Source organism: Paenibacillus sp. OK003 (assembly GCF_900109515.1).
Lineage (GTDB): Bacteria > Bacillota > Bacilli > Paenibacillales > Paenibacillaceae > Paenibacillus > Paenibacillus marchantiae.
Window position 1 is genome coordinate 288,358 of the sequence record NZ_FOBD01000003.1, and the last position, 57,671, is coordinate 346,028.

General features: G+C 45.0%; 47 protein-coding genes (2 of these 47 only partly in view). 19 read left to right on the forward strand and 28 right to left on the reverse strand.

The features are described from left to right. From BMW94_RS06125 to BMW94_RS06145, 5 genes are all read left to right on the forward strand, one after another. Positions 1–1,762 carry the 3' portion of an alpha-L-rhamnosidase gene (locus BMW94_RS06125; RefSeq protein ID WP_090995789.1) on the forward strand. Its footprint begins 827 nt before the window's first position, so the window shows 1,762 of its 2,589 coding nt (coding positions 828–2,589); its start codon lies beyond the left edge, outside the window; the stop codon is at positions 1,760–1,762. 108 nt (positions 1,763–1,870) lie between these two features. Then, a complete protein-coding gene (locus BMW94_RS06130; RefSeq protein WP_090995793.1) occupies positions 1,871–2,497 on the forward strand; it encodes a hypothetical protein in 627 nt (208 codons plus the stop codon). Positions 2,498–2,863: 366 nt separating this feature from the next. Beyond that, a complete protein-coding gene (locus BMW94_RS06135; RefSeq protein ID WP_254790136.1) occupies positions 2,864–3,367 on the forward strand; it encodes a family 43 glycosylhydrolase in 504 nt (167 codons plus the stop codon). Between the two features lie 265 nt (positions 3,368–3,632). Then, positions 3,633–5,048 carry an MFS transporter gene (locus BMW94_RS06140; protein ID WP_090995795.1) on the forward strand — a complete coding sequence of 472 codons (1,416 nt, stop codon included), beginning with the start codon at positions 3,633–3,635 and terminating at the stop codon, positions 5,046–5,048. A 25-nt stretch (positions 5,049–5,073) separates the two neighbouring features. Then, positions 5,074–7,644: an alpha-L-rhamnosidase gene (locus BMW94_RS06145; protein ID WP_090995798.1), complete on the forward strand. Its 2,571-nt coding sequence runs from the start codon at positions 5,074–5,076 to the stop codon at positions 7,642–7,644. A gap of 74 nt (positions 7,645–7,718) precedes the next feature. Here the strand turns inward: BMW94_RS06145 and BMW94_RS06150 are convergent, their stop codons facing one another. Further along, on the reverse strand, positions 7,719–8,327 hold the full coding sequence (locus BMW94_RS06150) for a TetR/AcrR family transcriptional regulator (RefSeq protein ID WP_090995801.1): 609 nt from the start codon (positions 8,325–8,327) through the stop codon (positions 7,719–7,721). A gap of 286 nt (positions 8,328–8,613) precedes the next feature. Between BMW94_RS06150 and BMW94_RS06155 the strand changes: the two genes are divergently transcribed. From BMW94_RS06155 to BMW94_RS06175, 4 genes are all read left to right on the forward strand, one after another. Further along, a complete protein-coding gene (locus BMW94_RS06155; protein ID WP_090995805.1) occupies positions 8,614–9,834 on the forward strand; it encodes a cytochrome P450 family protein in 1,221 nt (406 codons plus the stop codon). A gap of 399 nt (positions 9,835–10,233) precedes the next feature. Further along, complete coding sequence (locus BMW94_RS06160) at positions 10,234–11,010, forward strand: SDR family NAD(P)-dependent oxidoreductase (protein WP_090996288.1); 777 nt, start codon at positions 10,234–10,236, stop codon at positions 11,008–11,010. 590 nt (positions 11,011–11,600) lie between these two features. Further along, positions 11,601–12,476: a DegV family protein gene (locus tag BMW94_RS06165; RefSeq protein WP_090995808.1), complete on the forward strand. Its 876-nt coding sequence runs from the start codon at positions 11,601–11,603 to the stop codon at positions 12,474–12,476. Positions 12,477–13,329: 853 nt separating this feature from the next. Then, positions 13,330–14,523 (forward strand): RHS repeat domain-containing protein, encoded by a 1,194-nt coding sequence (locus tag BMW94_RS06175; protein WP_090995813.1) that lies wholly within the window; start codon positions 13,330–13,332, stop codon positions 14,521–14,523. On the opposite strand, the gene BMW94_RS06180 is transcribed toward BMW94_RS06175, so the two are convergent. The 8 genes from BMW94_RS06180 to BMW94_RS06215 form a co-directional block, all read right to left on the reverse strand. Next, positions 14,520–16,202: a CotH kinase family protein gene (locus BMW94_RS06180; RefSeq protein WP_090995816.1), complete on the reverse strand. Its 1,683-nt coding sequence runs from the start codon at positions 16,200–16,202 to the stop codon at positions 14,520–14,522. The genes BMW94_RS06175 and BMW94_RS06180 overlap by 4 nt on opposite strands. Positions 16,203–16,681: 479 nt before the next feature. Further along, positions 16,682–19,192, reverse strand: a complete 2,511-nt coding sequence (locus BMW94_RS06185; protein WP_090995818.1) for a WG repeat-containing protein — start codon at positions 19,190–19,192, stop codon at positions 16,682–16,684. A 179-nt stretch (positions 19,193–19,371) separates the two neighbouring features. Beyond that, the gene (locus tag BMW94_RS06190; protein ID WP_175480597.1) at positions 19,372–19,650 is read right to left on the reverse strand and encodes a hypothetical protein; all 279 of its coding nucleotides are present in this window, start codon (positions 19,648–19,650) and stop codon (positions 19,372–19,374) included. Beyond that, positions 19,637–21,367, reverse strand: a complete 1,731-nt coding sequence (locus tag BMW94_RS06195) for a hypothetical protein (RefSeq protein WP_090995823.1) — start codon at positions 21,365–21,367, stop codon at positions 19,637–19,639. Before BMW94_RS06195 ends, BMW94_RS06190 begins: the two co-directional genes overlap by 14 nt. Before the next feature lie 4 nt (positions 21,368–21,371). Beyond that, on the reverse strand, positions 21,372–24,887 hold the full coding sequence (locus tag BMW94_RS06200; protein ID WP_090995826.1) for a DUF4132 domain-containing protein: 3,516 nt from the start codon (positions 24,885–24,887) through the stop codon (positions 21,372–21,374). A gap of 51 nt (positions 24,888–24,938) precedes the next feature. Continuing rightward, positions 24,939–26,090 carry a VWA domain-containing protein gene (locus BMW94_RS06205; RefSeq protein WP_254790149.1) on the reverse strand — a complete coding sequence of 384 codons (1,152 nt, stop codon included), beginning with the start codon at positions 26,088–26,090 and terminating at the stop codon, positions 24,939–24,941. A 23-nt stretch (positions 26,091–26,113) separates the two neighbouring features. Then, positions 26,114–28,513 carry a DUF5682 family protein gene (locus BMW94_RS06210; RefSeq protein ID WP_090995831.1) on the reverse strand — a complete coding sequence of 800 codons (2,400 nt, stop codon included), beginning with the start codon at positions 28,511–28,513 and terminating at the stop codon, positions 26,114–26,116. Further along, the gene (locus tag BMW94_RS06215; RefSeq protein WP_090995834.1) at positions 28,501–29,601 is read right to left on the reverse strand and encodes an ATP-binding protein; all 1,101 of its coding nucleotides are present in this window, start codon (positions 29,599–29,601) and stop codon (positions 28,501–28,503) included. The genes BMW94_RS06210 and BMW94_RS06215 overlap by 13 nt, the downstream gene beginning before the upstream one ends. A 517-nt stretch (positions 29,602–30,118) precedes the next feature. On the opposite strand from BMW94_RS06215, the gene BMW94_RS06220 reads away from it, so the two are divergent. Continuing rightward, entirely contained in the window at positions 30,119–31,309 is a 1,191-nt protein-coding gene (locus BMW94_RS06220) for a cytochrome P450 family protein (RefSeq protein WP_090995837.1), read from the forward strand. 39 nt (positions 31,310–31,348) lie between these two features. Next, the gene (locus BMW94_RS06225; protein ID WP_090995839.1) at positions 31,349–31,693 is read left to right on the forward strand and encodes a ribosomal L7/L12 family protein; all 345 of its coding nucleotides are present in this window, start codon (positions 31,349–31,351) and stop codon (positions 31,691–31,693) included. A gap of 98 nt (positions 31,694–31,791) precedes the next feature. Here the strand turns inward: BMW94_RS06225 and BMW94_RS06230 are convergent, their stop codons facing one another. The 9 genes from BMW94_RS06230 to BMW94_RS06270 all read right to left on the reverse strand — a co-directional run bounded on the left by BMW94_RS06230 (position 31,792) and on the right by BMW94_RS06270 (position 42,646). Then, positions 31,792–32,547, reverse strand: a complete 756-nt coding sequence (locus BMW94_RS06230) for an SDR family NAD(P)-dependent oxidoreductase (protein ID WP_090995842.1) — start codon at positions 32,545–32,547, stop codon at positions 31,792–31,794. Between the two features lie 338 nt (positions 32,548–32,885). After that, positions 32,886–34,613, reverse strand: coding sequence for a ubiquinone-dependent pyruvate dehydrogenase (gene poxB, locus BMW94_RS06235; protein WP_090995845.1), 1,728 nt, complete (start codon positions 34,611–34,613; stop codon positions 32,886–32,888). A 225-nt stretch (positions 34,614–34,838) separates the two neighbouring features. After that, entirely contained in the window at positions 34,839–35,600 is a 762-nt protein-coding gene (locus BMW94_RS06240; RefSeq protein WP_090995847.1) for an SDR family NAD(P)-dependent oxidoreductase, read from the reverse strand. Positions 35,601–35,771: 171 nt separating this feature from the next. Next, positions 35,772–36,077 (reverse strand): Dabb family protein, encoded by a 306-nt coding sequence (locus tag BMW94_RS06245; protein ID WP_090995850.1) that lies wholly within the window; start codon positions 36,075–36,077, stop codon positions 35,772–35,774. Positions 36,078–36,292: 215 nt separating this feature from the next. After that, positions 36,293–36,541 carry a type B 50S ribosomal protein L31 gene (locus tag BMW94_RS06250; protein WP_063563876.1) on the reverse strand — a complete coding sequence of 83 codons (249 nt, stop codon included), beginning with the start codon at positions 36,539–36,541 and terminating at the stop codon, positions 36,293–36,295. 144 nt (positions 36,542–36,685) lie between these two features. Beyond that, positions 36,686–36,952, reverse strand: a complete 267-nt coding sequence (locus BMW94_RS06255; protein WP_254790137.1) for an HPr family phosphocarrier protein — start codon at positions 36,950–36,952, stop codon at positions 36,686–36,688. A 168-nt stretch (positions 36,953–37,120) separates the two neighbouring features. Continuing rightward, positions 37,121–38,146, reverse strand: a complete 1,026-nt coding sequence (locus tag BMW94_RS06260) for an NAD(P)-dependent alcohol dehydrogenase (protein ID WP_254790150.1) — start codon at positions 38,144–38,146, stop codon at positions 37,121–37,123. A 121-nt stretch (positions 38,147–38,267) separates the two neighbouring features. Then, positions 38,268–40,418 (reverse strand): alpha-glucuronidase family glycosyl hydrolase, encoded by a 2,151-nt coding sequence (locus BMW94_RS06265; RefSeq protein ID WP_090995859.1) that lies wholly within the window; start codon positions 40,416–40,418, stop codon positions 38,268–38,270. Next, positions 40,415–42,646 carry a glycoside hydrolase family 52 protein gene (locus BMW94_RS06270; protein ID WP_090995862.1) on the reverse strand — a complete coding sequence of 744 codons (2,232 nt, stop codon included), beginning with the start codon at positions 42,644–42,646 and terminating at the stop codon, positions 40,415–40,417. Before BMW94_RS06270 ends, BMW94_RS06265 begins: the two co-directional genes overlap by 4 nt. 179 nt (positions 42,647–42,825) lie before the next feature. Between BMW94_RS06270 and BMW94_RS06275 the strand changes: the two genes are divergently transcribed. Continuing rightward, complete coding sequence (locus BMW94_RS06275) at positions 42,826–43,737, forward strand: helix-turn-helix domain-containing protein (protein WP_090995865.1); 912 nt, start codon at positions 42,826–42,828, stop codon at positions 43,735–43,737. 64 nt (positions 43,738–43,801) lie between these two features. Here BMW94_RS06275 and BMW94_RS06280 read toward each other — a convergent pair whose 3' ends face one another. Together BMW94_RS06280 and BMW94_RS06285 are read right to left on the reverse strand one after the other, a co-directional pair. After that, positions 43,802–45,193 (reverse strand): aldehyde dehydrogenase, encoded by a 1,392-nt coding sequence (locus BMW94_RS06280; RefSeq protein WP_090996291.1) that lies wholly within the window; start codon positions 45,191–45,193, stop codon positions 43,802–43,804. A 97-nt stretch (positions 45,194–45,290) separates the two neighbouring features. After that, positions 45,291–45,593, reverse strand: a complete 303-nt coding sequence (locus tag BMW94_RS06285) for an ArsR/SmtB family transcription factor (RefSeq protein WP_076288684.1) — start codon at positions 45,591–45,593, stop codon at positions 45,291–45,293. 196 nt (positions 45,594–45,789) lie between these two features. Between BMW94_RS06285 and BMW94_RS06290 the strand changes: the two genes are divergently transcribed. The 5 genes from BMW94_RS06290 (at position 45,790) to BMW94_RS06310 (ending at position 49,851) form a co-directional block, all read left to right on the forward strand. Beyond that, positions 45,790–46,521 carry a GntR family transcriptional regulator gene (locus BMW94_RS06290; protein WP_090995868.1) on the forward strand — a complete coding sequence of 244 codons (732 nt, stop codon included), beginning with the start codon at positions 45,790–45,792 and terminating at the stop codon, positions 46,519–46,521. Positions 46,522–46,568: 47 nt separating this feature from the next. Further along, positions 46,569–47,636: a mannonate dehydratase gene (gene uxuA / locus BMW94_RS06295; RefSeq protein WP_090995871.1), complete on the forward strand. Its 1,068-nt coding sequence runs from the start codon at positions 46,569–46,571 to the stop codon at positions 47,634–47,636. Next, positions 47,633–48,496 carry an SDR family oxidoreductase gene (locus tag BMW94_RS06300; RefSeq protein ID WP_090995874.1) on the forward strand — a complete coding sequence of 288 codons (864 nt, stop codon included), beginning with the start codon at positions 47,633–47,635 and terminating at the stop codon, positions 48,494–48,496. Before uxuA ends, BMW94_RS06300 begins: the two co-directional genes overlap by 4 nt. A 231-nt stretch (positions 48,497–48,727) precedes the next feature. Then, complete coding sequence (locus tag BMW94_RS06305) at positions 48,728–49,456, forward strand: DUF421 domain-containing protein (protein ID WP_090995877.1); 729 nt, start codon at positions 48,728–48,730, stop codon at positions 49,454–49,456. 23 nt (positions 49,457–49,479) lie between these two features. Further along, entirely contained in the window at positions 49,480–49,851 is a 372-nt protein-coding gene (locus tag BMW94_RS06310) for a DUF4363 family protein (protein WP_090995880.1), read from the forward strand. A gap of 61 nt (positions 49,852–49,912) precedes the next feature. Here BMW94_RS06310 and BMW94_RS06315 read toward each other — a convergent pair whose 3' ends face one another. From BMW94_RS06315 to BMW94_RS30140, 7 genes are all read right to left on the reverse strand, one after another. Continuing rightward, positions 49,913–50,620 (reverse strand): M50 family metallopeptidase, encoded by a 708-nt coding sequence (locus tag BMW94_RS06315; protein ID WP_090995884.1) that lies wholly within the window; start codon positions 50,618–50,620, stop codon positions 49,913–49,915. Positions 50,621–50,667: 47 nt separating this feature from the next. After that, positions 50,668–51,144 carry a hypothetical protein gene (locus BMW94_RS06320; protein WP_090995887.1) on the reverse strand — a complete coding sequence of 159 codons (477 nt, stop codon included), beginning with the start codon at positions 51,142–51,144 and terminating at the stop codon, positions 50,668–50,670. Positions 51,145–51,346: 202 nt separating this feature from the next. Continuing rightward, positions 51,347–52,426 carry a metal ABC transporter substrate-binding protein gene (locus BMW94_RS06325; RefSeq protein ID WP_090995890.1) on the reverse strand — a complete coding sequence of 360 codons (1,080 nt, stop codon included), beginning with the start codon at positions 52,424–52,426 and terminating at the stop codon, positions 51,347–51,349. Further along, positions 52,413–53,306, reverse strand: a complete 894-nt coding sequence (locus tag BMW94_RS06330; protein WP_090995893.1) for a metal ABC transporter permease — start codon at positions 53,304–53,306, stop codon at positions 52,413–52,415. Before BMW94_RS06330 ends, BMW94_RS06325 begins: the two co-directional genes overlap by 14 nt. Then, positions 53,252–53,959 carry a metal ABC transporter ATP-binding protein gene (locus BMW94_RS06335; protein ID WP_090898292.1) on the reverse strand — a complete coding sequence of 236 codons (708 nt, stop codon included), beginning with the start codon at positions 53,957–53,959 and terminating at the stop codon, positions 53,252–53,254. The genes BMW94_RS06330 and BMW94_RS06335 overlap by 55 nt, the downstream gene beginning before the upstream one ends. A gap of 49 nt (positions 53,960–54,008) precedes the next feature. After that, positions 54,009–54,158 carry a 50S ribosomal protein L33 gene (gene rpmG, locus BMW94_RS06340; protein ID WP_024631975.1) on the reverse strand — a complete coding sequence of 50 codons (150 nt, stop codon included), beginning with the start codon at positions 54,156–54,158 and terminating at the stop codon, positions 54,009–54,011. A gap of 74 nt (positions 54,159–54,232) precedes the next feature. Further along, entirely contained in the window at positions 54,233–54,376 is a 144-nt protein-coding gene (locus tag BMW94_RS30140) for a hypothetical protein (RefSeq protein WP_175480598.1), read from the reverse strand. 251 nt (positions 54,377–54,627) lie between these two features. Between BMW94_RS30140 and BMW94_RS06345 the strand changes: the two genes are divergently transcribed. Together BMW94_RS06345 and BMW94_RS06350 are read left to right on the forward strand one after the other, a co-directional pair. Beyond that, positions 54,628–55,662 (forward strand): permease, encoded by a 1,035-nt coding sequence (locus BMW94_RS06345; RefSeq protein WP_090995896.1) that lies wholly within the window; start codon positions 54,628–54,630, stop codon positions 55,660–55,662. 131 nt (positions 55,663–55,793) lie between these two features. Then, complete coding sequence (locus BMW94_RS06350) at positions 55,794–56,777, forward strand: TIGR03943 family putative permease subunit (protein WP_090995899.1); 984 nt, start codon at positions 55,794–55,796, stop codon at positions 56,775–56,777. 84 nt (positions 56,778–56,861) lie between these two features. Here the strand turns inward: BMW94_RS06350 and BMW94_RS06355 are convergent, their stop codons facing one another. Beyond that, on the reverse strand, positions 56,862–57,671 hold the 3' portion of the coding sequence (locus BMW94_RS06355; RefSeq protein ID WP_090995902.1) for a pyrimidine-nucleoside phosphorylase. 492 nt of this gene lie beyond the right edge of the window; the window shows 810 of its 1,302 coding nt (coding positions 493–1,302); its start codon lies off the right edge, out of view — the gene reads right to left on this strand; the stop codon is at positions 56,862–56,864.

Below are 57,671 nucleotides of genomic sequence, written 5' to 3' on the forward strand. Positions count from 1 at the left end.
TTCATATCAGGGCCAAGCACGCGTTACAAAATGGGAGACTCTGCTGTGCTGCTCCAATAATGCTCCAGTCAAAGAAAAGGAAACATTTAAACCAACAGTTTTACTTACTCCTGACGGAAGTACGGTCCTCGATTTTGGACAGGTTATTGCCGGATACCCGCAATTTTCGATACAAGGTAAACAAGGGCACACCGTTGTGTTGACGATGGGAGAAATGCTTGATAGTGATGGAAACTTCACTGTCTCCAATGTGGTGCAGGAATATGATTATGCCCCGGATTATTGTGATGATTCCAGATTCCAGACCATCATTTTTTCCTGCGGGAGTGAAGAGAGAGAAACCTGGAAGCCTAAATTCTGTATTCAAGGATTCCGGTACGTCAAACTGGAGAATTGGCCAGAACCAGTGCAGGCAGATCATTTCACCGCAATCGCTGTGTATTCGGACATGGAGCAAACAGGACAATTCAGCTGTTCCTCCCCGGATTTGGAGCAACTGGTGAACAATACGCTGTGGAGCATGAAGGGGAATTTCCTAGACGTGCCTACAGATTGTCCAACGAGAGAACGGGCAGCCTGGACCGGAGATGCCCAATTATTTTTTGATGCCGGGCGTTATTTCATGGATTTTACAGCGTTTTTCAGAAAATGGATGCAGGATGTATTCGATGATCAGGCTCCAGATGGAAAAGTATATAATATTGTCCCCCGTGTAGCTCCGCATGGCGAAGGTTTTGATTATGTAGAAGGCTCAAGCGGCTGGATCGATGCAGGTATTTTGATCCCGTACAGATATTGGAAAACATATGGTGATTTAAAACTGCTGGCCGACTGGTATGGGCCTATGACTAAACTGGCCGACTTTATGATCAGCAGAATGGGAGATACCTCCGATCCGGAACTGGATCAGAAGTTGGAGCCCAGTAAATACCGTCAATATATTGTGACGACCGGTTTTCATTTCGGCGAATGGAATGAGCCTGACCGGGAGGAACTGGTATCAGCGCTTCCGAAATATGAAGAGGCTACCGCCTATCTGGCTTATTCCTTAAACTGCTTGTCCCAAATCTCTGAGGCACTGGGGAAGCAGAAAGACGCAAGCAAATACCTGGACATATCTGAGCGGGCCAAAGCGGCGTATCAATATTATTTTGTGGAGAACGGAACAATTTCAACAACTAAAATGGCGAAATTGGTAAGGCCGTTGGCTCTGGATCTTCTCGATCAAGACATGAGAAAAAATGTTGAGCATGAATTGGTCTCATTGGTACGTGAACGGGAGCATCATGTAGGCACTGGATTCCTGTCAACACCATTCATCCTGAAGGCATTAAGTGATGCGGGATATGCGGACGATGCTTATCAGATGTTAGAGAAGGAAGATTATCCAAGCTGGATTTATCAGATTAAGCAGGGAGCGACAACGATTTGGGAGAACTGGAATGGCGAAGCCTCAAGAAACCATTATTCCAATGGCGCTGTTTGTGACTGGATATTTAACACTGTGTGTGGTATCAACATTGCCGGAGAAAACCAATTCCTGATTTCCCCCCAACCAGGTGGAAGCCTGACAGAGGCAGCGTTGAAGTATAAGAGTATTTATGGAAATGTATCTTGTTCATGGAAAAAAGAAAGTGCCCATTACGTTTACTGGATTGAGGTTCCAGTAGGATGCAAGGCAGAAATTAATATTCAGGGAGTAGAGCCACAGGTTGTCGAAGCAGGAAAACATTGTTTCAAACCACTGGAGGAAGCGTTGTAAAGTTTTATCCCGAAAAGCCCCCTCTATATAAATAAGAACATCGTCCATATTCAGGATGATGTTCTTTTCTTACTTTGCGATAATCTCTCATGAAAAGGATTGATAAATATGATTCCTCCTGGATCAGCCAAACGTACAATATTTAATTCAATCCGCTTTAAACTAATAACTGGACTATTTGTAATCATCTTTCCTATGATCATATTTCTGATTTACAACAATCTGTACTCGATCAAGGTTGTGAGGAATCAGGTAGCACAATCCAACAGCAACTTGGTCAACCTCTACATGAATCTAAGCGATGCCATTCTGGATGACATTGACCGATATTTATATAAGGTCATTTCAGAGGATAGTGGGTTACAAAGCCTAGCTCGTCCGGATGAGACCCACCCTGATCTCTATAACATAGGCACGTACCTTCTTTTTCGGCAGTTCATTGAAGACAGCGTGTATTACAAAAGTCTGGATTATTTTTTTGCATATTCAGCCGTGAATGATGATTTAGTTTTTGCCCCTAAGCCAACGGGACATGCGTATACTTGGAACCAGTCCATCCGGGAAGAGATCGTTCATCTGCTCCAGAACAAAGACACGCAAGCAAGTCTTCTGAGAGACAAATGGTTTGTGACCAAAATAGCTGGAACCGACTATCTCATTTGCCTTTTACGACAAGCGGAGGCTAACTCTGGACATTCTGAACTAAGTATTATTTGTTTCATAATATACAATTGAAATCGCTAATTTGATTCATTTAAGTGAACTTTATGTTCAAGTATAATTGTAGATATATCAGAGAAATGAATTAAGCTGAAATTTTAGAGGATTGTTGAAAGGGGATACAATACTGAAAAATCATCTTTTTTCCACCTCATGATGCATGTATAACAAGAATGCATATTGATTTCTTTATCTCTTGAATTCATAAATCTTTAAACAATAGCATTTGAATTTGTAAATAGAGGTGAAGTCATTAAAAAGCAAGCGTACAATCCATTTATTCCAAGCTATGAGTACATTCGTGATCCAGAACCTTATGTCTTTGACGGAAAAGTATATGTTTTTGGATCTCATGACAAATTTAACGGGACAACCTATTGTATGAATAACTATTTAGGCTGGTCAGCATCCGTTAATGACCTTGGAGATTGGAAGTATGAAGGTGTAATTTATGACAAAGTCCAAGATCCTTTGAGCAAACAAAAGGGGAATCACTATCTTTACGCTCCGGATGTCGCGAGGGGTGTAGATGGGAGGTACTATCTATACTATAGTTTGAGCGGCATACACATTTTATCAGTAGCTGTGTGTGATACATCTGCAGGCAAATATGAGTTTTATGGTCATGTGCATGATAAATCCGGTCATCTCCTCGGTTTTGCAAAGGGAGAATATATTCAGTTTGACCCTGCTGTTCTGGTAGATGACGATGAAAGGGTTTACTTATATTCTGGATATAATCCGCCTCTAAGGTTCGTTTCTTTTATTCTTGACAGGAAAAGGGCACCCTTATCTTACTCAGGAAGGCGAGGACAGAGAGGGGAATCCCAATCAATATATATCGAATTTCAGGAACGGTGCAACTGCAGGATTCAAATATTTTGAATTTGATGGCACGAATCGGGTCGGGATTGTAACACGTGGAAATGCGTCAGGAACAGTAAAACTCTCCACTGAGATAGATGGTAAGGCGATCGCGGAGATAGAGATTTCCTCATCGGATCAATGGAAGCGCTCTGAAGGGGAAATGCTCCCACTTCAAGGTGTATATCCGCTTTATTATACATTTGAAGGAAAAGGAAAAGTTAGATCTATTGAGTTTTGATTTGACCCAAAATACAACAAATACAAATCATAAGGGGAATTCAAAATGATTGCAGAAAATGACATAAAGGAAGGACAGCCTATAGAGCCTGTTGATAATGGAGATAATATCCCTTTACAACTTCATAAGGGACAGCTAATCGGGGATAGCTTGGGGATGGCTGGTAATTCGCTGATTGCAATTATATTCAATTCCTTCACAATGTATTATTTGACAACTATTGCACATTTAGATGGTACCATGTTAGGAACTATGGTATTAATTGGGTCTATCCTCGGTGCTGTAACAAGCTTTGGTACAGGGATTATGATTGATAAATTTAACTCAAGGCATGGCAAGGTAAGACCATGGTTATTGGCATCTATTCTGCCACTGGCAGTATCTATCATTCTTCTGTTTTCTATTCCCGATAATCTTAATTTATACACTAAAATGATATGGGCAGGTATATGTATACTCTTATTTAATATAGGAGGGTCCATGTTCACTCCGGCTTCCGGTTCGCTCATAGCAATGGCAACACGAAACCCGACGGAAGTGACGAGATTGAGTTCAGGACGTGCACTGGGCACAATTATCGGAGCTACAATTGTAACGTTAGGTTACGTGCCAGTTGTGGAGCTTATGGGTGGAGATCAACGAGCATACTTTATCGTAACAACAGTGTTGGTTGTCATAGGCTCCTTGCTTATGTTCAATCAATTCAGGACTTCTCATGAGAATGTGAAGACTGTTAATCGGGATGAGAGTGGCGTTGAAATGAAGGTTCCCTTCAAAGATGCTATGAAATCCATTCTTAAAAACAAATATTTCCTGATCGCATGGCTGGTGCTTTTCGCAGCAACTGCTACGCTTTCATTGAATAATGCCACTACGGTTTATTACGCCCGATATATTCTGGGAGATGTTAAGCTCCAGAGCTTGCTTTCAATGGTAGGGGCTGCCCCAGCCTTAATCGTTTTTGTGTTTCTTCCCACTTTAGTAAAAAAGATGGGTGTCCGGTGGATTGTTGCATGTGGGTCCCTGTTAGGATTAATAGGTGGGTTCATTCGTTTAATGGATACAACTAGTGTACCCCTTGCTTTCATGGGATTCATCCTTTCCGGAATAGGATCTATTCCGATAGCAGCTCTAATCACTGTCCTCATGAACAGCACTATCGATTTTGGTGAATGGAAAAGCGGTATACGCTTACCAGGGATGATGATGAGTCTCGCAGGTATAGCCACACTTTTAGCAGGTTCACTGAGCATTTCCGGTATTGGATGGATACTCGGTGCGACCGGTTTTGATGGAGCGGCAGCTCGTCAGTCCAGTTCGGCAATTAGTGGAATTTTAACAATTAGCATTTATCTTCCAATTATTTTAGCTACTATTTCTGTTGTTTGTATGCTCTTTTGGAAGCTGGAGAAGAGACATCCTCAAATTGTGAGTGAGCTCAGAGAAAGAAATGGTGAATAGAATGGAAGGAAAAGGAGCTAATACCATGATTCATGCAGTGAATTTAAAGACAGAATATCTCTTGAACCCTATTGGAATCGATATAACTTCACCACGTTTGATGTGGAATGTTGCAAACGGAATTAAACAATCTGCTTATGTAATTCAAGTTGTAATTAACGGAGAATTGGCATATACAAGTGAAAAGATAGAATCAGATGAGATGTCAGCCCGAATTACAACAGCTCTTAAGAGTAGGGATATCGTATCATGGCAAGTAAAGCTTTATGAAGAATCAGGGGAAGAAGGACCTTGGAGTGAACCGGCGTTTTTTGAGATGGGCCTGCTGCAGCCTGCAGACTGGAAAGCCAAGTGGATCATGGGGAATTACGTTCACAGTAAAAAGAAAAAAGTTCGTTATCCGGTTGATTGTTTTAAAAAAGAGTTTGAGATATCTGGAGGAATCATAAAGGCTAGACTGTATATTACTGCTAATGGAATATATGAAGCTAAACTAAACGGAAAACGTGTAGGAAATCAATATTTCACTCCAGGTTCCACCAATTATGATATCCGAACACATTATCAGACCTTTGATGTTAAGGATTTGCTGTTGGATCAGAATACGATGGAGATAGAATTAGGGGATGGCTGGTATGCAAGTAAGGCAGGCGTCTTTGGGGGGAGTAAAGTTTTTGGGTATGAACCAAAGCTTCTTGCACAGCTTGAAATTACAGACGAAGAAGGTAATATTAGAACTATTTCTTCGGATAACAGCTTTTATTGGAGTAATGATGGACCCATCTGTTACGCGGATATGAAGGACGGAGAGATTGTAGAAGCATGGAGGAAGCCTTCTTATTCTTCTCTTGCATTAGTAACCACATATAAAGGTGTGGTTTGTTGTTCTAATAATGTTCCTGTTGTTGAGAAGGAGCAATTTAAACCTGCGGTTATCAAAACACCTGATGGACAAACTGTTCTTGATTTTAAACAGAATATAGCGGGTTATGTTGAATTCTTTGTAAAGGCGCCTAAGGGTCATAAAATAACTATGGTCATGGGAGAAACATTAAATGATGAAGGAAATTTTACGATAAAAAACATCTCCTTTGATGGAGAATATACGAAATCACACCTTCAAAAAATCGAATATATCTGTAGTGGTAATGGCGAAGAACATTATAAACCCAAGTTTAGCATCCATGGTTTTCAATACGCATTGGTGCAAAATTGGCCAGGAGAAGTTAAGTCTGACAACTTTACTGCAATAGCCGTGTATTCGGATATGGAGGTTACTGCTGAGTTTAGTTGTTCCGATGAGGGAGTCAACAAAATTGTGGAAAATACATTATGGAGTGTAAAAGGGAATTTTTTGGATGTACCCACCGATTGCCCTACGAGAGAGAGGGCCGCATGGACCGGAGATGCACAACTTTTCTTTGATACAGGCACTATTTTTATGGATCAGACCGCTTTTTATAGAAAATGGATGCAGGATGTATGTGACGAGCAGGCCGAAAACGGCTTGGTGTATAACATTACTCCAAGAGTCAGCAACTTCCGTAATTCATTGTCCGTGGAGGGGTCCAGTGGATGGGGAGATGCTATCGTATTAATTCCTTATCGTTATTGGAAACGTTATGGGGATGACAGTGTTATGAAAGAACATTACGATTCCATGGTACGTTGGATTGAATTTTGCATGACAAGGTTAGGAAAGTATAATACTTTCTCCTTTTTAAAGTTTCCGTTTTCTGATAAACACAGAGCATACATTGTAGGAAAAGGTAGACATTTCGGAGAATGGAGTGAGCCAAAAGGTACGGAAGGCAAGATGGCTTTACTGTATCCCAGACCGGAAGAGGCCTCAGCCTATTTGGCCTACTCTCTGATATGCCTTTCTGAGATGGCGCAACATCTGGGTAAGCAGAAGGAAGCGGATAAATATGCAGAGATCTCTCAGAAGATCAAAGAGGCGTATCAACACTATTTTATAAATAAAGAAACCATGGAATCGGAAAGAATGGCTAAACTGGTCAGACCAATAGCACTGGATCTCGTAGACGATAAAACTAAGAAACGATTGGCGGATAAACTTGTGGAGTTGGCAAGAGAACGAAAACATAAAATCGGCACCGGTTTTTTATCCACTCCATTTGTGCTAGGAATTCTCAGTGATTATGGATATACAGAGGATGCATGGAGAATGTTAACCCAGCCGGAGAATCCAGGCTGGATGTATCAAGTTTTGAACGGAGCAACAACCATGTGGGAGAACTGGACACCAGATGCCTCGCTTAACCATTATTCGAAGGGAGGTTGCTGTGAATGGTTGTTTAGTGGCCTATGCGGGATAAACACTTCTGGTAAAATGAATCATTTTGTCATTAAACCAACCCCTTGCAGTGAGCTGAACCATGCTAAACTTGCTTATTTAAGTGTATATGGAAAAGTAACAAGCGGGTGGGAGATAAGTGGCCAAGAAGTCATCTACACCATTGATGTTCCTGGCAACTGTACAGCAGACATTTTACTTCCAGACGGTAATCAATATAGCGTGGGCACGGGGACATATCAATATATTAGTACAAAAGCTAATTCATGCAGGAGCTAAGGCTGATCTTCATCTTGTGATATAGTCTCCAAGTTCCTATCGGGTTCTTTCGTGCCCTTTGGCTTTGATGGTAATCAGGGCTTAAGTTGCTCTAAAAAAAGGTTTTTTAGGATGCGGAATTGTTCAAACGGATCGACCTGTGTATGAAACGCATCAATACCACTTAGCATAGACATTTTTTTAGAGAAATTTCCGAAGACATGGAGCATGGTGATCAAGGTGTCTACTGTATCGTTATCCTTTCGGATAGAACCATCCAGCTCTCCCAGCTCAGCAAGTTTGGAAAACAAGTTAATAAGCTTGTCATACTGTGCTTTGTAGAGTTGAATATCCTCAAGCGGCTCCTTGGAGAGTGCCACGTAGCATTCAAATGCCTCAATGAGTTTGGAATTGTTCTGGTCCTTGATCTGTTGGAAGTTCATAAAGTCGAAAATGCGCTCTAATTTGTCGAAACAGGTTCCTTGTCCATGCACGATTTCTTCGAATCCATTGACTTCAGACTCCACAATCTGTGAAGCAACAGCGACAATTAGATGTTCCTTTTTGGGGAAATATCGAAATATGGTGGCAATACCCAGATTGGCCTCTGTGGCGATTTCCTGCATTGTCGACTGTTCGAAGCCTTGATGGGAAAACACTGTTTTGGCGGCTTCAATAATACTTAACCGTCTTTTTATTCGCATAGTGCTACGTTCAGCCTCAAGTCTTTGCTGGGGTTGAATGGGAATAACCTCCTGTCTTTATAACTCTAAATTAGACTATCAACAGTGTGATTTTTTGTCAATGAAGATAGTCCATACTTCTAATTTAAGCTTTCAAATTCGAAGTGTAACATAAGCGAACGCATAAGAAAAACTCATCTGTCAAAAGGGTGAATTGTAAGGAATTTGAAATCGACACTAAACAAATGGTAGCATGATAATTGTATTGATATTACAACTATCACAAAAAAAACAAGGAGGCGTTCATATGTTTACTAACAAGAATCAGAGCAATTCCGAGTCCAAGGTCGATTTCTTAGATCATTCCTTTATTCAACAACCCTTTCCAGTCTATGAAAAGCTGCGTGCTGAAGAACCCATTCATCGTTTCTTGATGCCAGAGGGACATTATGCTTGGATGGTGTCTCGTTATGAGGATGCCGTAAACGTTTTACAAGATGCTCGCTTTGTTACAAGTCCTCCTGGGCAGACTGCAGAGAACGAGCCTTCACATGTAGAGGTCATCTCTCATAATCTACTTAGCGTGGGCCCAGAGGATCACCGCCGTCTGCGACGCCTAATCCAAAAGGCATTTACCCCAAGAATGATTGAGCGACTGCGGGGAAGGATTGAGGAGATTAGTAATGAGTTGTTAGACAAAATACTTGTTTCATGCAAACGGGAAATCGACTTGATTGAAGAATATGCCTTCCCTTTGCCTATTATCGTTATTTGCGAAATGCTGGGTGTGCCTCTGAAAGATCAGGACAAATTCCAAATGTGGTCGAACATGATTATGGAGAGTGTGAGCAATCCGAACCTGAGCCACGAAAGCGATCAGGCGATGAAAGGTTTCATTGAATACCTGCATAAATTGATAACCGAGAGACGCAAGGATCTCAAGAAAGATCTGATTAGTGATCTCATTAGTGTAGAAGAGGAAGGCGACAAGCTATCGGAACAAGAGCTGTATGCCCTCGTTTTTGTCCTCATTATTGCAGGTCATGAAACTACAGTGAATCTAATTGGTAACGGTATGTTGGCTCTCCTGGAACACCCAGAACAAAAGCGCCTCTTGATGGATAACCCTGACATGATCCAATCAGCGATTGAAGAGATTTTACGATTTAATGGTCCCGCCGAAGTAAGCAATATCCGTTGGGCAACAGAGGACGTTGAACTGGATGGGAAACAGATCTGTGAAGGTGACATGATGCTGGTTGCCTTGTCATCAGCAAATCGGGATTCGAGAAATTTTGACGAAGCAGATGAGTTTGACATCACGCGTAAGCTTAATAACCATATCGCCTTTGGTAAAGGTGTACACTTTTGTATAGGTGCGCCCCTTGCCAGACTTGAAGGAGAAATTGCAATTAACGACCTGCTTCGCAGGCTTCCTGAAATCAGGTTAAATACGGAGGCTCGATTGCTGGAATGGAGACCAGGCATGATTATCCGAGGGCTTAAGACCTTTCCAATCATATTCTGACTATATTAGAGAAATGATGAAATCTACCATATAAAACTCCGAACAATTCATGTAAATTTGCAAGTTAAAACCCAAACGTGATACTGTTAATATTGTAATGATAGCAAAGCTATCAAATGTATATACTCACATTCTGTTAGGGGGAAGAAGAACATGACGTATAACGAAAATATTAAAATCGGGGAATTATTGAATGATGAAAAAGCAGTTGCTATTCTCGCTAAACATTTACCGGAATTTATTAATGCACCTACATTTAAGATGGCCTCGAATTTCACTTTAAATCAATTGGTTGCCATTCCTCAAGTGGATATTCCTGAAGCTACATTAAAAGCGTTAAAGATTGATTTGGCTGAAATAACACTTGTGTCAGAAGAAAATGTAAAAAACAAACCTGTAATGTCTTCACAGAAAAATGATTCCCTCGTCGGGAAAGTGATTACGGTTACAGGTGCAGGAAGTGGAATCGGGAGAGCAAGCGCAATTCTAATGGCAGCCAGAGGAGCAAAACTGGTACTGGTCGATTTTAATGCTTCAACAGGGCTTGAAACACTGGAACTTATAAAAGAACAAAATGGAGAAGCTATTTTTGTGCAAGCCGATGTTTCCTCGAACAATGATGTTCAGAACTATATCCAAAAAGCGGTTGAAACCTACAGGAAAATTGACGTAGCGTTCAATAACGCCGGGATTATGCAGCAGTTCCAGCGTTTTCAGGACATTTCCGAGGAAGAATTTACTCAGGTCATTAATGTGAATTTAAAAGGGATATTCCTTGGGATGAAATACGCCCTTCAAGTGATGGATAAACAAGGGTACGGTCATGTCATTAATACTGCATCTACCACAGCCATTCGAGCTGAGCACAGTCTAGCTGCATACACTGCGAGCAAACATGGAGTTGCTGGTTTAACTAAGGCAGCAGCGCTTGAATACGTTAGAAAAGGTATTCGTGTAAATGCCATCTGTCCTGGTGGAGTAGCTACAACAATGACGGATGCTGCACCCCAAATGCTGCAAGATGGTGGATATATGCCAGAAGAATTCCCTAATATGAGGATAGGACGATTTGCACAGCCGCAAGAACTCGCTGAACTGGTAGCCTTCTTGGCTTCAGATGGATCCAGCTATATGACAGGTTCCATTATCCTAGCTGATGGCGGCCTTACCCTGTAAATTTGTTCATAAGCATTCATAAACTGACTAGAGGCCTGCTTGCGCCGTTGATCAAATTATTCTCTCTGCCCAGCTATATATGCGTTGGCTGGATAACTGGCTTTTTTCGAAGCAAAAATTCGAACTCCTCCCTCAACATTTCCTCGACCGTCGTGTCCTGAGATTCTAGTAAAATCGGGAATGTGGAGAACAGGTAGAGTAGTACAGTAAACAATTGCTCGTTGGACAATTCTTTGCCAACTTCGTTCTAGAAAAGAATTTTGGAATTTTTGCTGATGGCCTCATCCCAATTACCAGATTCCAGCAAGTTAGGGAGCAAGGCGGCTCATACAAATTCTTATAATGCAGAACCCATTGCGCTTTTGTATGTCGAGCAGAACCGAAACGTTTGGATATTCCAGCCTTATTATGACAGGTGGTAGTCCTCATAGATTACGCAAGCAAGCAGGCAATGCCCCGACCATTTGAGACTGAATGCAAGTTACACCTCCACTTGTTTTCCCTCGGAGGTTGGGCTGACCAGAGCTCCTCTATGACAAAAAAAAGTGGTTTGTCATAGAGTATAGAAAGCCGTGAGCAGGAGGAGTCCAATGGCTAAGGTTCACATTTTCGCAGACAGTATCTCTGATATACCCAAGGAATGGGTAGAAAAGTATGATATCGGAATTATTCCACTATATATCGTTTTCCAACAGAAATCATATCTGGATCGAATCGAAATTACTCCGCAAGAGATGTATAACATGGTTGAATTATATGAAGAGCTGCCCAAAACGGCGGCTCCTCCACCGGCAGATTTTATGAAGGCTTTCAGCCCGGTCATTGAAAATGGAGAAGATATACTGTACATCAGTATGTCCTCTCACCTGTCATCTACGTATCAGAATGCGTGTAGTGCTGCCAGAGAATTCCCTCCAGGCAGAGTAACGGTGGTGGATTCGCTCAATGTATCGGCAGGGACCGCTATGCATGTACTGCTTGCAGTGCAGATGGCTAGGGAAGGGAAGAGTGCACTAACCATCGCCCAGGCTTTGGAAGCAGTACGTCATGAGGTACAACTAAATGTACTTGTGGATAATTTGGATTATTTGCATCGTGGAGGACGAGTCAGCAGCATTCAGCATATGCTGTGTAGCTTGCTGAGAATTCGCCCGGGTTTGTATATTCGAGATGGACAGGTTCATGCCGGAGTCAAATATAGAGGCAGCAAAGACAAAGTCGTGAACAAGCTGTTAAATGACATGTTAAGTCAGATCCATCGTATTGATCACGCACATGTCATTATTGCCCAGACATTGGAGGAGGAGAAGGCGGTATGGGTCCGTAATCTCATCCAGGAACAAACCTCTATTCAACATGTGCACATCATCGAAGGAGGCTGCTCTATCTGTTCTCACAGCGGTCCTCATAGCATGGCTATCAGCTATATTTTAAAATCGGAGCCACTGGTTCAGGGCTTCAGATGATCCAAAAATATGTTTTTGAGGGTGTTAAGTTGCTCAGTTTCCTCCACTTGCGTCTTGAAGGCTGCGATGCCGTTAAGCATCGCTATTTTTTTGGAGAAGTTTCCGAAAAATCATCGTTTTAATCGTTTCAACGACATTGGCGTCTCTTCGAACGGGGCCATTCACATTTCCAAGTTCTCCCAGACATTGCCACACAGATCCGTGTGGCAATGTCAGAGTCTATACGAAAATGCAAAGCCGGGAAATAGAAAAGAAACCTACTCAGTTGTAGCATCACCTAAAGGCACTCACATTTTTTGGGTGTTTTTTTATATTGTCATAAAAAAAGAAAGGGCACCTATGTATAACTGAGCTATTGACCGGTTAAGAAATTAAATATTGGTTGATATATAAATATAGCGGCAACAAGTGTCGAGGGACAAGAAGATGGTCCGATTACCGATTAGATGAATATCTAAAGTGGAAGTGGTGAGTCTCTTTTGAATGACTAAAACGCTGAAGACCGGAACCTTTTTTAATTGTTACCAACTCGGAAAGTTACCAAGCCGTTGTACCCACAGATAAATTCGATGCATTAAATGTCGAGGGACAAGAACATGGTCCCATTGAAGTCGCTATTTTAGCGGCTTTTTTATTTTATCGGTACAAGTTCTTGTCCCGAGCCAAGGACAAGAACTTGTACCGATTGCCGTATTGGACAAGAACATAGCCCGATTACCTATTAGATGTACATCTAAACATCGATCACATGCACTTAAAGCTTTATTAAGTACCATAATACATGAAAATGTTCACAATGTTATGTGACAAATGACAAGATGAGAGGTTAAACACGGTTGCTAGGTATTATCGTTTGAAAACTGTAATTGATCCGAAGGAAAAAGAGACAACGTATGAGTATGATACAGCCGGTAACTTGACTAAAACGATTAATCCAAAACAGGCTGTAGTTCAGTATGAGTACAATGGGCAAAATCAGTTAATGAAAAAGACAGATGCCATTGGCAAGGTGACAGATAACAAATATGATTCAAATGGCAACCTAATGGAGACCACGACTCCTAATGGGAACACAATCTCTTCAACATTCACGGCTTTGGATCAACTCAAAACTATAAGTATAGATGGGCAACAAAAGTGGTCTTATGAATATGATGAAAATGGATTACTGGTCAATGTTAATAATGGTGCTCGTTCCTTTACGTATAAGCCTGATGGTTTACCTGAAACAGAGGTAGATAGAGGACATCAAAAGTCTTATATCTATAATGCGAATAGTGGACTTCAGGAACTCTCATATGCAACCGGTGCACATTCGTCTACTGTAAGTTATGATTACACCGAGTTAGATCAAGTCAAAAGCATTAGCAAGGATAATCAAAACCTCATTTCTTATCAGTACAATGATATGGCTGCAATGGAACAAGCCGATCGGGCAAACGGAATTGTAACCAAGGCTGACTACGATACTGGGGAACAGTTGCGCACTTACGGTGATTACTCCAGCACAGGAAGTGTACTTCGCGAGTACGAATACACGTATGACTCTAATGAGAATGTAAAGACAATTCATTCAGAACTAGGTGATACAGCGTATGAGTACGATGCGCTTAACCAACTCGAACAAGAAACTCTACCCGATGGTACAACAATTAAATACCGCTATGACGACGTGGGTAATCGGACACAAAAAGTAGTTGTCACCAATGGGCAGGAGCAAACCACTGTATACGAGCATAATAAAGCCAATCAATTAACTTCTGTTAATGGACAATCTTATCAGTATGACAATAATGGAAACCTATTAAACGATGGAAAACAAACGTATATATATGATGCACTGGATCAATTAATTGAAGTGCAAGATCAATCTGGTCAGAGAATACAGTTTAACGGATCAAACCACAGTATGAATATGACGCATGGTAAATCAGAGTTTAACTTGTGTACAAAATACGAGTTTTGTGAATATGTAATAACAAAAAGAAAAAACCAATGCGATCGTTCGCATTGGTTGCTCTCGCTTTACTGTAATTCTTCTTCTTAATTTCCTTCCTTAGACTGATCACCCTTTGCAGCTCCAGGAAAGCCGCCTCCCATGCCTGGAATAATATTTTCACCCAGTTTGGATAGATCAACCGAAGAAGCATTAATCAGCGAATCCGAGTTCTCTTTCTGTTTCTCGGTCGTGGAAGGAATATCTCCGTCCAGTTGCCCCTGTATACTTTCTGCACGCAGCGTGCCAAGTTTGGTCAATTCCGCAACAGCTTCCTCGTACTTGTCGTAGGTGATAAACGCTGTAGGGTCTTGCTTCACATATTCCGCGATCATGTCGTTCAGGCTCTGCACTTTTTCTTCGAATTTTCCGTCTGCGAAGTATCCATCTACGATCTCCTGCAAATATTCGTGATACTTGGCCTTATACTCGGGCACTTCAAGCAGCTTGCCCAAAATCGGACGTTCCTCCAGGCTGACCCCTGATACCGGCGTATCAATCGCCAGATTCACGACATCGGATGCAGAACCAGATTGAAATCCGCCGAAGGCCATGTTGTAGTCCCAGGGTAACATGCTGATTTGTCCATCGTTCTCATACAGATAATAGTTATGTCCCATTCCGGACGTGTAGCTGTCCATATTGACAACCACCGTGTGGGCTGCGAAATACCTCAGAACTTCGTCCACATCCACATATTTCTCCAGTTCGGTGCCTGTGCTCAAGTTTTTGAGCGATTCGATGACACGCTGATAATCTTCCTCTGTTGTTTTGGTTTCAGCATTGTCAAAGATGGCGGAGTAACTGGATGATTTGTCATCGGTGTACACCAATGAAACACCATTGCCGCTTCCATCCATACCACCTGGACCACGGTTACCCTTCATACCTGCTTCCGGTAATGTATTCGCACCATCTTCCCCTGTCCCACTGTTCATATTGGGCGGGCTTGCACCGTCCGGTGGCGCCATACCTTCATTAGGAAACTGCATATCTCCATATCCTTGTGCAAAAGGATTTCCATCTGGCCCTCCCATACCTCCTGGCCCCATGTTGTTGTCATTGTTCGGCTTGTAAAGTTCACCCTCGTCATTCTTGGCTCTAGCGAGATATCCACTGTCAATGTCCTCGACAGCCAGGTACATGCCCCAAGTCTCTCCATTTACACTAATATTGGAGAATGCGAATAAAGGTGCATCTACGCCAATATAACTCATAATGTCATAACTCAAATATTCCTTCATATAGCTATTGTCACTAATCATGTTGTTAACGACGAGCTTGTCCAACCCCATCCAAGTTTGATCCTTGACGTATTCATCAAACTTGATTTTGAAACTATATCGATCCGTTGTATCATCGTTAGCGACTTGCCGCAGGCTGGAGTTACCCTTTGGACGAATTCCGACGTTTTCAATCGTCGTTCCGTTAATTGTAATATTAGCTGAGATGTACTGTTCCTCGGTTGCAGTGTCCAGCATTTTTTCCCATGCCTCTTCATCCACATCAATCGAAATGGACATAACCTCAGTCTTGTCGATTTGATCAGCATATCCTACTGTCTGCGCGGTATTCTCCGTTTTACTCTGATTATCCGTATTCGTTTGTTCATTTTCAGTCGAATTACTTTCCGAGTCCCCATTTCCTTGATTAGTCGAACTACAAGCCGTCAGCATCGCAGTACATAGCATCGCTACAGCGATAAACTTGGTCGATTTGTATAGATTCATTTGCCATCACCCCATGATTGTTATTTTTTATATGTAACCATCATAGATAGCAATTCTTAAATGAATCTGAATTAAATCGTAAACAGGTCAAACAGAAATATTAATGTTCAAAAAAACTGTAATAGTGGCGTCCATGGACTGTCTTCTGGTCCTCTCAAGTACTACCCTATTGCCGTTAGCTACTCATCATTAATATGGATAAATGTTACTTTTTATTTTTATATACCCCGAGGATTTTTTAATTTTACATGGATTATTATGTGATTCAGCGTATTCCCTCTCCATTCGATCCCATACAACTTCCGGGCTGCGATTAAATCATGCATTTTACGTTTGCCTTCAAACATCTCGAACCTCGTTCTTATTTCGTTCCCTTTTTTTCCTTTGTTATCCGAGTTGACAGCTCATTATACAGCTCATTATACAAAAAAGAGACCATATGAAACATATGGCCTAGGTAAACTGGTACACTGTGAAGGTTACGGTTGCTCGTGAAAAGCTTTCCAGAATGAACCCTCTGTATTAATGATGTCCTTGATCTGGGCAAAAGGGATTGTAAACGTCGGAAATCCCGCGACATAAGGAGCGATTTCATAAGGGCTAAAGTATAAATGCAGTGCATCCGCTGTGACAAAAAAGGGCTGATCCGGGCTGATTCCCTCATACGTGTCCGGAAAAACATAAGAGTACTGCGGATCATTCTTGATCTGATCTCCTACGATTTTGCTAAGCACCTTCACATAATCACTGTTCGGTTTAAACAAATCCTTGAGTTCATACATCTGACCGCTGCTCAGATTAATAATCGCATAGATCATCGTTGGCATGCCATGTGCAGCACCAGCCGGGTAGTTATAACCCGTGAGCTTGAGTTGAAGCAATTGCTGCTTGTAGAACGTAATATCAAAATCACCTGTATACGTGTAATCCAGCTTCTGATCCGCAGGAATTGGCTTCACTTGGGATAATGCCTTTAACTTGGCGTTTACTGCAAGCTGAATGGCTTGATCGGTTAATCCTTCCACCTGCGGATAATACACGAGGTAATCGGGGTTTGGCTTATATTTCTCTTCCCGTACACGATAAGGCGGGTGAAGTGGAACGATTGTATTTTGGCGCCAGATGATCTGCCCGGTTCGGTTTACATAGGATAAGCGTTGGTCCACATACGCCTTAATCAGATCGGGAGCTACCAATTCGAGTGTGCCCGAACCTTCAACACGGGGGTATCCTGATGCAGGTTGCCCATTTAGATCCAGAAAGAACGTTTGTGTTCCATTTGTGGCTGAAGCCAGCCTTCCCTTGTAATTCGATACATCCGTATATACAAAATCCGAAAGCTTTCTACCATTGACATCTGCAATTGCATAGACCGAACCGATAAAAGACTGTTTGGGATCAATCGCTTGCCCCAGGGCCAGCCGATGTTCTCCCAGATCTCGAATGTCATTGTAGGCGGGTTGGATGGTAAATGTGCCCTGAGTATTAATAACGCCATAGATGGAGTTGTAATCCTCCGCTGTATTCACAATAGCGTATCCACCACTGAACGGAAATGCCGAGGTGAAGCTCGGCTGAATTCGGATATGACCACTTTCGTCGATATAACCGTATTTACCTGATGCCTCTTTCTGAAAAGGAAGTAATCCGTCACCCAGAGGTCCTACATAGGCATACGGATACGTCGCCAGCCGCTGACCATTTCGGTTAATTAACGCATATTCATTATCTTTGATCTGCACAACGGCCTTGCCATCCTGAAAATCGTTCGCTGAAGCGAACTGCGCCCGAATGACCTCATTTCCAGAGGTGTCCAAATAACCGTAATGACTGACTTCCCCGCCTGCCTGACTGCTGTCTGAAAGGTAAAATAGCGCTCGGCCGTCCTTCACATCGGCAATAAACGGATATGCCCGTTTGGTCAATACTGCGCCTTGTTCATCAATCATCTTGAACCCTTGGGAATCAATGACAATGGCCCGACCTTCTGTGAAAGAATTAATGGAATCGTATACAGGTTGAACGACAAATTGCCCGTTAAGATTGATGATGCCAGTTTTCCCGTCTTTCACCACGACAGCCAAGCCATTTCGTTGAAAGTCTTGGGCATCGTCAAGTACCGGTTCAAGACGAATACGACCTTGGGCGTCCATATAACCCCACCGGGTTCCAGTTGTTGTTCTGACTGATATCGGAAATAACCACGTCGTTTCACGCGGCCCCTCTGTGCCCATGGCTTGCCTAATCTTCGTTTCCAGCTCAAGCAGAACTTCCCGTGAAGGGTATGGTTCACTGAAGCTTAGCGCTTTTTGGACCGAAACGAGTGCAGCTGGAAATAATCCGGCTTTATACTGAGCGTCCGCAAGATAATACCAATAGAAAATATAATCTGGATGTTGTTCTGCCAATTGTTCGTAATACTTTACTACCTTAGGAAAGTAATACGGATATACATCTGTTGCGGGAACCCATTTACCATTCTGCCAGCGGATGATTTCGACCCGATAAGCTTCACCTGTATCATGAATCCAGAGGGCAATTTCTACTTTGCCATCTCTGCCGTGGTGACCCGGCATATCGATGATTTCCGCATGGCTATAATACAAGTCTTCTGGCGCCAGATCTGTCAGTCCTGCTCCCGTCCAATCGTATACAGCAAGCTTCGACCAGATCGCACCGATCTGCCAGCCGACAATGAGATTGTTCCGCGCCGTGGATGTTACCGATGCCGCTGTCAACAAGGTAACGCCATAACCCAAGCCTTTCGTCAAAGACATCTTGATCCAGTGACCCTGGTAAAATTTCAGAACAAGCAGCATTAATTCACCGCCCTGCTCATATACAGCAGCAATCTCCGGCATTCCGTCTCCCGTTAAATCTGAAGCATAAATAGCCGGATGTTTGACCGGTTTATCAATGGTGACGACAGTCGCGTCAGCCGGGATATGTTGATTGACAATTTGCGTTAACAGAGGTTCACTCATGGACATGCCTGTTTCCTCCTTAAGACAGCATTCGCCTAATGTATGGGTATGCATCATAAGCGGGGATATGACATCTGATCGAATATAACCGTTAACTTGGGAGATTCAAAAACCCATTTTACTCAAATAAAATAAAAAGCATTGCAGAGGCTCATGCTTCTGCAATGCTTTATGTGTCAATTCGTTCAGGATGATTCCTGAGTGCTGAGCTGTACATACTGTGTGAGGCGGCAATAATGAAGCAACATAAGCTCCTCATCGCCGCTCCCCAAAGCGGTTTTTCGGCCCTCTTCGATCATGTGTTCCAATATTTCACGAAGGAAAGTCATTTGGAACCTCGAGGTCTCCACGATTAGCTGTTCCAATACTTCAATATCTTTCAGTGTGAATTGGGATAACCCGCGAAGCAACAGCTCTTCTGACCAGCTGCTGATCTTCTGCATCAACTGACTATAGTCTTCCAATTCTCCCCGTCCTTCCATAACCCGTATCCAGTTTCAGACTGATCACTGTTGGACCCTTCAGGAAGCTGATCGGGTATATCCGTTGTTGCTCTATACGCACGAAAGCATAAAAGTTTTCGAGTGTTCCTGTTCCATAACCCGACTCCAACCTTTTGATCATGGTCTCCCATTCCGTTGAATAAGGAAGAGTCAGATCCAACGTCTCCCCATGGTCACTCTTCATCGTTAGAATAAAGTCCTGTGATTGCTTATCGAAGCGATGCTCTACAACCCGGGCAACCTTGATCATCGCCAGTCGTTCTTTCGGAACGGAAAACAACTCAAATGAGCGCGCATCCTCAGCGAGTACGGAGGGTATATCTTGCATGTACTTGCCCAGATTCACCTCTTCAACTCCTGTTCGGGGCAACAGTGTAAGCTTTGCGCCTTCCCCGGAGGAGAGTCGATGCTCTTCATTTACTTTAACCGAACGAAACTGAACCTCTTCCCCGGCAAATTGACGAAAAGTCAGATTGGGCAGCCATGGAGTGAAGGAACCATAATGCTCTGTATATGAAAATTGATTATCTTCATAGTATACCGCCCGCACATCGCTGTACGTATAAATTTCGGCATCATCAAAGCAATAGAAATAATACGTAATTCCTCGGTAACCGGAGCGTGTCTCCCATGCATCAGCCCCCAATCCATACAGATGCAGCTCTGGAACCGCATAGTATTTACTTCGAAAACTGCCAATGAGCTGACTTTGTTTGAATGCAGATACCTTCTCTTGTTCAAGCACCTGTAATGCAAGATACAACTTGCTTACCCGATCAAGCATCGATTGCATGGAGAACCGTACGTGTCGGTTAAAAAACAGTTGCAGTTCTCCCTGAATCCCACGTAAACCTCGCTCAATGTCGGGAAGATGACCACTATGAGCGGCAATTGCCAATGTCTCCAATTGGGCCATATACGATTGAGGCAGACGAGCAAGTCCCGTCTTTAGCAGGCCTGCCAGCATGCAACGACATTCCTGCACCGTTTGAAGCGAAAATTTGGCATCATGGACTCTTCCACTTATGGCTTCCGTATCATCCAAACCTTGTTGCATCCGATACCGCAATAATGCTTCAAGCTTGGCCATATTGCCAGCAGTTTGTTTTACTTTGCACAGGGCCTTAGCCAGACTAGCTTCTTCTGTAAACGAAACCTCAATTTCTTGTTTCACCAGACGCACCGTTAGAAGAGACTCTTCCAATATTTCAATCTGCTCAGGATATCTTAATCGGAACAGAACCTCCTCAATCAAGGAAGAGCTATACGATTTAATCAAAGGAGCAAGATCCGATTCAACCATCCAGCGAAAGCGTGACTCCGTTACCAGACCAGACTCTGGCTCCAACTCTGCTGATGAAGCTTCTTCACCCTGATTGAATGTATCCTTTGTTTGATATTCTCGTTGATAATACAAAATCGAAATCAATACATGTTTGCAAATATTGTCTGCCGGACAGGAGCACTCCCAATGATCCAGCGTATTTTCAAGTGTACAATGTGTACCATTACTCAACTGACAACCCACAGAGGCTTCGTTCCAAGTGTATTGCACAGTCACGCCATGATCCAACTCTTTCAGAGACCGTTTGTACAACCCTTTGTTGGCATGTCGAATCAAATAATCCTCCGTACACAGCTTCGAAAATATCCGGAATTTCTGTTCAAATCCACTCACGTGATCAACGTCCTGACGCTCTTAAAATATCATAGATCGTCTCACTGAACACACGACCTGCGATTTCACCCAAAGCAGTGGACTTGTGATCGCTATAATAATAGTGTTTCTGACTGCCAGGTTTAAAGAAGTGCAGAGATTCCAGCGTGATATCTTCCAATCCTTCATAATATGAAATGCTGGTACCACTAAAGCGCAGTTCTGCGACAAGATCTCCATACTCTTTGTAAAATTCATGATACCAGCCGCCATCCTGTGCTGGACCTTTGATCCATCCGTATTTCTCCAGTGCTTTGGGGAATGCGGTGGGAGAGAAATCAGACTCCGGCAAACGGTCATATTCAACCTTGTTTTTGTCTTCATCCTCAGGCACATGAATTTGACGATTCAACTGCTCAAACGGCTGCTTGATCTCATAATCCTCCAGCTGCGTTTTCCATCCTTCGAGCGTAGATTGGTCCAGTTCGAGTGGATGAATCAATCCCACCAGCGAACCCGAAGGCAGCTCGTATTCATCTTCATCGACGGTATTAAACGTGCCATCCTCCATATAACGGAACGTGGTGACCAACTGACCCTCTTCATATGTGCCCCATATCAGGCCTACAGCAAATTTCTGCATGATAACATTCTGTACAAACAATGCTGTCCACTCCTCAGCAGACCACAGACGTTGTTTAGACAAAGATTCTTCCAGACGTTGCGCCTGGATGTTAACCATTGTTTTGAGATCCTTCTTCAATTGTGTGAAACGCGCCTTAGATTGTGCTGCAAGTTCAGCATCGTCTTTCTGTGCAGGAGCAGGTAGACTCTTCACAGATTTACCCGTTTCTTCATTTACAACAACGACTTGCAGATCTCCATTCACTTTAATCAGGAATGAACGCTCCCCGTAGCTCAGCTGCATCGTTCCATTCTTATCAAAACCAAGTGTGGTGACGAGTCGATCTTCCAGTTGTTCCGAACTAAGTCCCATATTTTCCGCTGCCAGCTGCAACGCTTCTTCAGCCGCACCCTTAACCTGGCGGTTCTTCACAGTGCGTTTAATCTTGTCAATCGCCATAAGAGCAGAAGGCTCCTTAAGATAGGCCAGTACTTTTACAGCATCAGCTGCAATGGCGCCTCGGCTGTTTTCTGTCCATTCCTTAATTTGGGGAGCCAATATATTCACAATTTGAGTATCGCCAAAGAGTGCCGAGAGGTACATTACCCACTTCTCCTTCGCAGAAGCACTCTCCTGTATCCACAACTGTAGCAGCTCGCTCGCAAACCTTGCGAGCGAGTCCTCGCTTACATACTCACGTAGTTCATTCAGTCTTTCGTTCGGCGCAGATGTATGATCTATTGATTGCACCAAGATATATTGCTTGATTCGATCATCTAATGGTTGATTGTCCTCTGAACGTATCAGAGAAGGAAGATCGTTCAAGGACAACCAGCTTAGTCTGGTCAGCTTTTTGGCATCTGCCTGATCTGCAAGTGCCGCATGAGCATACTCTGGGCTTTGATCCGCGGTATCCAGCAGAATTTGAATCAGGTTCTTCCATTCCGCAGACTTCTCCCCATTCAGAAGCTCAAGGTATATATCCTTGCTATGATCCAGACTGCGGATGGCGCTCAGAGCCATTTCTTTTACACCCGTTTTTTTCTCCGAACGATATATTGCTATATATAAGTCATGGTCAGGAATCCGATTGAATTCAGATAACGCCACGCCATTTGCCTTTTTGGATGTATCCTGCAATCCGGCACGAATCGCTTCAGCTACCTGTTTAGTCGATAGGTCGTGACGTTGTTCAAAGGTGATTTCCAAAATTAAGATGCGCGTGTCCGTGGGCAGTTTCTTGTACTGTCTCAGAGCAAAGTCCAGATTTTGCTGAATGATCCGGCGATATTCATCCTGAGGCATCGATTTGTACTTGTAATCGGTCATACCGTTGAGAGAGATCAGGCTTGACAGTAATTTCTCTTGTTTTACCTCTGGATCTTGGCCATAAAGTTCCAGCAGCTTCTCACCGCTAAATGCGTAAGATTGATACATATCAGAAACGATATCGAGTGTCCACTCGGGATACGTGGTCAGAATCACGAACCGACGCATCGCCTCCGAATCCAAAGGCAGGAAACTAATGCTGATCAAGTTATGAACGCGCCTTTTGTCACGATTCAGGTTATTAAACAGTCCACGACTATTCGGATCTTCCCAGTAGTCCTCAAAGGAACTCTCCCCGTTTAAATATCGTGCAATCGCAAGCCCCTGTCTGCCTCCATCTAACGGATGCCGAAGAACACTGAACACGGCTTGCTCAACCGTTTCATCCACATCTGGTACTGCGATTCCATGGTCCTCCAGCACTTTTTGAATACACAATTTGAGGAATGGGGGTTTTAATATGTGGTATGCACGAATCGCTTGCTGCGGATCATTCACAATCGTGGATTGCAGAAATTGCCATGGTATGGTGTAAGCTTCGAGTTCATTACGCAACATTTCGATGAGATGATATGGTTCATCCAGGGGCACTAGCCCTGACAGCAATTCGTTGGCATTTTTCGTTCTTGTATCCATACTTAACAAATAGCGCCGAACTTCAAGTGGATAGATCTCATGTAATTGGTTTATGGCTTCGAGCAAAATAAGACCGGTCTCACTATTGTTTTCAAGGAAACGTTGTTTGCCGCCACTGATGTTAACCAAATATAACAAAGCATTACTCAAAAGGATCATCGTCTTGTCGAACTCACTGTAAGACACCTGCTCCTTTTTGGAGAGAGAAGTGTTCGAATAGTTCTCAGCTATAACCTGATTATGCTTCTCCCGGAGAAATTCATCATTTAATTCATATGCAGATTTGTTATGTTTTGTTTGAAAATTGCAAACCACCAGCGGCTCAATCAATGTACGCAATTCGTTCCGCAGCTTACTTGTATCATGGGTCATCACGTGTTGAAATAATGCAGGCAGAGATTGAGTGAACTGTTGTACCTGGGCAAGATGGGAAGGGCTATTATTGAGATCTGAATAGAGTCGAAGGAGTATCATTCCATTGATTACATCCTGGAAATTCCCCTTCAGTCTACTCTTTAATTCATCCAGAATTTCCTTCTCTCCAGCATAGCGATTGATTTTCTCCAAACGGGACAGCAACTCGCCCATCCGATCATCGGTTTTGCTCTTTCCACTCAGTCCATAAGCTTCCGAGTCGCTTCCAAGGCAGAGCGTAAAACCATCGGTTCTCCACGAATTCCTTCTGGAATAATTGGATTCCATATGAATTACAATGGCTCCCGCTCGAAAAAAGATGTCTCCCTCATCTTTTTTGGCAATTTTCATAAGTACTTCTATCGTCTGGTACGCATAATGGCTGGAACCTCCCATCATATCCGGAAACTTGTCCGTCGTTCCCATCACATAATCAATGATTTCCGAACTCCGGTCCGTTTTCAACGAATATTCATTGGAACACACCTCTGCAAACTTCTCCACCAAAGCTTCTACTGCGCGGTCTGCGGTTAACATTACACATTCCTCCTTGAATATGAGTTTATAAATGATCTTGTATATCACCAATTAAGTAATAATCTCGCCAATCCAGTCTGCCAACTCATTGGGCGTAATCGCAGCTACATGTGCACCCATATTGGATAACGTCTGCGCAGCATGTTTGTTGTACACGGTATCTCCGTTAAAATCGAGTGCGGTCAGCACAAGCAATTTGCAGCCCGTATCCAGAATATCCTTACATGCCTTATACATGTGCTGGATCGGGTAACCTTCCTCCAAGTCACTAACGAGAATGTATATCGTTTTTCCAGGATTTTCGATTAACGTCTCACCATAACGGAGTGCCTTGGTAATATGCGTTCCTCCACCAAGCTGCACGTTCATAAGCACATCTACCGGATCTTCCAGCCTGTCACTCAAATCGACAACCTGTGTGTCAAAAATGAACAATTTCGTTCGTAGTGCATTCAGACGATAGAAGATGCTGGCCATCACCGAACTGTATATCACTGAATCTAACATGCTTCCACTCTCATCCACACCAATGATGATGTCCCACTTGTTGTGAGACTGGATATTCCCGTCAAAATATAGACGATCAATTACAAATCTTCGATTGTTTTTGTCATAATTCTTCAAGTTCTTGGTAATCGTCTGTTTGAAATTTAGATTGCGCAAGGAACGCACCGAACTGGATGCATAACGGCTGCGTTTCCCCATAATGCTTGCTCTGGTCTGAGATTCCAGTTTGCGTCGCAGCTCTTCAACCACGACTCGTACGATTCCTTTGGCGCTCTTTAATACGTCGCCTTTCATTCGTCCTTTAAATTGCATAATGTTCTTGAGTAGGTTCATATTGGGTTCGAGGGATTCGAGCAGCTTTTTGTCCGTTAACAATTCCGTTAGGCCATAACGGTCAAGCGCCTGTTTCTCCAGAATTTCTACCGTTGATTTCGGGAACAGTTTCCTGACCTTATGCAACCATTTGGGAACGGATAGATCCGAAGGGCCCCTTCCTCCCCCTTTTCTGTAACCCTGCTCTTCACCGTATTCGCGATTATACAGATATCCGAGAATCTCATCGACTTCGGTATATTTAAAATCATCAGGGGAATAGTCTTCAGCATTGGACAGTCCTTCTTCGGCGGATTCACCTAGAATAAGGCGCCAACGGTTTAAGGTTTCTGCCCGGTTCAGCTCTGCATTGTCTTTCACCATTTCCTTGGTTGTATTGAGCTCATTCAGATCAGCTTCCATGCGTCAAACTCCTTCCGAAGGGCTTCATCCCATGTTTTGGTCTGGATCAGCAATCGCTCGTCAACGGAAGGCCATGACATCTCTTCGTTCTCTACCTGATGCAAGCTCGCAACCCGATCCGCAATCAGGCCTGTCTCCATGGGGGTAAAGTAAGTAAACGCCAAACGAAGCTCAGGAATCATGCGAATAAACTCTTCATAATCAAGCTGCTCAATCATATAGTTCAACTCCGATAAAAGCTGATCTTCATACAAAAAAGCATCCCGTGCTACAGAGAACACGCCCTGTAGGTAAAGCGCAGTCTGCCGGGTCTGCTCCTGCGATCCCCGGATATATGCACGTGCCCGATCCACGATCTCTTCTCTAAGCCTGTCCCCAAGTCCTGAAGATATGGCAATACACACCCCCTCCAGCTGTGCCGGAAGTTGGCTGTCTGACAGTAGTTCATCCAGGTGCGCCCGGAAGGTATCGTCCCGAAAATGCTCTTCGGATGATTCTGCCAGCATGGCAAGCAGCTTCAGTCCCTGGACAATCGCTTCATGTTCATCCGGATTCGTTCTTGAGAGCTGCATCAGTTTGTCCACGGCATTGTTATAGGCTTCGGACACGAGGTTGAGAAGCTGCTGTTCCTCAGACAATCCAAGAAGTCTGCGATGCTGCTGAATTCGATTCAACATATGCAGACTTCCGCACAACGACAAGAAATTTCCATCCTTTCGGAGCGCTGACTTTACTTGTTCATACAGCTTCATTGCGGTATCCTGCAGGCCCATGAGCAGAGCCTGAAGCATGGATTTGGCGAGGTCACCGCTGTGATGATCCGGTATTCCCTGCATTTCCTCTTCCATCTTGCGCGTAGCGGCTTCCCGAATGGTGCCTCCATAGAGCGAGTTTTCGATTAATCGAGCCTCAATTCTGGAGGAATAGGTATATACCCACGTCTCCCGAACAAGGTTCATGTCACGCTGTGCAATCCAATCCGGGCCCGATTGCCGCTTCGCGAACTCCGGAACGAGATAGACCATACATTGAAACAATTGACTTTGCCGACGATGATCTGGTTTGGCATATAAATCAAGTATTTTCTTATGTTGGCCTGTAGTACGAATTTGAAGTTTTGATTCTGTACAACGTTCTTTGAAATCCTCAACGATCGGAATACTGAATGGGTTGGGAGCCACTTTTCCGATGACATCTCCGGTTAGCAATCTGTGTAGTTCTTGCAGAGGTTTGTCTGAAGCTAACGTAAGTTCACCCTTAACAAAGGAAGAAAGTGTTGCATCCATCAGCTCATAGACTCCGCCTTCCCTTTTTCCTCTCAGTCCTGCGAGTCCTTGAACCATGCTGTATGCCTCAATAGCGTCGCTGGTTGATACATGTTCATGCGTTTCCCTCAGTGTGCGGGTTAGTCGGGATAACAAGTCCAATGCGGTCAAATTATACACGGAGCTCTTTTGCCGAAGCAGCTGGGTCCAGATCTGTTCGTAATAATTCACGTAAGGCATGCCGCTTGCATACCCATTCAGCCGATCCGCTTCGGCAAACGTGTAGACCATGGGATACATCTGCTGATGCACCGAATTCTGAACCTTCGCATGCTCCTGCATCGTCATCTCTTCTGAGTCCGTCCTATGATTCTCGGGCATCAGCAGTCCATACGTATGAAATCCGCCGGTGATGACAAGCACACGTTCATGCTCCTGCCCAGCTTGCTTAATACGACTTCTCATATGAGCTTCTCTTGCCAGATCGCCTGTACTTTGCAACCGCTCCGCTGAATAACACATCCGGGATAAGGTGCAGTACGTGAATACATCCTGTACAAATGCCTGAGTTGACTTCTCCAGACCACCAATCTCAAATACGTTCTCCCACAATTCATCGAAACTTCGACAGTTGGTTTTCTGACATAAACGGTGGATAAACTCAGACCCTGCGAGCAAAGTCTCATCTTGAATGGATATCTCCCGCTGTGCCTTGTTGTGCTTAGAGAAATGATGATAATCCAGGTCGATAAAAGTTGCTGGGATGCTCAGCCGTGATGCTTCTTTCAGCGCTACATATTCAGGAGAGTAACGAAGCATCGGATAATAACAGGCCGCTCTCTCCTCTTCACTCTCATAAGTGTAGTAAAGACTAACTGGAGGTAGGGTCGCCTCATCAGCCAGAACTTGAAGTAATGGATTGCCGCTCTCAGGTCCTTCGATAAGAATGATGCCCGGCTTGTATTCTTCAATCAATCGCAGCAAATGATAGGAACAGGCTGGACTATGATGGCGTATGGGAAAATAAAGCGTTCCGTTGTTCAGGTTATAGACCTGGGACTTAAATAGCGTCTGTAACTGGGCAACATCCAGATCCGCTTTTCCTGTTAACCGATCCATTTCTTTTCCTCGTAGTAATCCTTCCAAATTCCCTCTTCTCTGGACCGCTCCTTCACGACCTTGGAGAAGTAGGTTTTGAGAATGGACAGATCCTTGTCGCTTTCTTTCGCTATCGTCCCCAACATGTTTTGCACCAGCCGATCCAATGCGATTCCCTTGTCTTCGTAATAATAGGAAGTCATTGCACTCTGTACATATACAGATACGGCTTCAGCCGTACTCATGGACGCTTGGGGCGTATCCAACTTGTAACCTTCCCGCGTCATTCCTGTTCGAAGCTCCATAAATGTCGTGGCCAGCAATTCAACCACATCCGAATTAATCTCGGTGTCTATTCCGCTATGTAATAATAGGCTTCGCGCTTGGGATTCAATAATCTTGGCTTCCATTTTCACACTGCTGATCGGTTTGATCGTCTCAAAATTGAAACGGCGCTTCAGCGCACCACTCATTTCATTGACACCTTTATCGCGAATGTTCGCCGTAGCAATCACGTTAAACCCTGGTTTGGCAAACAGCACACCACCATCCAGTTCAGGAATACTCATCACCTTGTCACTCAGAATACTGATCAGGCTGTCCTGTGCTTCAGCGGGGCAACGTGTAATCTCCTCAAAACGAGTAAGAATTCCTTTCTTCATTCCGTTATACAAAGGTGAGGGCACAAGCGCCGCTTCGGACGGGCCCTTATCCAGCAGCATGGCATAATTCCAGGAATATTTGATCATGTCTTCGGTTGTGCCTGCCGTACCCTGAATTGTGTTCAGACTGGTTCCAGAAATGGCGGCCGTCAGCAGTTCACTAAGCATGGTCTTGGCTGTCCCCGGTTCTCCAACGAGCATCAGGCCCCGATTGCCTGCCAAGGTTACCACGGCACGTTCAATCAGGACATCGTTGCCATAAAATTTCCGCGTAATGGGAACCTCTTTTCCGTCCAATATCACAGGTTTATCCCTGCCAATAATAAAATCTCTGACATATGCCGGGGACAGCAGCCAGTTTGGAGGACGTTTTCCCGTATCTTCTTCTCTTAACGCCCTTAGTTCTTTCTCATATAGTGTCTCGGCGGGTGGCTTAAGCATCTCCATCGTCAAGGTTTCTCCTCTCGCATAAACAGATCGTATGTTCTTATTACGTTTTATCTTATCACAGCAGTCTTTGAACGAACGCAGAAATCGTCAAAAATGGTTGAAACGTCCTTCTTATCAGCATTATTCATAAGTCCGTGGACATGGTTCATAGCACAATTGTGAATTGCTTATATCGTTGCAGCATGACGAATACACTCAAAATGAATTTGAATCCACGTTGTTTTTGTAGAAAACTTCACATTATAGGCCATACGTCCTTATAGTTCATTAAACGACCTGTAATATGGTTCAAGCAGATTAAGTCCATTTTCACAAAAAATACAGCCCAATAGTCTGCGTCTCCAATCAATCTCTATTTGATTTAATTTGTTTATTCAAAAACAAGGTTTCAATCGCTCCAATATTGAATATATAGATGGTGCAGGCTTTTTGAATGAAGGCATCAAAATTAACATATAATCCCTCAGATAAGATTCGTAACATTACGGGTTTTTGATGAGAGGAGATTAACCATTTGAGTACTAATGAAACTTCACAGCCTGAGTTCTTCACCCGAGAATTTACACAGAACCCTTACCCCGTATATGAAAAGCTGAGACAGAATGATCCCATTTACAGAATCCTGTTCCCTCAAGGTGAGTTCGGTTGGATTATAAGCCGATATGAGGATGCAGTTGAAGTATTAAAAGACAATCGTTTCAGTAAGGATGTAGTCAAACGTTACGGACCAGATCAACAAAATATCTTCGTGCATAACATGCTTTTTTCCGATCCACCCGATCATCGCAGGTTGCGCGGACTCGTACAGAAGGCTTTTACTCCCAGATTGATTGAGGGCATGAGAAGCCATATTCAAGATATTGCCGACGATCTTCTGGATAATCTTAATTCCCAGGACAAGATGAATCTGATCGATGAGTTTGCTTTTCCTTTACCGATCATTGTGATCAGCGAGATTCTGGGTGTACCTCTTGAAGATCAGGACAAATTCCGTCTATGGTCCAATTCCATCATTGATGCGACAAGTGAGGAGCATTCCGAAGTGTTTGAGAAGCATGCCAAGGAATTCATTGATTACCTGAATGCCTGGTTTGCCAAAGTACGTAAGCAGCCGGGTGACGATCTGATCAGCCAGCTCGTTGTGGCAGAAGAATCTGGAGAACAACTCTCTGAAAAGGAACTGCTCGGTGTTGTTGCTCTGCTGATCATTGCCGGACACGAAACAACCGTTAATCTGATCGGTAATGGTGTACTTGCTCTTTTGGAGCACCCGGAGCAACGCGACCTGTTGATCAAGCAGCCTGAGTTAATTCACAACGCCGTAGAAGAAATGCTGCGTTATAACGGACCGGTTGAATTCAGTACATCCCGCTGGGCATCCGAGGACATTGAATTTCATGGACATCACATCGCTGAAGGCGAAATTGTTATTGTAGCGCTGGATTCAGCCAATCGGGATGAAGAGAAATTTAAGGATGCGGATGTTTTTGACATCACTCGCGAGAAAAGTGCACATTTGGCTTTTGGCAAAGGCATTCATCTCTGTCTGGGAGCCCCTCTCGCGCGACTGGAAGGCGAGATTGCCATTAATACACTGCTTCGCCGCTTTCCCGATATGCAGCTGCAGACGGATGTTAATGAACTTGAATGGAGACCCGGTATGATTGTTCGAGGGGTTAAGGAGATTCCGGTGCAGCTTAAATAAATATGGTTTTGATGTAATGAAAGTGAGGCACCTAACTGCATGGAAATAAACACTATTGTTTTAGTCGTTTTTTTGTTTCTTATTCTTATTCTATTGGTTCGCGTCATCAGCTTGCAGACACAGTTGAATGAATTGAGAAGGGATGTTGAACGTCTGGAGAATGGGTCAGACCGTACCGCACACTCCCCTCTCAGTTATAACGCTTCTTCAGTAAATGTGTCTCCACCTACACCGACACAGGCTGATCTAACTGAACTTGATAAAGAATTGCAGGCACTTGCACAACAGGGCAAAAAAATAATCGCAATCAAAAAGGCTCGTGAAGCCAGAAACCTGTCATTGAAAGATGCTAAAGACTACGTTGAGTCGCTTGAGCGCCTGTAAATGGTAGAGCTTAAGCTCAAGAAAAATAATAGCACGCAAAAAGAGAGGCACTGTAACATTACAGTCGCCTCTCTTTCTTATGATGTCTGATAAATGCCCTATTGTGCGGTTACAGCACCATCAATAGGATAAACAGCGCCATTAATATAAGGAGCTTCATCTCCCAGCAGGAAGGATACCAGATTGGCAATCTCTTCAGGCTTACCGAGACGACCGGATGGAATGCTATCAAGGGTTGCTTTGAATACTTCAGGATTATCCTTACCAAACTGAACCACCATTGGAGTTTCAATCGTACCTGGCGCAATGGCATTCACACGAATGTTTTCTTTACCATACTCAATGGCCGCTGTACGTGTCAGTCCAACTACGCCATGCTTCGTCGCTGCATATGGTGCAACTGCTTGAACACCTACAATACCTGCTGTAGAGGCCGTATTGACGATGGAACCACCGCCTGTTTTGAGCATTTCGGTAATCACATACTTCAATCCGTAAAATACACTTCTCAGGTTAATATCAATGATTTGGTCAAACTGCTCGATCGTATGCTCAATTAATTTGACACCCGGACCAGCGATCCCGGCATTATTGAAGAACATGTCGATTCGACCGAATTCTTCGATCGTTTTGTTAACATAATTCTCTACCTCGTTCGCCTTGCTTACATCCGTTTGTACAAAAATGGCTTTACCGCCCAGCTTCTCGATCTGTTTTACAGTTTCTTGACCCGTCTCTGCCACGAGATCAACGACCACAACAGATGCGCCCTTCTCAGCCAGCTTCAGCGCTGTCGCTCGGCCCAATCCACTTCCTGCTCCAGTGATAATTGCTACTTTTCCTTTGTGACTCATTTTGATCTCCTCCATGTGTGTTCGTCATCTGTCATCGGATCGGTTAATTCGATATGAAGCGGTCTTGCATCGGAATGCAACATATGTAGGGTGAAAAGCTTTGAATCCTGCCTGACTTTACCTATTTTAATAGAGTTACGACTTAAAAACAATTTATATAATATGACTGCATACTATAATATTCATCACATACTACACATCTCAAGAAGGGGAACTCCTTACTAAAAGCGTGTAACGGTCCCCTTCTTTTTGGTGAGATGTACAGTTTAATTTCATGCATTTACATTGTCAGATCGACGGTTGAATATGGTGGGATAATGCTAAGGAAAACCTAATACTTATCTTAGCAAATTGGTTTTGGCCAGCTCGATCAGCTCATCGCCACGCCCATTTAGCACGGCTTTCATCATCCATAAGGTGAAGCCTTCGGCCTGTTTTAGATTAATCTTCGGAGGCAGGGACAGCTCCTGACGGTTCACCACAACATCAATTAGAACTGGACCATCATGCTGCAATGCACGCCCTACAGCCCCTTCCAGATCAGCGGGATCTTCAACCCGAATCCCCTCCAGGCCCATTGCTTGAGCTACCATCGCAAAGTTGGGATTTACAAGCTCGGTACCGGATTCAAGCAATCCGGCAGCTTTCATCTCCAGTTCAACAAAACTGAGTGCACCGTTGTTAAACACGACAACTTTAATCGGGAGATGATGCTGTTTAAGCGTCAGAAGATCACCCATCAGCATGGCAATGCCGCCATCACCAGACAAGGATATCACTTGTCTTCCCGGGTCAGACACCTGCGCCCCAATTGCCTGTGGAAGAGCATTCGCCATGGTGCCATGACTGAATGAACCTAACAATCGGCGATTGCGGCTCATTTCAATGTAGCGAGCCGCCCATACCGTAGGTGTACCTACATCACAGGTGAAGATCGCATTTTCCGCTGCAGCATCGCTGATAACCTTGGTTAGATACTGCGGATGAATTGGCATTTTCCCGGGTTTGCCTACGGCAAGCTCATCCAATTCTTTACGAACTTTCTCGTAACGTTCCACGCTTTTATGCAAATGTTTGTCGCTATGCTCTTCCGTTAGATAAGGTAACAACATTTCAATGGTCGCTTTCACATCTCCGCACACTCCGTAATCCAGCTTTGTACGACGACCGAGGTGGGAGGACTGAATGTCCACTTGAAGTACAACGGCATCCTCCGGGAAGAATTGACGGTACGGAAAATCGGTTCCCAGCATCAGGAGCACATCGCAGTCCATCATGGCATGATAACCGGATGAATACCCGATTAATCCCGTGAGGCCGACCGAATACGGGTTATCGTATTCCAGGTATTCCTTGCCTCGCAAAGCAATAACCATAGGGGATTTCAAGCGATCACAGAGCTGCATCAGAGGTTCACGTGCACCGGCGCAGCCTGCACCACACAGCAACGTAATTTTTTTGCCTTGATTCAGGAATTCCGCCAGTTTTCGCAGTTCAGGTTCGGAAGGATGGACAACAGGGTGTGTGGGATGATATACATGCTCTGGCACAGGCAGGTCAGCCGCCTCTAGAGCCGCTACATCCCCGGGCAGTATAATGACGGAAACGCCTGAACGCGCTACTGCGGTCTGCATGGCCATCGTAAAGGAACGCGGCATCTGTTTGGCTGTTGTGATGACTTCACAATAATGACTACATTCCTGAAACAAATACTCCGGATGAGTCGCCTGAAAATACTCACTTCCGATCTCATCACTCGGAATATGAGCTGCGATGGCAAGTACCGGTACACGGTTCCGATGACAATCATACAGACCGTTAATTAAGTGCATGTTTCCCGGTCCGCTGCTGCCGGCACATACGGCGATACTTCCGCTCACTTGGGCATCTGCTCCGGCCGCAAAAGCAGCCACTTCCTCATGGCGGACATGAATCCATTCAATTTTACCCGAACGGCGGATGGAATCCAGTACCGCATTCAAGGAGTCTCCAACGATACCATAGATGCGTTTGATGCCTGCGTTCAATAGTGCTTCGACCAGAACGTCTGCAATTGTTTTCTTCATGACAGGTCGGTCTCCTTTATTCGCTTATTTTGAGTTATGTTTCCACCGCGTTAAACTACCTATTCTTTTACCCCAATCTTTTGAAATTAGAAACAAAATCATATGTATTTATGGATATATACAAAAATCCGCTTGTCATGGACTGACAAACGGATCATGGGTTGTTATGGTTTACACGTCGGTTCCTTGCATATTTAATAATTCATTCACATCACTAAAGCCAAATTAAATGGCAGGCATCACATTGCCGCCACTAACCGGAATATAAGCTCCTGTAATAAAAGAGGACAGGTCGGATGCCAGAAATGCTACCGCATTGGCAATTTCCTGATCTTCTCCCCTGCGTTTCAACGGTACAGTTTGAATATAACCCTCATCATGCCCCGACTCGTTATTGCGATCGCGTTCACTGATCGTCCATCCAGGCGCAACCTGGTTGACCGTAATCTGATATTCGCCTACCTCTTTCGCCAGCACACGGTACAAACCATCCATGCCGCGTTTTCCCGCTGTATATGCAGATTGGGTAGCAAAATTTTGCATCGCACATTCCGTATTGATGCCAATGAATCGACCAGCTCTGGCTTCTTTCATATAAGGGATGAATGCTTTGGCAAGATACACACTCTGCATCACACATGATTCGAACTGGCTTATATAATCATCCGGTGATTGTTCCAGCACTGTTGTCCAGGCATATTGGATGACCGCATTGGCAACCACGATATCCACATCACCGAGGCTGGAGTGAATTTCATCCCGCAACCGAAATGCCGTATCCTGCTTCGTGATATCGCCCTGAACAATGACCGTTTTTCGACCGATGGCTTCAATCTCAGCTTGAAGCTCTTTAGCCTTCGTTTCATTATTTATGTAATGCAGCGCGAGATCAGCACCACAGTCTGCCAACGTACGAGCGATGACCCTTCCCAATTGACCGGTTGCGCCTGTCACCAGTGCTGTTTTACCTGTAAGATCCAATTCCATAGGGAAAGTCCCCTCCTTTAAGCCTTATGTGTAATCACGAAATTTAGCAATGAAGAAAGAAGGATATAAAAATGATGTAACCCTCATTAATCAAACTGGAATCTAACTGGAAAACGCTTTCGGAATTCATGCTATCTTCTGTTTGGTTTAATGATGAGATTCATCATTTCATTACTTCCCGTACTGAATGAGATCGATTTCCTGGAAGCGACTAACCTCTTTTTCCCACCGTTCTTCCACATATTTGCGGTGAATCGGGTGATCATTATAGGCATCATAGGCAGCCTGATTGGCGAATACCATCGAAAAACTGTAATCAAACTCGTTCTTTTCGCTCACCTGACGCAGGACCTGCAATTGCTCTACACCGGGAATATTCGCCAGTGCCTCCGCACTCTCTTTCAAAAATGCCTCTGCTTCAGGTGTATCTTTACCTGCGTAAAGTGTAAACGTTACCATATGATTGATGCTGCTCATCTCTATTTCCTCCTCCAATATGTCTGAATCTGTTCCCTAGTGTACATCCGAAAGTATTGTAAGCGCAATAATTGGTTGAATTAATTTTAGAGGAATTGAATATGTATGGGTATTAGAACTACTTTTAAGTCGGAATTACTTGAGTTTACCTATCGGCATGCAACAAAAAAACCTCAGGATTAATCCCGAGGTTTTCTTGTAATGGTTTGGACAACCTATTTGATGTTGTATTTACGGTTAAATTTATCAACACGACCACCGATGTCCACGTTTCTTTGTTTACCAGTGAAGAATGGGTGGGATGCGGAGCTAGTGTCCACACGGATTACTGGGTAAGAGTTACCATCTTCCCATTCCATTGTTTCGTTCGAGAATTTAGTCGAAGAACTCAGGAATTTGTAATCAGCACTTGCATCGAAGAAAATTACTGTTTGTGTCTTTGGATGGATATCAGCTTTTGGCATAATCTATTTACACTCCTTTAATATGGGTACTTCTTAGAATAGAACTAAATTTTATTATACTCTTTTTTTGGACGAAGTACCAGTCGGAATTGAAGAAACGATAAATATTTTACAATTCACTATGATTTGCACAGGTTTCAGAGTTTAAATTAAGCCCTTCTCCAGCACATTCAGCATATATTCCAACGCTTCAAGTTCATCTCTTCCCCGTGTCTGCAATCTCACCACACTGCCATGTCGAATGGGAAGAAGCGCCATTCCGAGCAGGCTTTTGACATCTACCCGATGCTCATGATTCGCATTAGTAAATGACAATGAAATATCCGAGGCAAAACGCGATGCTTGCGAAGATACAGACATCAGATCATCTCGGTGGAAATCAGAGTGAATCATAAATTCATGTATTCTCACAACCTTCAGTTCCTTTCGAAAGATGCTATTTAACCATTTTGGTGGTGTATCATTTTATATATTAAAATCTTCAAGCATTATACCACGTTATGGCAGCTTGTTTAATCCTTTTATGGAGAAAAATACAAAAAAATAAGCCCTAAACATCAGGGCTCCTTTGAACTAGATTCATTTGCCATTCGGATAGACCATTACTTTCAGACTGCCACTTTTGTTGTGCAATGCCCGTTCCATGGCCTGCTGCGTATCTTCAAGCGAATAACGGTCAGTAATCAGGGACATTACATCATGCTGGCCTGAACTCAGAAATTCAATTCCCGCCGGATACGTATTGGCGTAACGGAAGATTCCGTATATATCCACCTCGTTGTCCGCGATAAAAGGAACATTCAAGGCAATTTCGTCCTGTGCAGGCAGTCCTACAATAGCAAGCTTGCCTCCTCGCCGGAGCGAATATAATGCCGACTGAAGCGCCTTCGGATTCCCCGCAGTTTCCCAAGCCGTATCTACACCGACGCCGTTCGTTAACTCACGGATCACCGCCTGTGCATCCTCGTTCCGTACATTAATGGTATGGGTTGCGCCCATACGACGAGCAGCCTCTAACCGCACTTCCTCCAGATCGGTGACGATGATGCGTTCTACGCCAAACGATTTGGCAGCTGCAACTGCCATCAATCCAACAGGCCCCATGCCCATAATGGCAAGTGTAGTGCCCGGAGCCAGTTTACTGCGTCTTGCAGCATGAATGCCAACCGAGAAAGGTTCATTCATGGCTGCCTCTTCAAAAGACAGATGATCCGGGATCGGGAAAACCATATCTTCACGAATGGTCATGTACTGTACAAATGCCCCATCCACCGGAGGCGTCGCCAGAAATTGCACATCGGGACACAGATTATAACGACCTTCTTTGCATGCCGTGCATCGTCCGCAGGTTACCCCAGGCTCAATAGCTACCCGATCTCCTTCTTTCAGCCGTGAAACTCTTGAGCCTACAGCCGCTACAATACCTGCACATTCATGTCCAAGTATAATCGGTTTCTCAACTACAAATCGGCCAATTCTACCATGTTCAAAATAATGCACATCCGATCCGCAGACGCCAACGGCCATCACCTGAATGAGCACCTCGTCTTCAGCCGGCTGTGGTACAGCCTGTTCCTCAATGATGATGTGCCCGGGCTCTGTCATGACAGCAGCCTTCATGGTTCCGGGTAATTGATGATCTCCCATATGTTCCCTCCTTCTCGTGTATGTCAACGTTGTTCTTTCCTCTGGAGAAAATCCGTCTGTTCTAGTTTTCGTATCCAGATTAATATATCGTTCTTCCTTGTTCATCAGCAATACCACTTTTGCGATAGAAGTACGTATTAATCATGTCTCGCCATTCCTTGGCGTGCTCCGCCTGCCCTGCCTGTAACGCAGACACCTTATCAAATACAGTCGAATCAATCTTGCCTTCCAGCTGTCTCCAGGTCTGTGCTAATGCTTCTGCCTGCTCTGCTCCATCAAAATGTGTATCATAAATGTGCTGAATGACCGTTTTGCCAGAATGCAGAACATGCGTATACGGGACATGGTGGAAAAATAATAGCAGCTCATCCGGACAGGAGTCTACGGATTCATATCTTTCGGCGTTTTCCCGATGGTATTGCGATGTATATCCCGTTCCACTGCTCACTGTCCGGTCCACACCAATGCCATCACAATCGGCAAAATGATACGTCCCCCACTTGGAATATTCATAGCCATCCACATTAGGTCCATAATGGTGCTCCGGATTAACCATCCAGCCTACACCGAGCGGTGCCGTATAACTTTCATAGATATCGAGCGAATTCAAAAGCATGCCAGAGATTAGACGAACGACCTCTTCGTCATGTCCGAATGTAAGTCTGACCCACTCCTCCGCGATCTCTTCCGATGACAGCTCCGGATTCCAAGCAAGTCTTCCATATCCATATAAATTCGCCTGAGCGAGCGGATGTCCTGTCCAGCAAGCATCTGCACCGATATTGGATACTGCGGCAAAGCCACTGTAGGGTCTATTGTACAGCGAACCGTCAGCAATGCGTTTTATTTCAGAACCCGGCCCCTTGGCGAACGTATCAAAATCCAATACTTCTTTCCACTGTGGAATCAGATAACAGAGATGCCGCTGCTGGCCCGTATACTCCTGCGTAATCTGGAATTCCAACACCTGATTTGTGTTTTCCATTGCCCCGAACAGCGGAGATACGGCCTCGCGAACCTGAAAGTCCATTGGACCATTCTTGATCTGCAAAATGACGTTATCCGCAAATCGGCCATCCAATGGCTTGAAGTGGTCATAAGCCGCCCGTGCGCGATCTGTGGAGCGATCACGCCAGTCTTGTTTGCAGTTATAGACGAAGCAGCGCCAAATCACCAGGCCACCAAATGGGCGAAGTGCCTCGGCCAGCATGTTCGCTCCATCGGCATGATCCCGGTTATACGTAAAGGGTCCGGGCCGATTTTCTGAATCTGCTTTGATCAGATAGCCGCCAAAATCCGGGATTGCCGCATACACCTTGGCTGTCTGAATGTTCCACCATTCACGGACCTGTTCATCCAGCGGATCTGCCGTAAGCAATCCACCAATCTCTATTGGACTAGCGTAGTTGGCGCTCAGGAACAACCGGATGCCGTACGCTCTGAATTGGGCAGCAACCTTCGCAACATCACCCAGGAAACGTTCCGTCAGGAACAGGCTCTCACGCTGATGAACGTTGACGTTATTGATCGAAATGGCGTTAAGGCCTGTAGAAGCGAGCAATCTGGCATAATCTCGAATACGCCCGAGGTCACGAGTGAATTCTCCATTGTCATAGAAAATGGATTTTCCAGCATAACCACGCTCAATGCTTCCGTCCATATTATCCCACTGATTGATCATGCGTAATGCATTAACAGGCTGCTCTGAAATGTAGCTTAATCTTCCCTCAGCAGGATGCACTTCGTTTGAGTTTTCTTGCTCCAGAACAAGCTCCCTTAATAGATGAAAAGTACCATATAGAACACCTTGAGGGGTTTCAGAACCAATAAACAGCCTACCCTGCTCTTTATCTTCGCGGATAATATAACCTTCTCCCTGCACGGTAGAGCGTTCCGTGTCGCTGAAGGCCTGAGCCACGGCTTTTGAGCCCGTCCATGTGCCAAGCCAGACCCCTTTTGCCTTCTGTTGTGCTGAATCCGACTCACTCACTTGACTTGCAGTTTCGTGTTTAACTTTCGGTTGGATTCCAAACAGCTTATCCAGTCCCTGAGTCAGTTCTGCTATTGCTGTTGATATGATTTCCTGATCTTCCGCCACAGTCACGGTATGGCTCCAGACGGGGGCTGTCTTTTTGGCGGCCCCTTTCACTGCGGATGGACTTTGAAGATATCCAAGCCACACATCATATTGCGGGCCGGAGATAATGGATTGAACGGTTGTATTGCTCATTGTACAGCCTCCTTGCTGGCATAGATCTGTTCCAGACGATTACCTTTGCCTTCGAGCAGCCATAGAATCGATGTTACACCGCGCGGGTAATACTTGCTTCCGACTGCCACACCGGCCAGGATCTGGTCACTCCAGCACCAGTAGGATTCCTCTGGATGCAGCAGCCAGTTTACATGGGCAGCGTCAGAAGCCTTGCCTGTTTTATCCCATTCCACGCCCAGCAGTTCTCGTGCGATGAATTGGGACAAATATATTTTGCTGAGCCATGAGTTATTGCTCGTAGAGGATAGCTTCCAGCCTCCATCTTCAAACAGACAAGTACCAGGGACAAGAACTGTTTTAAAATGGGTTCGAAGCGCTTGCAGGTAAGGCCCGAAACGGCCATTTACATCCAGCGCGCCTTCACAGCCGGTGAAGTATGGGAACACCAAGCCTTCAATGGCCGGAATGATGCGGGAATCATTATTTTCGGCGATCACTGCCGGAATGTAGCCACCGTCGGTTAACTGGGCTGCGATACTGGCTGCACAGCGATCCGCCTGACGTCCTGCATGGTGAGACAGATCAGCCAGCTTCTCTGCAGCGAACAGCTTCTCCAGTGCAACATAGACGGCCCAGCATTTGCCTGCCAGATAGATGTTGTTGCGGGATTGTCCAAGCGACACATCCAGGCTGTCGTATGTGGTAATCTCAGCTCCACCTTTGGTACGACTGCTATCCAGCCCCATCAGGCCATTGCGTTGTTGTTCATCCGGATGATCCCGGTTCAACATGCTTTCGAAGCAATCCCGAATGACGGGCAGCATCTCTTTAACAAATTCACGATCCTGCGTCTGTTCAATATATACCGTTGCACAGCAGAGCCAGTTGACCAGTTCCTCGTGACTCATTTGCGAGAAGCAGTCATCAATGCCCACCAGTTCATATGCCGAGTGTCCCGGACGTGAGAATACATTGGCTACGCCGATATCATGCGTGAACGTAATGCCGCCCGGATATTCCTTCTCTTCGCCCGGGAACCGCACTTGATCCGTGTAGCTGTAGCGTTTTACAAACCACTCCAACTCGTTACGTACGGTCCAAGGATTCAAGGCAAGTTCAAAATACAACTGATCTGCGGTCAGATCGAGTGTGTTCATCATCCGGTATTCGCCTTCATTTACGATCCAGAACGGCTCTCCATCCGCATCCAGCAGTTGTGTACTTGCATAATAGCTGTGAATGGAATGGGCGAGCATAAATGACTGATCTTCACTCAAAGCAGCTACACCGAGACGTTGCTCAATTTCCTTACAGGAAGCAGTCAGCTGGTTGAACCGGTTAAGCGCATATTTCCCGGCACCCAGGATATCTGCAAAATAAAGAGTATACCAATAGGTCGTGTCCATACCCGAAGTAACGATCCCACCACGATAAAAACAGACGGCAAATTGGTACGTACGCTTCTCTCCGGCAGAAACGTCCATCAACAACGCAGCTGTTTCACCTAGGCCGAAGGCCAGATTCTCACGGTGCTTCTCCTGCAATATCTTCTCCAGTGTAAATCCACGTGCAGGCCATAGACCCTCATCCGCGGACAAAATGGCGGTTAGGCGACCTTGTCCAACTCCGGTTAATGTCCCACCCTCAGGCCCTCCGATGATCCGCATGGCTGAGTAAGGATCATTTCCCTGGTAGCCAAAATATGCTTTACGTGGCTTCCGTCCTTGCGTGTTATCAATTGTCATCTCCACCAGCACCGCAGGCACAAGCGCATCCATTAATGCTTCACGATCGCCACTCTGCGGATTGGGTACAGGACGCACAGGTGAGTAAATACTGAAAGTCAGATCACCCGCCGTCCACGTATCTGTTCCCGAAGTAAACTCGCGCGTAATCTCTTCATCGCGGAACGCTGAAATTAGCGGGCGTGTTCCCTGTACTGCAACTGCCGCTGGCGTGCTCAATCCACTTTCCGTCGAGGCCGAAGACACCTGATCTGAATCTGAATTGTCCACTTTCTCTACATCATATCGAACGCTTGCATCTTCAACGGCTTCGAAAAATGGTAAAGCTTCGTAGTGCTCACTGTCGCGAGATTGTAAACCGATATATATATTCTGATCTGCTGGCTTGCCAAGCTCCAGGCCTAGTCCGCCTTTGGCTCCTTTGTATCCAAGCGTAAAGCTGGCAAAAGCCCCGATCGGGGAGTGATGGGCATTATAAAAGATAGATTTGGATGTGCTCATGAACGATGACCCCTCTCAAAATGGTTTGCATACGTTTTCATTAGCCCCATCCTACCATGGGCATTCCTTCGTAGACCATGGTCAAATCAATCGGATATTTACCCAAATCAAGCTAATAGACTATAATATAAATAAAGCGGTTACATCTGTTTCTATACTTTTTATCAAGGGGGTCTCCCATGTCTTCCACCTATTTGCCTCCCGCTTTGGGAGAGAGTGTACATGAGGTATTTTACCCGGACGTTCAAACAACGGTGAATTTGTTCGCTATACATTTGCGAAGTGTAGGGGCCAATTGGGATTATCCAGCCCATGAACATCCACAATATGAGCTGAATTATGTAACGGAAGGCGAACAATACATGACCGTGGACGGCAAGCTGTATATTCAAAAGGCTGGAGAATTGCTCCTGATTCCTCCAGGAAGCATTCATTCCAGCCTGAGCCATAACGGCAAGGGGTTTACGTATTTTTGCATGCATTTTGATATCGATGATCAGTTATTTCTCTCGTTGCTTGCACGAATCAAGCAGGTTTTGTTCGATGCAGATAATCCGGTTACCCGCCAGATCGAGCCTGTCCTTCGCAAATTAATGTCTTCTGCGGACAACCGGGCGGCGAGTACGATGGTGCAGCGCATGCAGCTGCAATCGGCGGTATTTGAGTTGTTCGGCCATTTATGGGAGGCTGTCTCTCAGGAAGCTGCTCAATTGTTCACGGACGGATATGAGAAAATCGAACTGGCCCATCAGATTCGTAATCGGCTGCAAGGACTGGTGAGTCAGCAGTTCAAGCAGGGACGTGAGTCCGACAGCCATTATGGCATTGATGATATTGCTGCAGAGCTGGGCATCAGTTCCTCCCATTGTAACCGAATATTTCGGCAGGTATATGGTCAGTCTCCGCGTGTATATTTATCTGAAATGGTTCTGCATGAAGCAAAAGTTCTGCTGGGTAACCCCAAGCTGTCGGTGCAGAACATCGCTGCCATGCTAGGTTACAAGGATATTGCGCATTTTAGTCGTCAATTCAAGCGCTGGTCAGGGATTTCACCCACACGCTATAGACAGGAACAGCCTGCTCCCGAATGAGCTTCATCCATTGAACATCATTCCAGTATGGCATTTAATTGTGTACGATTAAACGCCCGTTCTTTTATTTCAAAAGACGTTTAATCGTCTTCAGCTTGTTATCGTATGGCGGATATAAAATCGACAAGTTCAATCTGGTACTCTTTTTCAGCACACTTTTCATATGAGAGAAGGTCTCCAGGCTATAACGCCCGTGATATGAACCAAGACCAGAATGTCCTACCCCTCCAAACGGCAGACGTGGGTTGGCTACATGGGTAATCGTATCGTTAATGCATCCTCCCCCAAAAGAAACCTCACGCATCACTTTATCCTGTAATTGTGTATCCGATGTAAAGAGATAGAGCGCCAGCGGTTTTGGCCGCTTCACAATACCTGCAATCGCCTCATCAATATGGGTATAACTGATAATCGGCAGAATTGGACCAAAAATTTCGTCTTCCATTGTAGCTGCTTCCCACGATTCAGCATCAATAAATGTCGGATCAATAAAGTTGTCTTCCTCATCGGATTGACCACCATAGATGACGTGGGCTTGATCGCGTTCAATAAGGGTCGTGAGACGCTTGAAATGGGCCTTGTTGACGATTCGCCCATAGTCTTTATTGTGCTGGATATCTGTCCCGAAGAACGTTTCCACTGCTGCTTTCATCTCGCTGATCAACGGATCTTTCACCTGTTCATGCACAAGCAGATAATCCGGAGCGATGCAGGTCTGGCCCGTATTGAGCAGCTTCCCCCATATAATACGCTGTGCAGCCACTTTGAGATCTGCGTGCTGATCCACGATAACCGGACTTTTACCGCCAAGCTCCAGCGTAACCGGAACAAGATTTTTGGCAGCGGCCTCCATGACGATTTTGCCAACCGGTACACTTCCTGTAAAAAAGATATAGTCAAAAGGCGCATGAATAAGCGCCGTGGTTGTATCTTTGGCTCCTTCGACCACGTGAACGTATGCTGGTTCGAATACCGAGCTAATCATCTCGCGAATAACAGCTGAGACGGCTGGTGTGTTCTCTGATGCCTTGAGGACTGCCGTATTGCCTGCTGCCAATGCTCCAACCAGAGGTTCTATTAACAGCTGGAATGGATAGTTAAAAGGTCCAATAATCAATACTGCACCATACGGCTCAGGAATGATATAACTTTTGGAACCGATCAGCGCAAATTGGGTTTTGACTTTGACCGGCTTGACCCATTTCTTCACTTGCCGAATGGTGTGCGAGATACTATCCAGCATAAATCCAATCTCAGTAGTATACGATTCGAACTCACTTTTGCCCAAATCCTGATAGAGCGCCTCGGTAAGACGGGACTCATACTTCTGAATCGCCTGTTTCAATCGGGTTAAATGTGTAATGCGAGACTCGGCCGAACGAGTAGCCCCTGAGCGAAAAAACTGCCGTTGCTGCTGTAAAATTTCTTCGACTTCATGTTCGCTTAATTCCTGCATGACACTCATACAATCCAACTCCTCTTATAGTTAATGATTATTCGTTTAAACATACGAACGTATAGCCCACATGCCTAGGCATGTTAACAACTCTTGCTTACAAACACTCTTCTTCCAATGCCCCAACCAGTTCCTTCAACAGCTCGACCGAGGACCTTAATGAAGCGGAATAATATCGCTGTGTGCCCTTCTGTTCTACGGAGATGAGCCCTTTCTCAAGCAATAACTTGAGATGATGAGATATAGCAGGTCGTGACAGGTTGAACTGTTCTGTAATTTCATTCACTGTCATGCTGCCCTTCTCACTAAGAGCAAGTAAAATCGCTTGTCGATGATTGTCGCTAAGTACCTGGAATAAGGGGATGCAGGTTTGAAAAATAGATATCGCTTTTTGTCCCATGGTTTCACCTCTATATGTTCTAAAGTTATCACAATTATCATGCCTGTAGGTTTAAATGTTTAAACCTATTAACTATAGTTTACTCCAGCATCCCGTTAACAGCAAGCCGTTTCAAATAAATTGTAGAATAACTTATATAAAGCGCTTCCATACTACCATACAAGTATGGTAGTATGGCCTTGAAGGAGTTGAGATTATGGAATTTTCCCCTAGGTCTTCGTCCAAATCCGAATTATTATCATCCTTAATAAACCCGTCTTCTCTGAACAAACAGGCATTCTCTTCTCGTGAGGCGGTCTATACGACGTTGAAGCAGTTGATTCTGAGTTTAAAGCTGCCTCCCGGTACCGCCATCTCGGAGAAAGAGATCTCGCTTGAGTTCAATGTAAGTCGGACCCCTGTTCGAGAAAGCTTCGTCCGATTAGCGCAGGAAGGTCTGCTGGAGGTCTATCCGCAGCGGGGTACCTATGTGTCTCTGATTCAGGTTGATCTCGTGGAGGAAGCACGTTTCATGCGTGAACAGCTTGAGCGTGCCGTCATACGGCTTGCGTGTGTGCAATTTCCAGATGAACACATGAGAATATTGGAGCAGAACCTTGCGCAGCAGCAGGAATGCATACTTGAACCGGATGATGAACGAATGTTCGGATTGGATGAGGAATTCCATAGTACTCTCTTTGCAGGCTGTAACAAAAAAAACACCTGGTCCATGATCCAGCATATGAACGTGCATCTGAACCGCAGCCGAATGCTCCGTCTGTCTTCGGATCATCATTGGGGTCACTTGCTCGAACAGCATCGATCCATGGTTCAGGCGATACAACAGCACGATGCCCAAACGGCGGAGCACATGATGCAGGAACATCTGCATTTGACCGTTACGGATCTGGCTGTCCTGCGGGATACATACCCTTCCTATTTTCAATGATGATGGATCTACCTGGTCTTTAAACTAATCTTGATGAGGTGAATGTGATGAGAATGGTTTTTCGCTGGTTTGGAGAAGGCAATGATACCGTAACACTTGACCACATTCGGCAGATTCCCGGAGTCGAAGGCATTGTATGGGCGCTGCATGATGTTCTGGCAGGTGAGGAATGGCCTATGGACAAAATTTTGGCGGTCAAAGCTGCTGCGGATCAGGCTGGGTTACATCTGGATGTCGTTGAGAGTGTTAACATTCATGAAGATATCAAGCTTGGTCTGCCTACACGTGATCGATATATTGAGAATTACAAAAAAACGATGGAAAAACTCGCCCAGGTAGGCGTTAAAGTGATCTGTTACAACTTCATGCCGATCTTTGATTGGCTGCGTACCGATTTGCATAAGGAGATGGAAGATGGCTCTACCGCCCTCTTCTACGAGAATAGCAAAATTGCCGATATTGAACCGCTGGAATTGGTTCGACGCATTACCGAAAATTCTGCATTGACGATGCCTGGCTGGGAACCGGAACGATTGCAGTATTTAACAGGTCTGTTCGAAGCCTATAAGGATGTAACAGAGGAAGATATGTGGGAACACGCTCGTTATTTCCTGCAGGAGATCATTCCTACTGCTGAACGGTTAGGTATTCGAATGGCCATTCATCCGGATGATCCGCCTTGGCCGATCTTTGGTCTGCCGAAGATTATTACGAGTCAAGACAATATTCGCAGATATCTGAACTTGTATGATAGCCCTTACAATAGTGTAACGTTGTGCAGCGGCTCTCTTGGAGCTAATCCGAACAATGATATTATCGGTATGATCCACGAGTTCAAGGACCGTATTCCTTTTGCCCATATCCGTAATGTCAAAATCTACGATAATGGAGACTTTATCGAGACATCCCACCGCAGTCAGGATGGAAATGTCGATATTGCCGGTGTTGTGGAAGCCTATCACGATATTGGATTTGAAGGTTATGCACGACCAGACCACGGACGCCATCTCTGGGGAGAACAATGTAGACCTGGATATGGACTCTATGATCGGGCTCTGGGGATTATGTATCTGTGGGGCGTCTGGGATTCCCTGCAAAGGAGGTCAAAAGCATGAGTGACTTTGCCAAAGAAAGATCAAATCGTCTGGAAGGCAGAACAGCTGTAATTACTGGCGGGGCAGGTGTTTTATGTCGTTCCATGGCTGAAGAGCTCGCGCGACATGGCGCAAGTGTAGCCATCTTGAACCGTACCATATCCAAAGGGGAAGAAGTTGTTGCGGCAATCGAGGCTCAAGGCGGAAAAGCAATCGCTGTAGCTTGTGATGTGACCCAGGCCGATAGTGTAATAGCGGCAGCAGCTGTTGTTCAGGAGAAGCTTGGACCTTGCGATATCCTTATTAACGGAGCGGGTGGCAACCTTGCCAGCGCCAATACCACGAATGAAATTTTCAGACAGGAAGATCTCGAGCAGCCGGATATCACTACTTTTTTTGATGTAAGTGTCGAGGGATTCCGTCAGGTGATGGATCTGAACTTTGTTGGGTCCCTCATCCCTACCCAAATCTTCGCAAGACAAATGATTGAACGTGATGTTCCTGCTACCGTCATTAATATTTCGTCCATGAGTGCCCCGTCGCCCATGACCAAAGTTCCTGCGTACAGTGCAGCCAAAGCCGCGATTAACAATTTCACGCAATGGCTTGCGGTACATCTGGCCGAATCGGGAATCCGAGTAAACGCCATTGCCCCAGGCTTCTTCCTGACTGAGCAAAACCGTAATCTGCTCCTTAAGCCGGATGGCTCGCCGACCGAACGTTCAAGCAAAATCATTGCTCACACACCAATGCGGCGCTTTGGCAAACCGGAAGATCTTCTGGGCACGCTGATGTGGCTGGCAGATGAACGTCAGTCCGGTTTTGTTACAGGTACGGTTATTCCTGTAGATGGTGGGTTTATGGCTTACTCGGGTGTATGACCTCTATTCTATTTACTATTCCATGGATTGACCGAATTAAAGATATGTATCGAATGACGAACCGAAGCCTGGAGCACTTAGCCAGGTTTCGGTTTTTTGCGTTCAAGAATAAGATTATCCAGCCTAGGAAAAGCTTGTTATAGCCCACAAATATGCTGGGTTGAATTAAAGGATGACATCAAGCATTACTTTTTCAATCTGTAAGACGAAGCGAAGGAAGGTGATACATGCATGATGGAAGAAACATGGGTTGTTGCTGTGCGATCGATTATCGCCTTTCTAACCCTAATCATCTATACCAGGGTGCTGGGCAAACAACAAATGGGCAACTTGACGTATTTTGATTACATTAACGGTATTACGATCGGTTCCATCGCAGGTACATTTGCGACCGATCTATCTTCCAAGGCGTGGATTCATTTTGTGGCCTTGACCATTTTCACCATTATCACGATTATCTTTCAGTATATTACGCTGAAAAATCGTACCATCTCCAAACTGATGGATTCTGACCCCACACTGATCATCCAGAATGGTAAAATTCTCGAACAAAACCTGAGTAAAATGCGTGTGAAATTTGACGAATTGACCATGATGCTACGGCAAAAGGATGTATTTGATATTACAACGCTGGATTATGCCATTCTGGAACCGGACGGCAGTCTCTCGGTTGTGTTAAAACCTGAGAATCAACCGGTAACCGCAAAGGACATGCATATGCATCCTCCCAAGAGCAAGCTGATGACCGAGATTATCATTGACGGTTTGCTAATTAAGCAAAATTTGGCGGAACGCAACAAAGATACGAACTGGCTCAGCGAGCAGTTGAAGAAGCAAAAAGTGACCATACAGGATATTGCTTTTGCCGCCATTTTGCCTAACGATAAACTGTATATTGATCTATTTGAGGATAAGATCACCGAAAAACTCGATATGGGCGATTATGAGGGGCCTTTCTAAATTTACATGAAGGAGGCGATGGAATGAAATCGCGTTTCTGGTTGCTGTATGTGCTTCCGATCTGCCTCATTCTTGTGTTCGTTGCGATAATGGCAAGCGGAGCCCTTCTCAAAAAGCCCTTTGGTGCTGATGATCGTTTGCTTGAATCTGTACAAACATTAGAGAAACAGGTTGAGGGCAAAAAATGGACTGAAGCCAAGTCCCAAATCGATTACGCAATGAAAGCCTGGGACAAGATCGTCAATCGCATACAGTTCAGTGTGGAGCGTGAGACGATTTACGATATTCTGGGTACCCTAGCACGGATGAAGGGCGGTATTGCCGCAGAGGATGATAAGGCGATCATGGAAGAAATTTATTACTTTTATGTGTTATGGGACAATCTTGGAGATTGACCTGAAGACACGCAAAAAGGCACTCTCCTTTAATAAAAAAAGGAAGTGCCTTCTCTGTTTTCTAAACATTACGCCCGCGTAATCCACGAGATTTTGACGTGCGGGCCATGCTTTCTTTTCGGAAAAAGAGCGTAAGTGCTCCCTTCGCACACCACAGTGCAAACAGTGCAAATAACGTCCCCCAGAACAGTGCCGGGAGAAATGTCTGTTGAGCCAGATTGGCTGCATCCCCCGCCCGAGATGGCTGTGTCCAGGACATTAGCCCAACATACATGGCACTAACTACGGATTCTTCCAGTGTGAGGAAAGCCAGCAACAAATAATAGAATTTTGCGATTTTGGCACCAAAGATCATAATCACAACATTCAGCGCACTGAAGCCTGTAAGCCAGAGCATGCCGAATTCTCCCCTTACGTAGAAGAGAAGCGACACAAGAGCTACACCCGTCATAATGCCGAGCCCCCACATGTGCCGTCCTTTCCGGTAAAGATAGAATAACAGCCAGGCAAAGAGAGACGCCGTGACATACCCCGCCAAGGAAACCAATATAGATCTGCCTGGTGTCAGCATGGATGAATATGTAACGCCGCTGTGATCAGCGTATAACTCAATGCGCAATACTTTGCCCGATAACAACAGTGTTACCAGCGCATGGCCAAATTCGTGTATCATCGTATCCAGATTACGGAACAATGAAGAAAACGGGATAAAGCGGGTCATTAGCGCTGAACCCACCAGAAAAAGTATGGTTTTGAGCCATTTATTCAATCCGGTCCTACCTCCCTTGCCTCCGAGTAAAAATACCTATCACTATACTACGTGGCTACAAAATAATCGTTTCGATCCATGAAATGTGCCGCGCAATATTGCATCCACCAGCAGAAACTCCGGTTATGACCGATGAAAAAAGAAGACAGATCATATCGACCCGTTCCTGTCTCCAGTGTGGCAAGCAATCTGCTCCGCATCTGCGACAGCGCATAAGTCACAAATCGATCGGCTACCTCATTTTGTATAAGTGTAACATAGGCATATAGGGAATGATCTATCGGCTCATCGAGCGGGCTCACACCAGCACAAGAAAACTCGGTACGTATGCCCGCTCTGTGAAGCAAAGTCAAGGCATCAACTAACTCAGCATCTACTTCGACATCGTTCCAAATCTCCGTTCTCTTTGCAGCCATGGTCTGCTTCTCGCGTTCCGTCCACTGCATTAACTCCAGCTTGCGTCTTCTCCATAGATGGGCAGGTTGCTGGCTTAACAGCACTTCCTGTTCTTCATCTGAATCCATAAGGCATTTCCTCCCGTTCCCCGCATGATCTCCGTCACCTTGAACAACGAAAAGAGCACATCCCTGTGCTCTCTGCGTGGCCAAAGGCAAAGGAATGGCACAGCCATTCCTCAGCATGTTGTATTATTGTACCTTTTTCGATGACAGGCATCAAATGGGTTCTCTTTTTTCGTAAATTCAACTTGTTAAAGTAGCAAAACCGCTATTCATTCAGTGCCAGTTTCAGTGCCTCCAAATTCTGCCGCATTACGCCGATGTAATCCATTCCTGCTGCGATTTCCTCTTCCGTCAACCCTTCAATCGGGTTCAATACAGCTGTTTTGGCTCCTACTTCGTTGGCGATAGTCTCTGATACTTTGGATGAAACCAACGTTTCGAAGAAAATCGTCTTCACCTGATGCTCCTTGGCAAAATCAATAACGGACGCCATTTGCGCTGCGGAAGGCTCTTGTTCAGGAGACAGACCGGCAATCGGTACTTGCTGCAGACCATATTCCTGTGCAAGATAGCCGAATGCAGCATGCTGTGTGATGAAATCTTTACGTTTGCTGTCTGCCACAGCTGCCTTGAAATCCTGATCCAGCGCCTCAAGTTTGGCAACATAGGCATCGGCGTTTTGCTTGAATTGCTCCGCATGTTCAGGTGCAGCCTGTGCGAGTCCAGCCTCGATATTTCGTACTTCCTTCACGGCAAGTGCAGGTGACAGCCAAACGTGGGGATCAAGTCCACCGTGATCATGATTATGTGTATGTCCTTCTTCTGCTTCAGCATCATGATCGTGACCATGCTCCTCTGTGGTGGCTTCATCCGCATGGTCATGCGTGTCCGTTGTATCGCCATGTTCGTGATCATGCTCCTCTTCTTCCGATCCTTCCAGCAGATCGATGCCATGGCTCGCTTCCACTTGAATGAGTTTGGCATTGCTCAGGCTGTCCGTAACTTGATCGATCCAGGATTCCATTCCCGCTCCATTATAGACAAGCACATCCGCTTTTTCGATGCTCGCAATATCCTGTGGTGTCGGCTCCCAATCATGTGGCTCCATGCCCGCAGGAACGAGTGTATGCACATTAGCCAGATCGCCCGCGACATTTTTGGTGAATTCGTACATTGGATAAAAGCTGACTTCAACGTTCAGTTTGGCCACGTCGGTCTCTGCTGGTACCGTCGTGTTAGCCGAGCTGGTACTGGAATCGGAAGCGGACTGATTTTGTCCACAACCGGCTACGATAAGTGTAAGACTGAATAATAGTGCAAGAGCTGATTTTTTATTGAATTTCATGTGACGTATTCTCCCTTGAATGTATGAATAGAGTTGCACGTTGTTGTTTTCTCTCTTTACGATGACGTTTACGGTTATATCGTCCAATCAGCTTTTGTGCTGATATGCCAATCAATAGAAAGACCAACAGGATGAGAGCAATCGTTCCTCCCGGTGGTGTGTTTAGATGGTAAGAGGTTGTCAGTCCGCTAAAAATACCAATTAATCCAGTGACGACAGCAATAAGGATCGCTGCTGCAAAGCTGCGTGACAATCTCAGTGCCAGGGCAGCGGGCAGTACAATTAAAGCAGACACAAGCAATACGCCAACAATCGGCATGGCTGAAGCAACAGTCATTCCTGTCAGAATGGCAAATGCAAAGGATAAACCTTTAACCTGAATGCCTCCAATGGAAGCTGTCTCTTCATCAAACGTTAAATTGTACAGTGGCCTTCTGAGTACGATGAAAAAAATCAATCCGATGACGCACACAGCCGCCATAATCCATAACTGCATATCACTAACGGCAACGATGGAACCGAACAGGTAAGAGCTGAATGTCTTGGACAGATTGGTTTTCAGACTCATGAGCACCACAGCAAGGGCCAGACCCGACGTCATAATGATCGCTACAGGCACCTCGCTATATGTCAGGTAATTTCGCCGGAGTTGTTCCACCAGCAATGCGCCGATAATCGCAATCGCAAATCCACAGATCACCGGATCTAGGTTCATCACAGAACCCAGGGCAACCCCTGCCAATGAAACATGGGACAACGTATCCGCCATTAGCACCTGCCGTCGCAGCATCAGATAGACTCCTAAAATTGGAGCAATAACTCCGATCAGTCCGCCTGCCCAGAAAGCACGCTGCATGAATTCGTACTCAAACACTGCCATTCCTCACTTTCTTGCCGCTCCAGGGTAATCGTCCGGTCCAACCGGTTGCCCATCTCTTCTAATCCGTGGGTGACCATAATAATGGTCAGTCCATGAACGTCTGCATAATGGCGCATCAGATCATAGAACCCTTCACGGCTGCGCCGGTCCATGCCTGTAGTCGGTTCATCCAGCACGAGTACCTGCGGCTGGCCTGCCAAGGCTCTGGCAATGCAGATTCGCTGCTTTTGTCCACCAGATAGTTCTCCAACCCGAGCGTTGCGGTATTCCCACATGCCGACTTCCCGCAAGCTGCGTTCCACAATGGCTTCCTGCTCGGATGTGAATCTGCGGAACAAGCCGAGTTTGCGGTAACATCCGGATCGCACCAGTTCGATCACCGTACTGGGAAATCCGCTGTTGAATGATGCTACCTGTTGAGGTACATATCCGATGTTCAACTTACTGCCACGTACGGATTGTGCATTCATATGTACCGTGCCGCTCCAGGGCTGTAATAGCCCCAGCAGCAATTTCAGCATGGTTGTTTTCGCAGAACCATTCGGTCCTGTAATGCCGACAAACTCCCCCACATGGATATCCAGCGACAGTTGGTCAATGACTGGCTCTTTGCCGTATCCGAATACCACATCACGCATGGAAGATAGAATCATAGCTTTTCCTCTTTTCGTAAATATTACGATTTAAAAATAACAAAAAAAATTATCTTGTTTCCCGGTGAATGGTCATTTTCTTCAATCGTGGTGAATACTTCTTCAATTCGATCCGTTCCGGATGGTTACGCTTGTTCTTGGTTGTTGTATAGTTGCGATCTCCGCACTCGGTGCAGGCTAAGGTTACAATGACTCTCATGGATACGGCCTCCTTTGATTTATTTAATCGTAATTATTACTATTTAATGAGTTTAGCCCATGCTTTTATGTTTGTCAACACCACGCTGGAAATGGATCATTCAGTTCTCGCCAGTTCATCAGCATCTCTTCGTCGGTTAGCAGTGTCTCATCTAACGTCCGTTCGATCTCCACTCGGTCCATGTCTATCTCGATAAACACCAGTAAGGAATATGGCATTCACTCATTTGTGTATCCCCGGAAATGTCCGTTTCATCCAGAGCATTTGCTGCGTTGCTTGTTCAAAATCAGCACATCACAGAATTCAACCTGATCCGTAAGCCTGAACCTCGTTTCTTTTGTCAACCTTAGAAGTTTTTAAGGTCCAGATATGTAAATCGTAAAAATGTTGATTAATTACTGCAAACAAGTATGATGGGGACGGTACAAGCATATATTTTACCAAAGTCCCGGTTCTGGAGGTTTATCCCATGAAAATGGCAGCCAATCTGAAGCTCCTGTCATTCCTGATTCCCTGTGCGTTTCTTGTTCCCGTGTTGATCATGATGACTCCCAATCTGAAAGAAGCATGGAACAGTGAAGCCTTACAAAATATGAAAACGGTATTCATCAGCATTTTTCTCGAAGCCGCGCCATTTCTGCTTATAGGGGTGCTGTTATCTTCGCTAATGCAATGGTTTGTATCTGAGGAAATGATTCGCAAACTAACGCCTAAGAACCCCGTCGGAGGTGTGCTGGTAGCGGGTCTGCTGGGAATCATTTTCCCCATCTGCGAATGTGGCATGATTCCGGTCGTGCGACGTCTGATGCATAAAGGCATGCCGCCCTATATCGCGGTGACCTTTATTCTTAGCGGCCCTGTCGTAAATCCAATTGTCTTTACCGCGACCCTGCTCGCTTTTCCTTCCCATCCCGAAATTACGATCGCCCGTATGGGACTGGCCTTTGCTGTAGCCGCTGCCATCGGAGGTCTGGTGTATATGTTCGTCCATCAGAATCCTTTGCGCAAACCGAAGGCTACAGTGACGGAGGTCAAGACACATCCCGGATTTAAAATGGCACAGCCTCATTCCCATTCTGCCGATCATGATCACGCGCATGATAAAAACTGGCGCAGCTTTTTCATCCATGCGGGTGACGAATTTGTCGATATGAGCAAATATTTGGTGATTGGTGCGCTAATAACAGCCTGCATTCAAACCTTTATCAGCCGCAGTGATCTCATTTCTCTGGGTAACGGGCCTGTCGCTTCCTATGCCTTCATGATGGGCTTTGCGTATGTATTGTCTCTCTGTTCGACATCCGATGCGTTCGTAGCCTCAGCATTCTCTCACACGTTTGCGTTAGGGCCACTATTATCCTTTCTCGTTCTCGGTCCAATGCTTGATTTCAAAAGCACATTGATGCTGCTCTCCACCTTCCGCACCCGGTTTGTTATTGGCTTGAGCCTGGTCATTATTGCGTTGGTTTTCGCGGGATCGTGGTTGATTAACCTTTTGGCATGAGAATGTATGAATGTATTTAATAACATTAATTATTAAGTGTATGAACTTTCATTTTGGATACAAATAAATTCATTATCCCACTTATCCGAGACGTTGCAAAGTTGTCGAATTGATCATAAAGAGGTGATTACATGAACCATCCTGGTTATACGGTTACCAAAGCCCCGGTTGCCAATTCTCACCCTATCCAATGGCATAACCTGATTCGTGCGCTGTGGATCGGCGGGCTCGCCGTATATATCATTCATTTGAATACAACGGATTCTCTTCATTATTACTTGGCGCCAACGATGCAGCGATTGCTTCTCTGCTGCCCTGTTCCCTTTTTGTTCATTGCCTCAATCATGGCCTGGCACGGACTATTCGGTAATAGCCAGCTCCATTGCGACTGTGAGCATCCACCTCCTTCAGGATGGGGACGCAGCTCGCTGATGTATGGATTGATTGCCATTCCACTAGTACTTGGTTTTCTTTTGCCGGATCAGGCACTAGGCAGTTCTATGGCCAGTCAAAAAGGCATGTCACTAACCTATGGACCCCCGGAAATTCGTCGAAAAGAACCTTTACCTGATGCAACAGAACTGGACATTAAAGATATATCCAAAAAAACTGCAAATGTTGAATCATCTGTGCCTGCCACAAAAGTACAATTCGTTCCCCCGGACGAGTACAGTCGTGAATTTGCTGAACTGGCAGAGAAGTTATATGCGGAATCAGTCATAAAGGTGTATCCCGAAATCTTCTCTGAGACATTAGGTTCCATCAATATGTTCCAACGACAATTTGCAGGCAAAGCTATCAGCCTTACCGGGTTTGTATATCGAGACAAAAGTATGGAGCATGAATCTCACTTTGCATTAGGGCGATTTCTCGTGATGTGCTGCCCAGCAGACGCGGCACCCTTTGGCGTGATGATTCATGTCCCGAATGCAGACAGCTATCCTACAGACAGCTGGGTACAAATCGATGGCACCATTGGTTCTGCTCAAGTGAATGGTGAGGATACCATTGAGATTCGGGCATCGAAGGTAACACTTATCGATCAACCATCCAGCCCTTACATTTACACCAGCGCAGATTCCGTTGTGACGTATGATAAGTTGCAAAATAAATAAGAAAAGCCCCGAAGCTGTGCATTCCATAGCTTCGGGGCTTTAAATTTAACTAAGATATCAGGTTAAACCTTGTTTGCCTGTATATTATTCAGTTACGATATCATGAACCAATACAGGGGCATCCGCATGATCTGCAATCGTAATGTTCTCTTTGATCTTCGCGATTACGTCTGCTACGTCTTCACGATTGGCATGGATGGTTACGAGGGATTCGCCAGCTTTAACCTGGTCACCCACTTTTTTGTTGAGCATCAAGCCCACAGCAAGATCGATCTCGGATTCTTTTGTTGCACGGCCTGCGCCGAGCAGCATTGCTGCAGTTCCGATTTCATCAGCGACGATACCAGCTACATATCCGTCTTTATCCGCTGGTACTTCAACCAGATATTTCGCTTGTGGCAAGCGATCTGGGTGATCTACAACGGAAGCGTCTCCGCCTTGATTTGCCAGGAAGTCCTTGAATTTCTCCAGCGCTTTCCCATTCTGGATCACTTCTTTCAATTTCTCCTCAGCATGCTCCAGGGAGTCTGCTTTACCAGCAAGGAATACCATTTGACGTCCAAGCGCCAGACAGAGTTCTTCCAGATCCTTCGGTCCTTTACCTTGCAGCGTAAGAATGGCTTCTTTCACTTCAAGCGCGTTACCGATAGCGAGACCCAATGGTTGGGACATATCGGAAATGACAGCCATCGTTTTACGTCCTACATTGTTACCGATGCTTACCATGGCATGTGCCAGTTCTTTTGCATCTTCTGTTGTCTTCATGAATGCACCAGCACCCGTTTTGACATCCAATACGATCGCATCGGCACCTGCTGCAATTTTCTTACTCATGATGGAGCTTGCGATCAGTGGGATGGAGTTAACGGTAGCTGTAACGTCACGCAATGCATA

Coding starts and splice junctions, on each gene's coding strand:
- BMW94_RS06180 (WP_090995816.1), bottom strand. CDS start 16,202: ATGAATCTATACAAATCGACCAAGTTTATCGCTGTAGCGATGCTATGT.
- BMW94_RS30140 (WP_175480598.1), bottom strand. CDS start 54,376: ATGCCATATTCCTTACTGGTGTTTATCGAGATAGACATGGACCGAGTG.
- BMW94_RS06150 (WP_090995801.1), bottom strand. CDS start 8,327: ATGCGAATAAAAAGACGGTTAAGTATTATTGAAGCCGCCAAAACAGTG.
- uxuA (WP_090995871.1), top strand. CDS start 46,569: ATGAGAATGGTTTTTCGCTGGTTTGGAGAAGGCAATGATACCGTAACA.
- BMW94_RS06145 (WP_090995798.1), top strand. CDS start 5,074: ATGATTCATGCAGTGAATTTAAAGACAGAATATCTCTTGAACCCTATT.
- BMW94_RS06245 (WP_090995850.1), bottom strand. CDS start 36,077: ATGAGCAGCATCAATCATATGGTAACGTTTACACTTTACGCAGGTAAA.
- BMW94_RS06165 (WP_090995808.1), top strand. CDS start 11,601: ATGGCTAAGGTTCACATTTTCGCAGACAGTATCTCTGATATACCCAAG.
- rpmG (WP_024631975.1), bottom strand. CDS start 54,158: ATGAGAGTCATTGTAACCTTAGCCTGCACCGAGTGCGGAGATCGCAAC.
- BMW94_RS06305 (WP_090995877.1), top strand. CDS start 48,728: ATGATGGAAGAAACATGGGTTGTTGCTGTGCGATCGATTATCGCCTTT.
- BMW94_RS06285 (WP_076288684.1), bottom strand. CDS start 45,593: ATGGGACAAAAAGCGATATCTATTTTTCAAACCTGCATCCCCTTATTC.
- BMW94_RS06240 (WP_090995847.1), bottom strand. CDS start 35,600: ATGGAATTGGATCTTACAGGTAAAACAGCACTGGTGACAGGCGCAACC.
- BMW94_RS06230 (WP_090995842.1), bottom strand. CDS start 32,547: ATGAGTCACAAAGGAAAAGTAGCAATTATCACTGGAGCAGGAAGTGGA.
- BMW94_RS06320 (WP_090995887.1), bottom strand. CDS start 51,144: ATGGATTCAGATGAAGAACAGGAAGTGCTGTTAAGCCAGCAACCTGCC.
- BMW94_RS06185 (WP_090995818.1), bottom strand. CDS start 19,192: ATGTCCATGAGTGAACCTCTGTTAACGCAAATTGTCAATCAACATATC.
- BMW94_RS06265 (WP_090995859.1), bottom strand. CDS start 40,418: ATGAGCAATACAACCGTTCAATCCATTATCTCCGGCCCGCAATATGAT.
- BMW94_RS06330 (WP_090995893.1), bottom strand. CDS start 53,306: ATGGCAGTGTTTGAGTACGAATTCATGCAGCGTGCTTTCTGGGCAGGC.
- BMW94_RS06325 (WP_090995890.1), bottom strand. CDS start 52,426: ATGAAATTCAATAAAAAATCAGCTCTTGCACTATTATTCAGTCTTACA.
- BMW94_RS06275 (WP_090995865.1), top strand. CDS start 42,826: ATGTCTTCCACCTATTTGCCTCCCGCTTTGGGAGAGAGTGTACATGAG.
- BMW94_RS06345 (WP_090995896.1), top strand. CDS start 54,628: ATGAAAATGGCAGCCAATCTGAAGCTCCTGTCATTCCTGATTCCCTGT.
- BMW94_RS06225 (WP_090995839.1), top strand. CDS start 31,349: ATGGAAATAAACACTATTGTTTTAGTCGTTTTTTTGTTTCTTATTCTT.
- BMW94_RS06350 (WP_090995899.1), top strand. CDS start 55,794: ATGAACCATCCTGGTTATACGGTTACCAAAGCCCCGGTTGCCAATTCT.
- poxB (WP_090995845.1), bottom strand. CDS start 34,613: ATGAAGAAAACAATTGCAGACGTTCTGGTCGAAGCACTATTGAACGCA.
- BMW94_RS06135 (WP_254790136.1), top strand. CDS start 2,864: ATGAATAACTATTTAGGCTGGTCAGCATCCGTTAATGACCTTGGAGAT.
- BMW94_RS06130 (WP_090995793.1), top strand. CDS start 1,871: ATGATTCCTCCTGGATCAGCCAAACGTACAATATTTAATTCAATCCGC.
- BMW94_RS06160 (WP_090996288.1), top strand. CDS start 10,234: ATGTCTTCACAGAAAAATGATTCCCTCGTCGGGAAAGTGATTACGGTT.
- BMW94_RS06210 (WP_090995831.1), bottom strand. CDS start 28,513: ATGGATCGGTTAACAGGAAAAGCGGATCTGGATGTTGCCCAGTTACAG.
- BMW94_RS06335 (WP_090898292.1), bottom strand. CDS start 53,959: ATGATTCTATCTTCCATGCGTGATGTGGTATTCGGATACGGCAAAGAG.
- BMW94_RS06200 (WP_090995826.1), bottom strand. CDS start 24,887: ATGTTAACCGCAGACCGCGCAGTAGAAGCTTTGGTGGAGAAGTTTGCA.
- BMW94_RS06270 (WP_090995862.1), bottom strand. CDS start 42,646: ATGAGCACATCCAAATCTATCTTTTATAATGCCCATCACTCCCCGATC.
- BMW94_RS06215 (WP_090995834.1), bottom strand. CDS start 29,601: ATGGAGATGCTTAAGCCACCCGCCGAGACACTATATGAGAAAGAACTA.
- BMW94_RS06300 (WP_090995874.1), top strand. CDS start 47,633: ATGAGTGACTTTGCCAAAGAAAGATCAAATCGTCTGGAAGGCAGAACA.
- BMW94_RS06155 (WP_090995805.1), top strand. CDS start 8,614: ATGTTTACTAACAAGAATCAGAGCAATTCCGAGTCCAAGGTCGATTTC.
- BMW94_RS06290 (WP_090995868.1), top strand. CDS start 45,790: ATGGAATTTTCCCCTAGGTCTTCGTCCAAATCCGAATTATTATCATCC.
- BMW94_RS06205 (WP_254790149.1), bottom strand. CDS start 26,090: ATGGTGAAAGACAATGCAGAGCTGAACCGGGCAGAAACCTTAAACCGT.
- BMW94_RS06310 (WP_090995880.1), top strand. CDS start 49,480: ATGAAATCGCGTTTCTGGTTGCTGTATGTGCTTCCGATCTGCCTCATT.
- BMW94_RS06280 (WP_090996291.1), bottom strand. CDS start 45,193: ATGCAGGAATTAAGCGAACATGAAGTCGAAGAAATTTTACAGCAGCAA.
- BMW94_RS06260 (WP_254790150.1), bottom strand. CDS start 38,146: ATGACAGAGCCCGGGCACATCATCATTGAGGAACAGGCTGTACCACAG.
- BMW94_RS06140 (WP_090995795.1), top strand. CDS start 3,633: ATGATTGCAGAAAATGACATAAAGGAAGGACAGCCTATAGAGCCTGTT.
- BMW94_RS06250 (WP_063563876.1), bottom strand. CDS start 36,541: ATGCCAAAAGCTGATATCCATCCAAAGACACAAACAGTAATTTTCTTC.